The sequence below is a fragment of the Levilactobacillus mulengensis genome, assembly GCF_003946045.1.
GTDB classification, from domain to species: Bacteria; Bacillota; Bacilli; order Lactobacillales; family Lactobacillaceae; genus Levilactobacillus; species Levilactobacillus mulengensis.
The window spans coordinates 1-57671 of the sequence record NZ_RHNW01000007.1 but is presented as its reverse complement, the minus strand read 5'-3'; the positions used below and the strand labels follow the sequence as shown (position 1 = coordinate 57671).

General features: G+C 50.9%; 47 protein-coding genes and 1 tRNA gene. 25 read left to right on the top strand and 23 right to left on the bottom strand.

Annotated elements, in window-relative coordinates; translation table 11 throughout:
* Positions 1-244 precede the first annotated feature (244 nt).
* The 4 genes from EKM84_RS08000 (at position 245) to EKM84_RS07985 (ending at position 5451) form a co-directional block, all read left to right on the top strand.
* A complete protein-coding gene (locus tag EKM84_RS08000) occupies positions 245-1000 on the top strand; it encodes a response regulator transcription factor (protein WP_125765328.1) in 756 nt (251 codons plus the stop codon).
* A gap of 13 nt (positions 1001-1013) precedes the next feature.
* A complete protein-coding gene (locus EKM84_RS07995) occupies positions 1014-2330 on the top strand; it encodes a GHKL domain-containing protein (RefSeq protein ID WP_225418173.1) in 1317 nt (438 codons plus the stop codon).
* A gap of 4 nt (positions 2331-2334) precedes the next feature.
* The gene (locus EKM84_RS07990) at positions 2335-3660 is read left to right on the top strand and encodes a sensor histidine kinase (protein ID WP_125765239.1); all 1326 of its coding nucleotides are present in this window, start codon (positions 2335-2337) and stop codon (positions 3658-3660) included.
* Between the two features lie 1050 nt (positions 3661-4710).
* Positions 4711-5451 (top strand): glucose 1-dehydrogenase, encoded by a 741-nt coding sequence (locus EKM84_RS07985; RefSeq protein WP_125765238.1) that lies wholly within the window; start codon positions 4711-4713, stop codon positions 5449-5451.
* Between the two features lie 563 nt (positions 5452-6014).
* Here the strand turns inward: EKM84_RS07985 and EKM84_RS07980 are convergent.
* The 3 genes from EKM84_RS07980 to EKM84_RS07970 all read right to left on the bottom strand — a co-directional run bounded on the left by EKM84_RS07980 (position 6015) and on the right by EKM84_RS07970 (position 8560).
* Positions 6015-6905: an RluA family pseudouridine synthase gene (locus tag EKM84_RS07980; RefSeq protein WP_125765237.1), complete on the bottom strand. Its 891-nt coding sequence runs from the start codon at positions 6903-6905 to the stop codon at positions 6015-6017.
* A 64-nt stretch (positions 6906-6969) separates the two neighbouring features.
* Positions 6970-7425 carry a universal stress protein gene (locus tag EKM84_RS07975; protein WP_125765236.1) on the bottom strand — a complete coding sequence of 152 codons (456 nt, stop codon included), beginning with the start codon at positions 7423-7425 and terminating at the stop codon, positions 6970-6972.
* Between the two features lie 166 nt (positions 7426-7591).
* On the bottom strand, positions 7592-8560 hold the full coding sequence (locus EKM84_RS07970) for a cation diffusion facilitator family transporter (protein ID WP_125765235.1): 969 nt from the start codon (positions 8558-8560) through the stop codon (positions 7592-7594).
* Between the two features lie 419 nt (positions 8561-8979).
* Here EKM84_RS07970 and EKM84_RS07965 point away from each other — a divergent pair, with 419 nt between their 5' ends.
* Positions 8980-9657 carry a hypothetical protein gene (locus EKM84_RS07965; RefSeq protein WP_125765234.1) on the top strand — a complete coding sequence of 226 codons (678 nt, stop codon included), beginning with the start codon at positions 8980-8982 and terminating at the stop codon, positions 9655-9657.
* Between the two features lie 19 nt (positions 9658-9676).
* Here the strand turns inward: EKM84_RS07965 and EKM84_RS07960 are convergent, their stop codons facing one another.
* From EKM84_RS07960 to EKM84_RS07940, 5 genes are all read right to left on the bottom strand, one after another.
* Complete coding sequence (locus tag EKM84_RS07960) at positions 9677-11485, bottom strand: oligopeptide ABC transporter substrate-binding protein (protein WP_125765233.1); 1809 nt, start codon at positions 11483-11485, stop codon at positions 9677-9679.
* 139 nt (positions 11486-11624) lie between these two features.
* Positions 11625-12575 carry an ABC transporter permease gene (locus EKM84_RS07955; RefSeq protein ID WP_125765232.1) on the bottom strand — a complete coding sequence of 317 codons (951 nt, stop codon included), beginning with the start codon at positions 12573-12575 and terminating at the stop codon, positions 11625-11627.
* A gap of 14 nt (positions 12576-12589) precedes the next feature.
* On the bottom strand, positions 12590-13555 hold the full coding sequence (locus EKM84_RS07950) for an ABC transporter permease (protein ID WP_125765231.1): 966 nt from the start codon (positions 13553-13555) through the stop codon (positions 12590-12592).
* Positions 13555-14529, bottom strand: a complete 975-nt coding sequence (locus EKM84_RS07945) for an ATP-binding cassette domain-containing protein (RefSeq protein WP_125765230.1) — start codon at positions 14527-14529, stop codon at positions 13555-13557. Before EKM84_RS07945 ends, EKM84_RS07950 begins: the two co-directional genes overlap by 1 nt.
* Entirely contained in the window at positions 14526-15539 is a 1014-nt protein-coding gene (locus EKM84_RS07940) for an ABC transporter ATP-binding protein (RefSeq protein ID WP_191988075.1), read from the bottom strand. The genes EKM84_RS07945 and EKM84_RS07940 overlap by 4 nt, the downstream gene beginning before the upstream one ends.
* 441 nt (positions 15540-15980) lie before the next feature.
* Between EKM84_RS07940 and EKM84_RS07935 the strand changes: the two genes are divergently transcribed.
* The 10 genes from EKM84_RS07935 to EKM84_RS14430 all read left to right on the top strand — a co-directional run bounded on the left by EKM84_RS07935 (position 15981) and on the right by EKM84_RS14430 (position 24873).
* On the top strand, positions 15981-16445 hold the full coding sequence (locus EKM84_RS07935) for an Rrf2 family transcriptional regulator (protein ID WP_125765229.1): 465 nt from the start codon (positions 15981-15983) through the stop codon (positions 16443-16445).
* A gap of 668 nt (positions 16446-17113) precedes the next feature.
* Complete coding sequence (locus EKM84_RS07930) at positions 17114-18127, top strand: lipoate--protein ligase (RefSeq protein ID WP_125765228.1); 1014 nt, start codon at positions 17114-17116, stop codon at positions 18125-18127.
* A 131-nt stretch (positions 18128-18258) separates the two neighbouring features.
* Positions 18259-18681: a hypothetical protein gene (locus EKM84_RS07925; RefSeq protein WP_125765227.1), complete on the top strand. Its 423-nt coding sequence runs from the start codon at positions 18259-18261 to the stop codon at positions 18679-18681.
* Positions 18682-18692: 11 nt separating this feature from the next.
* Complete coding sequence (locus EKM84_RS07920; RefSeq protein ID WP_225418171.1) at positions 18693-19337, top strand: hypothetical protein; 645 nt, start codon at positions 18693-18695, stop codon at positions 19335-19337.
* Between the two features lie 382 nt (positions 19338-19719).
* Positions 19720-19995: a type II toxin-antitoxin system RelB/DinJ family antitoxin gene (locus EKM84_RS07915; protein WP_125765226.1), complete on the top strand. Its 276-nt coding sequence runs from the start codon at positions 19720-19722 to the stop codon at positions 19993-19995.
* 102 nt (positions 19996-20097) lie between these two features.
* Positions 20098-20652, top strand: a complete 555-nt coding sequence (locus tag EKM84_RS07910) for a TetR-like C-terminal domain-containing protein (protein WP_125765225.1) — start codon at positions 20098-20100, stop codon at positions 20650-20652.
* Positions 20653-20773: 121 nt separating this feature from the next.
* On the top strand, positions 20774-22573 hold the full coding sequence (locus EKM84_RS07905; protein ID WP_125765224.1) for an oleate hydratase: 1800 nt from the start codon (positions 20774-20776) through the stop codon (positions 22571-22573).
* A 144-nt stretch (positions 22574-22717) separates the two neighbouring features.
* Positions 22718-23308 carry a TMEM175 family protein gene (locus tag EKM84_RS07900; RefSeq protein WP_125765223.1) on the top strand — a complete coding sequence of 197 codons (591 nt, stop codon included), beginning with the start codon at positions 22718-22720 and terminating at the stop codon, positions 23306-23308.
* A 14-nt stretch (positions 23309-23322) separates the two neighbouring features.
* Positions 23323-24393, top strand: coding sequence for a YdcF family protein (locus tag EKM84_RS07895; RefSeq protein WP_125765222.1), 1071 nt, complete (start codon positions 23323-23325; stop codon positions 24391-24393).
* 345 nt (positions 24394-24738) lie between these two features.
* The gene (locus EKM84_RS14430; RefSeq protein WP_263853627.1) at positions 24739-24873 is read left to right on the top strand and encodes a hypothetical protein; all 135 of its coding nucleotides are present in this window, start codon (positions 24739-24741) and stop codon (positions 24871-24873) included.
* A gap of 295 nt (positions 24874-25168) precedes the next feature.
* Here EKM84_RS14430 and EKM84_RS07890 read toward each other — a convergent pair whose 3' ends face one another.
* From EKM84_RS07890 to EKM84_RS07880, 3 genes are all read right to left on the bottom strand, one after another.
* Positions 25169-26020, bottom strand: coding sequence for an SAM-dependent methyltransferase (locus tag EKM84_RS07890; RefSeq protein ID WP_125765221.1), 852 nt, complete (start codon positions 26018-26020; stop codon positions 25169-25171).
* A gap of 78 nt (positions 26021-26098) precedes the next feature.
* Positions 26099-26518, bottom strand: coding sequence for a helix-turn-helix domain-containing protein (locus tag EKM84_RS07885; protein ID WP_125765220.1), 420 nt, complete (start codon positions 26516-26518; stop codon positions 26099-26101).
* A 430-nt stretch (positions 26519-26948) separates the two neighbouring features.
* Positions 26949-28757, bottom strand: coding sequence for a M3 family oligoendopeptidase (locus EKM84_RS07880; protein ID WP_125765219.1), 1809 nt, complete (start codon positions 28755-28757; stop codon positions 26949-26951).
* Positions 28758-28957: 200 nt separating this feature from the next.
* On the opposite strand from EKM84_RS07880, the gene EKM84_RS07875 reads away from it, so the two are divergent.
* The 3 genes from EKM84_RS07875 (at position 28958) to rny (ending at position 33427) form a co-directional block, all read left to right on the top strand.
* Positions 28958-29908: an alpha/beta hydrolase gene (locus EKM84_RS07875; protein ID WP_404819572.1), complete on the top strand. Its 951-nt coding sequence runs from the start codon at positions 28958-28960 to the stop codon at positions 29906-29908.
* Between the two features lie 1115 nt (positions 29909-31023).
* Positions 31024-31716, top strand: coding sequence for a YoaK family protein (locus EKM84_RS07870; protein ID WP_125765217.1), 693 nt, complete (start codon positions 31024-31026; stop codon positions 31714-31716).
* Positions 31717-31816: 100 nt separating this feature from the next.
* The gene (gene rny, locus EKM84_RS07865) at positions 31817-33427 is read left to right on the top strand and encodes a ribonuclease Y (RefSeq protein WP_125765216.1); all 1611 of its coding nucleotides are present in this window, start codon (positions 31817-31819) and stop codon (positions 33425-33427) included.
* Positions 33428-33737: 310 nt separating this feature from the next.
* Here the strand turns inward: rny and EKM84_RS07860 are convergent, their stop codons facing one another.
* Positions 33738-35315: a bifunctional metallophosphatase/5'-nucleotidase gene (locus EKM84_RS07860; RefSeq protein ID WP_125765215.1), complete on the bottom strand. Its 1578-nt coding sequence runs from the start codon at positions 35313-35315 to the stop codon at positions 33738-33740.
* A 1313-nt stretch (positions 35316-36628) separates the two neighbouring features.
* Positions 36629-38704: a cation:proton antiporter gene (locus tag EKM84_RS07855; RefSeq protein ID WP_125765214.1), complete on the bottom strand. Its 2076-nt coding sequence runs from the start codon at positions 38702-38704 to the stop codon at positions 36629-36631.
* A 539-nt stretch (positions 38705-39243) separates the two neighbouring features.
* Between EKM84_RS07855 and spx the strand changes: the two genes are divergently transcribed.
* Entirely contained in the window at positions 39244-39642 is a 399-nt protein-coding gene (gene spx / locus EKM84_RS07850; protein WP_125765213.1) for a transcriptional regulator Spx, read from the top strand.
* 168 nt (positions 39643-39810) lie between these two features.
* Here the strand turns inward: spx and EKM84_RS07845 are convergent, their stop codons facing one another.
* Positions 39811-40095 carry an ATP cone domain-containing protein gene (locus EKM84_RS07845; protein ID WP_125765212.1) on the bottom strand — a complete coding sequence of 95 codons (285 nt, stop codon included), beginning with the start codon at positions 40093-40095 and terminating at the stop codon, positions 39811-39813.
* A gap of 181 nt (positions 40096-40276) precedes the next feature.
* Positions 40277-41206: a ketopantoate reductase family protein gene (locus EKM84_RS07840; RefSeq protein WP_125765211.1), complete on the bottom strand. Its 930-nt coding sequence runs from the start codon at positions 41204-41206 to the stop codon at positions 40277-40279.
* A 793-nt stretch (positions 41207-41999) separates the two neighbouring features.
* On the opposite strand from EKM84_RS07840, the gene EKM84_RS07835 reads away from it, so the two are divergent.
* Both EKM84_RS07835 and EKM84_RS07830 read left to right on the top strand, forming a co-directional pair.
* Positions 42000-43970 carry a S9 family peptidase gene (locus tag EKM84_RS07835; RefSeq protein ID WP_125765210.1) on the top strand — a complete coding sequence of 657 codons (1971 nt, stop codon included), beginning with the start codon at positions 42000-42002 and terminating at the stop codon, positions 43968-43970.
* A 581-nt stretch (positions 43971-44551) separates the two neighbouring features.
* Positions 44552-46162, top strand: a complete 1611-nt coding sequence (locus EKM84_RS07830) for a polysaccharide biosynthesis protein (RefSeq protein ID WP_125765209.1) — start codon at positions 44552-44554, stop codon at positions 46160-46162.
* Between the two features lie 346 nt (positions 46163-46508).
* On the opposite strand, the gene EKM84_RS07825 is transcribed toward EKM84_RS07830, so the two are convergent.
* Both EKM84_RS07825 and EKM84_RS07820 read right to left on the bottom strand, forming a co-directional pair.
* Complete coding sequence (locus EKM84_RS07825) at positions 46509-46991, bottom strand: C40 family peptidase (RefSeq protein ID WP_125765208.1); 483 nt, start codon at positions 46989-46991, stop codon at positions 46509-46511.
* 154 nt (positions 46992-47145) lie between these two features.
* Complete coding sequence (locus EKM84_RS07820; protein WP_125765207.1) at positions 47146-48102, bottom strand: linear amide C-N hydrolase; 957 nt, start codon at positions 48100-48102, stop codon at positions 47146-47148.
* A 151-nt stretch (positions 48103-48253) separates the two neighbouring features.
* Here EKM84_RS07820 and EKM84_RS07815 point away from each other — a divergent pair, with 151 nt between their 5' ends.
* Positions 48254-48880, top strand: coding sequence for an LVIS_2131 family protein (locus EKM84_RS07815; protein WP_125765206.1), 627 nt, complete (start codon positions 48254-48256; stop codon positions 48878-48880).
* A 486-nt stretch (positions 48881-49366) separates the two neighbouring features.
* Here EKM84_RS07815 and EKM84_RS07810 read toward each other — a convergent pair whose 3' ends face one another.
* From EKM84_RS07810 to EKM84_RS07790, 5 genes are all read right to left on the bottom strand, one after another.
* Positions 49367-49894: a hypothetical protein gene (locus tag EKM84_RS07810; protein ID WP_125765205.1), complete on the bottom strand. Its 528-nt coding sequence runs from the start codon at positions 49892-49894 to the stop codon at positions 49367-49369.
* 140 nt (positions 49895-50034) lie between these two features.
* Positions 50035-51357: a DUF5776 domain-containing protein gene (locus tag EKM84_RS07805; protein WP_125765204.1), complete on the bottom strand. Its 1323-nt coding sequence runs from the start codon at positions 51355-51357 to the stop codon at positions 50035-50037.
* A 183-nt stretch (positions 51358-51540) separates the two neighbouring features.
* A complete protein-coding gene (locus EKM84_RS07800) occupies positions 51541-52095 on the bottom strand; it encodes a M15 family metallopeptidase (RefSeq protein ID WP_125765203.1) in 555 nt (184 codons plus the stop codon).
* Between the two features lie 593 nt (positions 52096-52688).
* Positions 52689-53336, bottom strand: a complete 648-nt coding sequence (locus EKM84_RS07795) for an NAD(P)H-hydrate epimerase (RefSeq protein ID WP_125765202.1) — start codon at positions 53334-53336, stop codon at positions 52689-52691.
* Positions 53337-53367: 31 nt separating this feature from the next.
* Positions 53368-53820: a MarR family winged helix-turn-helix transcriptional regulator gene (locus tag EKM84_RS07790; protein ID WP_125765201.1), complete on the bottom strand. Its 453-nt coding sequence runs from the start codon at positions 53818-53820 to the stop codon at positions 53368-53370.
* A 471-nt stretch (positions 53821-54291) separates the two neighbouring features.
* On the opposite strand from EKM84_RS07790, the gene EKM84_RS07785 reads away from it, so the two are divergent.
* Positions 54292-54618 (top strand): hypothetical protein, encoded by a 327-nt coding sequence (locus EKM84_RS07785; protein WP_125765200.1) that lies wholly within the window; start codon positions 54292-54294, stop codon positions 54616-54618.
* 47 nt (positions 54619-54665) lie between these two features.
* Positions 54666-54737, top strand: a tRNA-Arg gene (locus tag EKM84_RS07780).
* Positions 54738-55119: 382 nt separating this feature from the next.
* Here EKM84_RS07780 and EKM84_RS07775 read toward each other — a convergent pair.
* Positions 55120-56298 (bottom strand): GGDEF domain-containing protein, encoded by a 1179-nt coding sequence (locus tag EKM84_RS07775; RefSeq protein WP_125765199.1) that lies wholly within the window; start codon positions 56296-56298, stop codon positions 55120-55122.
* Positions 56299-56616: 318 nt separating this feature from the next.
* Between EKM84_RS07775 and EKM84_RS07770 the strand changes: the two genes are divergently transcribed.
* Positions 56617-57642, top strand: coding sequence for an AlbA family DNA-binding domain-containing protein (locus tag EKM84_RS07770; RefSeq protein ID WP_125765198.1), 1026 nt, complete (start codon positions 56617-56619; stop codon positions 57640-57642).
* Positions 57643-57671: the final 29 nt, after the last annotated feature.

Here is a 57671-nt window from a genome sequence, read left to right as displayed (position 1 = left end):
TGACCAATGTGCTGAAGAGTAAGTAGTGGTTATCGGAGGCCTAAGGGACACGAGTAGTTAGAACTTGGGGGAGTGCTAATTTGCCGACTGGAATTAAATAATCCACTTAGAAGAGGGCTACCAAGACTGGTGGTTCTTTTTTATGCCTAGAGGGCACCGCAAAACGATTGCAAACAAGTCAATTTCAAGGTACATTAGTGGGTAATAGGTACTGTGCAAGACTAGTTGAAAGGGTGTGATAGTTGTGTTGGCCGTTTACCTTTGTGAAGACAATCCTGAACAGTTGAAACATTATACGGATGTGGTTCAGCGTTACATTTTGATCAATGATTATGATATGCAGGTCGTCTGTGCGACAGCGAGTCCAGCAGAGTTGTTGCATCAGTTGACGATTGACCCGCCGGAGTATGCACTATTTTTCTTAGACATTGAATTTCCCGCTGAACAGATGTCGGGGTTAGAGACCGCCATTGCCATTAGAAAACAACTGGGATTCGCCGAAATCGTCTTCGTGACGACCCACTCGGAAATGGCGTTGTTAACGTTTGAGCGGAAGGTAGAGCCAATGGACTTCATCGTGAAGGACCTTGGGCGCGAGCAAATCGACCAGAAACTCCGGGAAAATATCGATTACGGGTATGAGCGCTATACCAATTACTTAAGCAATACGGAAAACCTCTTCAGTTACATGATTGGTGGCCGGAATTTTAGCCTACCAATGGGTGATGTTTATTTTGTGGCGACCGCGGAGACGCCGCACAAGGTCACGGTTCACGCGGCCAGCCAATTGGTTGAGTTTCCTGGATTTCTGAAGGAAATTGCGGATCAGTATCCGGAGCTTTATCGAACGGACAAGAGTTTTCTGGTCAACTTGGCTAACGTGAGCGGCATCGACGAAGTGAATCGTCAACTGCTTTTCCCCAATGGGGACCGAACGGACGTGGCGACCCGGCGTTTTCATGAGGTCAAAACGCTGGTGCAGAAACATCTGAAGGCTTGAAAGGGTGACAGGCGTGCACGTCTTTGACACACATTTTTGGATAAACTTGGTGCTGGCCGTGACCATGCAGTGGTTCATCACGCTTTGGATCGGGGTCATCCGGCCACAAAACTGGAAACTTCCCCTCAAGTGGATTGGATGGGGCCTGATTCCGGCTGTCATCGGTGAATCCTGGGCCCTGATTCTGCCGCCACTGAGCGCGCTGCTATACTTAATGCACCACCGGCCGCGGATGACGGTGATTTTTGTCAACGCGACCATCGTGATTTACTTAGTCGTGGTGCTGGTAAACGACGTGGTGCGGGCCGTCACGATTGAATTGTTTGGCTTTGCCACGAGTCAACTGCCACTGGTGATTGCCTGTCGCCTCATTTTTCAACTGGCTATCTATAGTTTGTTCTCGATTGCCGTGACGGGGATGCGCCTGCAACCTGGGAACTTGGAACGACTGGCCTTTAATCGGAAGGAACAGGTGACGGTCATGTCCTTGCTGATCAGCCTGGGGGTTCTAGCACAATTGTCCTCAACCATCATTCACCGGCTGGCCATCACCCACGCAATGATGACGTTTGCGCTGAGCGTGGAACTGGTGATGATCCTGTTGATCAGTACCAGTCTGTTTTTCTTCCTGCAAAGCTTTTTCCACCGGCAACGGGTCCGGGCCTTGTACCAGGAAACGTTGCTGCGGACGCGTTATGACCGGCGAATTTCCAATCAAGTCCGGGCCATTCGCGAGTTCAAACAGATTTATCAAAAACAGATGTTACGGCTGGGCGACTACCTGGACGCCAAGGATTACCAAGGGCTAACGGCCTATTATCAAACGCTGAATTCGCGTTGGCAGGCGACCAGCCACCTGGCGGGCATCGAAGAGGAGGGGCTGCAACGGTTAAACGACCCCGCCCTAAAGAGTCTGCTCTTTCAGAAAATATTGGCCGCGCAGAATCGGGGTTTGTCGTTGCGGCTTGAAGTGCCGACTGCCATTCGTAGTCTGCCCATGGACAGCGTGCTATTGTTGCGCGTGATGGGAATTCTGTTGGATAACGCCATCGAAGCCGGCGCCGTTGCTGGGCGGACGGCTATTTACTGTGCCGTGTTGGATTATCCCGATGCCGTTGAGCTGGCAGTGGCTAATCCGGTGTCGACCACCAATCCGCCGAAGATTAATGAATTTATGACAGCGGGGTACACGACCAAGGGTGAGGGCCACGGTCAGGGCCTGAACACGGTTCGAGAAATTGTCGATGAGACACCTAATGCGGCCCTACAGATTGCTTTGAAACGCGGGATGCTGTATCTGACGCTGATTTTAACGAAGCCGGGGAGATGAGCACGTGATTACGGTGAGTCAATTGAGCCTGGGGCTGGCGGATTACTCGATGAGCTTCTGGTTCGTCCTGTTTCAATACTATTGGTTCCCACAATTGTTGCCGATGAAGCACACATCGTTGTACTGTGCGCTAATTGCGGCAGCCTATACGACGGTCGACCTACTAAATCCTTTTACGGCGCATAGCACGCTCCTGGGGGCGTTGCCCGTCATTTTGCTATTAGGCTTTGAATTCGCCGTGATGGGATTGCGGCACCAATGGCAGTATCTGCCGGCGTTTATCGATGTGACCATGCTGGCCTATTTGTTGATTGAATTCATTGATATGATGATGATTGCCGGTGCGATTGCCTTGACCGGAAAGGTGTTTGCCGCTAGTTTCTGGGGAACCTTGATTGAATTAGTGATTAATAATATTATTTTTGCCGTGATTGGCTCCGGCCTGTGGCTGACTAGAGCGCCGATGGAAAATTTGATTCAAGATATCGTGGGGCGCTCAATGGAATACCTGTTTCTGGCTTTCATGTCGGTGCTGGGCGTGATTTACATTTTATTCGAGTATTCCTTACAAACCCTGCAAGACTCGGAGTCCTACCTGGTTTTTCTGGGCGGCATCGCGGGCACTCTGGTGGTTGGCCTGACGTTGAGCACGTACATGCTGATGCAGACCCACTTACAAACGGAGCACACACGATTTCAGACCGATCAACGAAAATTTCGGGAGCAGTACACGACGGAATTGAACCGGCAAATGGGAGCGGTCCGCAAATTTAATCATGACTATCAAAACATGTTATTAGGCTTAGGGGGCTACCTTGCGGATCAAGATTACGAGGGCTTTCGGCAGTTGTATATCGACATCCGCTCGGGCTGGGAAACCAGCAATGCCGCGGATCTGACGATTGAGGACCTGGTCAATGTTCCCAGTGCGGCGCTGCGATATCAGCTTTATCATAATTATTTATTAGCCCAGCAGCAGGGTGTTCAGCTCTTCGTTAAGGTACCCGAGCCCCTCACAGCGACGGTGATAACGCTAAAGGATATGGGTCGAATCGTGGATGCGGCCTTGCCACCAGCGTTACCCGTGCTAGGCAAGCGCCAGCCGGCCATCGTGACGTTTGAATTGAAGGAGACGGCAAAGGAACTGCGGTGGTCGCTGACCTTTCCGGTGCCCGGGGAGGCCCAGTTAGACGGGCATACCCGAATCATGGCTGAAGATGGAATATTAGATTTTTCTAATGCTCACGAATTGTTACCGGCTAAAGCGGTGCTGACTTTGCAGATGAAACTCCATTGGGGCCAATTAAGTGTGGCCCTACCGAAGGACTAGCTGAAGTAACCGGGGCCTTGGAGTATTCACAAAGTCAGCATGCAAAATCGTTTACAGAATGGTTTCGTTCGAATAAACTAATTGTCTGAAAACGCTTGCATTTCTACACCCATCTGATATACTAGGTCTTGTAATACCAATCAATCTTTCAGGGAAGTCGGAAAATAAAGTGATTTTGCGGGTTCTCGACATTGTGAAATTACTCTCAATCTTTACGATTAGGAGGAACTTCACGGCACAATTAGTTTTAACTAACTAAAAGTGATTTGAATTGCTCAATACTACATATTGAGATTATGGCTGATTTGAGTGACAGCGTTATCCTGACTACAAACTGTGATTATGTTGAATGCTCTAATGATGCTAGTGGGAGTCGGAGAGTGGTTACTCCGGCTTTTTTTGTTGTATAAGAAAAGAGTGCGGAGCGAGCCGCTTAGACTCTGAGCATTAACGTGGCTAAGGGAATATCCCCGGGCTTGGGATATTTCCTTAGCCGGGTTAAGCGCAGGAGTCTGGCTCGCGGAGCACGTTTCGGAGGCCGCCAGGACCAGGATGCTATGGCGAGAGATAGTCAGACGGTCCAAAGCAGTTTCAGCAGAAGACTCTGGGATATTTTCTTAATGGTGTTAAGCGGAGGGAGCTGCCTTGCGGAACACGTTTCGGAGGCCGCCAGGATAGGGATAGTTTGGCGAGAGCCAGTCAAACGAACCAAACCAAAATACAGATCATAAGCCCGGAGTTATTTATTTGACCTTATGAACACTAATCGGCTAAATATAAAACTAAAAACCCAGTCAAAACAGCTAAAAAGTAAATCGCCCACACCGATAAAAGTCCAATTCAGTAAATGCCAAAAGTACTGGTGACGACTTGGCATCAACCGCAATTTCCAGTCGTCAAAGCGAGAAAGTAATTAAACTACCAATACAATCACACCTTTTACGGCACTATCCAATCAAGAATAAAGCGTTTTCGCTAGTGCACACAATTTCTTCGGTATAGACTGTGGCTGTTTCAAGCAGTTCACTAAATAAGAGAAGAGGAAATGTTATGGCTCGTTTAGCAGGTAAAGTTGCGATTGTTACTGGTGGCGTCAAGGGAATTGGATTGGCTTCGGCGAAAGCCTTTGCGCGTGAAGGTGCCAAGGTCGTCATCACGGACATCGACGATAAGGGCAGTGAAGCAGCCTTAAAGGAAATCGGTCCGGATCAAGCCATCTTTGTGAAACAGAATGTTGCCAAGGAAGCGGATTGGGAACCCGTCTTTGCCGCTGCAGAAGAAAACTTTGGTGCGGTCAATATCCTGATGAATAATGCGGGGATTTTACACTTTGACAACGCCGAGGAGATTGAAGAAGCTGATTGGCATCGCGTTCTCTCGGTCGACTTAGACGGCGTCATGTTTGGCGTCAAGCACGGCATTGCCCACATGAAAGCCAAGGGCGGATCCATTATTAATTTGTCATCCATTGCCGGATTGATTGGGATTTCTAACCTATTTGCCTACAACGCAGCGAAGGGTGGCGTACGGATGCTAAACAAATCCGCGGCCCTCTACTGCGCAGAAAAGGGGTACGCCATCCGGGTCAACTCGATTCACCCAGGGTATGTTCACACACCAATAGTTGACGCCTACCCAGAAATGCGGAAATCGCTGGAAGATCTACACCCCATGAAGCGGTTAGCCCAAGCCGATGAAATTGCCAACATGGCTCTATACCTAGCCTCAGACGAGTCCTCCTTCTCAACGGGAGCGGAATTCGTGGTCGACGGTGGGTACACGGCACAATAAGATTGTGATGAGACTGTTGCGTAATTAGTTGGCATACTTGAGAAAATCAGACTAGTATTTTCGCAAAATGTACAGCTAAAGTCGTATGTTAGTCGATTGGTTAGGTTTGGTGCCAATCGTAGCCGCAGGACCCAGGGATGGAGCCTGCTGTGTCGATGGTGTTAACGACTGTCTCTTAGTCGTTTACAGCATGGGACGACTTTGAAGACACGCGATTTTTGTGGCTTCAAAGCGAGGTGGAAGCCCGTACTTTGGCTGGAACCGTGCCCCACAGCTGGCGGAATCCCTGGAAGCCGGAGGCGGACAGATTACGCCAAGGAAATCTAACCCAAATTAAAAGTGTTACTGGACTCCGCATAGTCCGGTAACACTTTTTTGATGCTAAAGTAGGTTAAGAATTCCCCAGATCAATAAGATGGCTAATAGAAGCAATAAAATAATCAGAGAAACGCGTGGTAGCCAACGCATCGAATCCCCCCTAAGCCGCTCAACTAATCTCAGTATAACAATAAAAAAGGTTAACGGCTACAATCGTCTAAATCGTCCAAATTTTGACGATAATGCTAATCTTGGTGAAATTGGTCAAAATCAGCAGGTACGGGGGCCGTTACGGTCGTTTCCCCCTGATTGAGGGTAAATGGTTGGGGGAATCCCAAACGCCAACAGTGGAGCCGTAAGCGGTCTTTGCTGGGCGGACCATAAAGCGGGTCGCCAATCAGCGAGTGTCCCGCCGCGGCCAGGTGTACCCGTAGCTGATGGGTTCGCCCGGTTTCTAACCAGAGTTTGACGAGCGTGGCGCTGGTCCGGTGTTCGAGGGCTTCGTAGTGGGTGACCGCGGACTGGGCGTGAACGCCGTTAACTAGGCGTTTGCGCTTGTCTTCGGGGTCGCGACCAATGGGGTCCGTGAAGGTGCCACCACCAGTCAGCTGACCGTGTACCCAGGCCAGATAGGTTCGATGAACCCGCTTTTCGGCAATGTTGCGCACCATAATTGGCACAACGGCGGGCGTTTTGGTCATCAGGAGGGCCCCAGTAGTTTCTTGGTCCAACCGGCTGAGGATGTAGGGCCCGGGGGCGTCTGGTCCCAAATAGGCGGCGACGTGATTCAAGGTCGTACCGCGTTCCCAGGGTAAATTGGGGTGGGTCTTACTGCCACGAGTCTTGTTGACGACAAGGAGGTCGGCCGTTTCGTAGAGCACGCTAACGGTCGCAGCGCTGTCGGGCCAGACGTCGGGGAAGGGTTCCTTGAAGTCCGTGGGCACAAACGTCAGCGTGACGGTCTCGCCACCGCTTACCAGCTGGTTCATGGAGCGGTACATGCCGTTGACTAGCACGCGTTGGTGAATGCGCAGGTCGTGGACCAGGTGACTAGGTAGGAGCCAGGCCGTCAGCAGTTTTCGCAGTGGCTGTGCGGGTTGCGTGGTGGGTAGGTTAATTTCGTAGGACCAGTGCATGGCAAACTCCTTTCGACAAAAATAAGGCCGGGAACCAGTCCCGACCTTACGTTGATGGTCAAATTTACTTGATATTTTCAGGCTTGACGATCAGCACGTCGCAGATTGCGGAACGGCTGACGTAGTTGGTTACAGAACCGACCATTAAGCGTTCAACGGCCGTCAAACCAGTTGAACCGATCACAATCAATTCGGACTTGTGGTCAGCAGGGAATTCCCGTGCAATAACGGGCTTGGGATTCCCAAACCGCACGTGAATGCTGACGTCGGGAACCCCGGCATCAATCGCCTGTTGCTTCAAGGCGTCGAGTCGATCCTGAACGTCTTGGGAAAGCTTGTAGATGACGTCGCCACTAACGGCACCGCCATAGGTATCGCTAAATTGGTTCACTTCGAGCACGTTTAAAATGTCTAAGTGGGTCTTGTTGCGCTTAGCGACTTCGATTGCTTTTTCTAAGACTGGTTGGGTTGCCTTGGAACCGTCAACGGGAACCAGAATGTTCTTGTATTGTTGTAACATATGGAATGCCACCCCTTCACGAGTCATGTTAAAACTTTACCTTAACTATATCATTTATTGCCGAGAGTGTAAGCATTTTATTCCTGAAAGTGCTCTTGAAAAGTGATGAAAAGGCCGTGGGGTGGGCGCATTTGCAGAAAGTAAAAAATTCTGACGGGACTGGCCGTTAAAGCCGATTAGCCGGAATGACCATCAATGCAGTCGCAGCGACGTTAAACCGCTGTTTCATTAAAATGTTAATTTTGCGGGTCAAGTCGTAGATAGTGGCCGCCGTCATTTGCGGGTTCACGGCGATGGTGACGCTGACCATAATCAAATTGCCATCGTAGTAGGCCTTGAGGAAGACAACGGACTGGACGTCGGGCATCTGTGCGATTTGAGTACGATAGGCTTTTTCCAAGGCGGGGTCAAAGTAGTCAACTAGATTCAGCGTACTGTTGCGAAAAATTTTTACACCGGTCCCCAGGATGTAGAGGCCCAAAATTAGACTGGCAACGCCGTCAATCCAGGTGGCATGGAGCCAAGCGATGCCGAGAATCGTCAGGACCGTCACGAGACTGGTCAGTGCGTCGGTCCAGGAATCACGGGCGGCCGCTGCGAGGGCGGAATTACTGAGCACACGGGCCCAATGGTGATTGGTCGCCCAGAGAAAAAACAGAATCAGACTAGAAATGCCCGCACCCATAACGGTAAGGCCAGCTTCCAGGTGATAGGTCGGTCGTTGAATCAGAACCATGGCGGCCTGGTAGACGACGCCCGCAGCGATTACGACCATCACGAGTCCCGCAATCAGCGTATAGATGGTCTCGAAACGAAAGCGCGACTGCTGAATTCGCGGGCCAATAGCGTGTTGTTCTTCGGGAGAAATGGGGGCGCCCCACATGTCATCGTCATCCGTTTTGGCCGCAATGTACAGGCCAGTCATTAACAGGCCGGTCGAAAAAATTCCAGACAGGTTATTGAAGGCATCGGCTCGTAAGACCTGAGAGTGGCCAATCTGGGCGCAAAAATATTCCACCAAGAAGAGTCCCAGGTAGGCGGCAACGTTTGTCCAGAGGTGATGGTGGGCCCGTCGGAGATTGGTGACGGCTGCTTGTTGGACCTGTTCCCAGCCGGGGGAGTGAATGGCATTCATGGCAATCACCTTCTCATTGAAATTGGCGCTTAGTATCGTCCAAAATAGGTGCTGAGGCAAGTAAAACCAGGCCGTTAGGGAAGTCGTCAAACCAATGATAACGAAATAAATATGGGGACAAGTGAAGTCACCTGATTTTAAGTAGCTAAAGATAAGGTTAGCGGCCTTCATTAAGTACAATAATCGTTATAAACGCTGTCAGAACAAGCTTTTAACCCTTGGCAAACGAAAGCGAATCACGTATAGTCGCACCTATAAAGAGTTAAGAAATTGAGGGGGAATGACCGATGACGGGAGGATCAGAGTTAGCGTGGACCGATGCGATTTGGACCTTTGTGAAGGTCGGCCTGGTGCTGATTTTTCTGAGTGGTATGGTCTGGCAGTTTCGCCACCGACGCAAGTGAAAAGGGGATGCAGGGATGTTGAGAAAAGAAATGTGGCAGTTCGCGGGACAGCACTATCTACGACTGTGGGTTCTGGTGATGGCGTTACTGCTGACATTGATAGCAGCGGGCTTTCAGCTTAAATATCATGTGGCGGCCTTGGGTGGCTTGGATACGTTAGCGGTGATGTTGCCTGGCTTGATTTTGAGTACGACGCTCAGTAATCGAGAAGCGTCGTTGTCACCAATGACGCGGTTAAGCTTGGTCGCACTGATTAGTGCTGGCTATTTGGTCTTGCTGGGCGGTGGGTTATTTCTATTGCTGCAATTACCCTGGACCAATCCATTGACGGTAGACACCGCAACGATGACAGCTCTGGCATATGGCGGGGCCACGGCGTTACGGGGATTGGGCGTTATCTGGTTACTCCTAGTGAGCGTCGGGACCCTTCAGCTGATTGTAGGGCTGTATTTTCGCCGACTACCTAGCATTGTTCCGTGTGTTGTTCCGGTTCTAGGGCTAATCACTCACGGCATTCTCTCCCTGACGGCAGTACCGTGGAGCTATTCGGGCGTCTTTGCCATGGAATTTATGCTCATGCTGCCGTTCCTGACAATTGCGGGAACGGGGAGCCTGGTGGCGGTCTACCTGTATCTGGTGACACACAAAAACCGCCGAATCCCGAAAGATTCGACGGTTCATCTGAGTGAATAGCCCAACTGATTCTAGAAGATTACTTTAAGCTTGAAGAAGTCAAACTCAAACTGCTCCAGAACTCGTTGTTCTTAGGACCCATGTCAAAGCCCTTAACCCGCTTGTTCACTGGACCCCAGTTGTAAGAGAAGGAACCAGGAGCAACGGCGGCTTGGTCGTTCATGTATTCTTGCCATTCCTTGAAGGCCTTGGTCCGGTAAGCATCGTTCCAAGCCTTGTTGTTGTTCATCTTGTTCATGAGTTCAGTGTTCTTCTTGGAAACGAAGTGACCCATGTTGTAGGTTGCGTCTTCACCGTACAGTTGCGTAGGAGTTGGTTCTGATGATAAGCCCCAGGCAGCGGCGTAAACGTCAATCTTGCTTTGCTTTGGTGATTGTAACGTGGAGTAGAAGCTGTTCATTTCCATCGTCTTACCACCAGTGAATTGTACATCCAAGCCAACCTTGTGCCATTGTTGCAGGTAGTCTTGGTATTCAGCAGCTTGAGCTGAGGTCCCAGTCATGGCACCGAAGTAGATGGTTAACTTCTTGCCATTAGGATCTGAACGCCACTTGCTACCGTTACGCTTCTTGTAACCGGCGTCAGTCAGTAACTTGTTAGCCTTCTTGATGTTCAGTGGGTAACCCTTAGCACTAGCGTCGTAGTACTTGTCGAAGATTGGTGGAATCAGGGTGTTGGCACGCCAAGTAACCCCGTAACCAAACTTCTTCGTAACGGCGTCTTGGTTTAAGGCGTACATCATTGCTTGACGCAAACTCTTGTTAGCCATCTTGCTGTTCTTGTCCATGACATTCTTTTGAGTCTTCGTGTCGTAGTGACCAACGTTGAAACCAAAGTAATCATAAGAAAGGGCAGGTTGACCAACTAACTTGTAGTTCTTCACGTTCTTCAATTGCTTGTAGTCAGTCCCATGCATAATGGAACCAGGAACGGTGAAGTCGTACTTGCCAGATTGGATGGCCTTGTCGATGTTGTTAGAAGAAACCACGTTGATGCTGATGTGCTTGATTTGTGGTGTCTTACCGTAGTAGTACTTGTTTGGTGACCAAGTGGTTGATTCACCTTCAACGACCTTATCCAGCTTGTAAGCACCCGTGAAGAGTGGGGCCTTCCGAACTTGACTGGATGAAGCTAACTTAGCAATTGGGACGTTCTTGATGTATTCGTAAGGTTCAACGGTTCCCCAGATGAAGGAGTTCCCAGAGTACTTCATGGCTGGGGTCACGCTGTCTAAGTGAATGACAGCAGTCCGGCCCTTTTGACCATCGGGATAGGTGATCCCGGAAATGGTCTTGGACTTACCAGTGTGGTAGGCAGCCATCCCTTTGATGTGGTTAAAGTCAGCAGAGTATTGTTGAGAAGTCGTCTTTGGGTTAGCGATAACTTCGTAGGCGTATTCAATGTCCTTAGCGGTAACCTTAGCGCCGTTAGACCACTTAGCATCGCTCCGTAACGTAACGGTGACAGTCTTAGCCTTCCGGTTGATCTTTTGGTTAGCCAGCCCACCATCGACGATCTTGTAGTTCTTGTCAACTTTCCAAAGACTGTCAGAACCACCAGGTGCGAAGACGTCGGCATCTTCAGAGTTGGTAGCTAAGACGGGATCAGAAATCCCTTGGAATGGTGAGTCGTTTGGTTCTGCGACCTTCAATGTACTGTTCTTCGTGGCGGTCTTGTCGGTTGCTTTCGTGTTGTTATAAGCTGGTGAGAGCTTAACCGAAGCAGCCGTCCCGCTCTTGCTGGATGAACTCTTGTTGCTGGAACATGCAGCGAGGCTAACAGTCGCTAAGACTGCCATCGCTGACAATGCGAGTTTTTTCTTATCCATGCTATGTTTCCCCCTTGTTTTTAAAATCCTCATTTTAACGCCAATTGGTTCCCCTCAGAATCAATCGGTAAAGCGGTAACGCAACAGATGAACGTGTGACATTGAGTGGCACCATCTCCTCAAATGGGTTAAATTTCATCTAGTCGGCGGCCCCTTGTCGTTGCGAAGCATCCGCAGCACGACGAAGGACTTGACCGACGTAGCTAATTGATAAACAAAGAATGATAATTTCTAACGCAGCGGGTAACCAAGTCCACCAGTATTGAGTGATGTTGTTCGGGTCGTTAGCGTTAGCAATCATGGTCCCTAGGGAAGGCGTCTGGCTTGGTAGTCCGAAGCCCAGGTAGGAAAGCCCGGTTTCAACCCCGATGTTTTCGGCGAAGGATAACGTACAGTCAACGATAATCAATGACGAGATGTTCGGCATGATTTCGCGGAAGATAATCTTCCAGTGATTGGTCCCAGAAGTTCTGGAGGCAGAGACGTAATCCTTTTCCGATTCGGCTAAGGTCCGTGAACGAATCAGCCGTGACGTCCCTTCCCAGTAGAAGATGGAGAAGATCAACGTCAAAGTTACGGAGTTGTAGTGGGGGATGATGGTTACCAGAACAATGATCATCATGGTCATAGGTAACATCATCATGAAGTCGTAAACCCGTTGCATGCCCCAGTCGATGTAGCCGTTGAAGTAACCGGAAATCAAGCCCCAGCAAATCCCAAAGGTAGAGGAGATAATGGTTAATCCAATAGCAATCCCGATAGAGTTACGGGAGCCCACAATCAACTGTTTGGCAACGGAACGACCACCAGAGTCAGCGCCCAACCAGTAATCCGATGTAAACGGCTGGTTGAAGTAACCCATGATGTTTGTCTCCATCATTTTAGGGGTGTTGATGAATAAGGCCCCAATCATAACGAAGAGAATGAAACCAACAATAATGAAGAGTGCAGCCATAGCCGGTTTGTCGGCCTTGAATTCGCTCCAAATAATTTTAGCCGTGGAAGGCGTGGCTTCAGCCTGCGCTTCCTGTGTTAAACGGGCCAAATCAGCTGCGGAAACGTCTGAGTGTTGTTCAAAATTTTCTGCCATTCTGTTTAGCCTCCTTATTCAATCCGAATTCGTGGATCGACAATACTCAAGATAATGTCTGACAACAACGTCCCAATTAAGTTTAAAATCCCGTAAATGAGGACCAACGCGGTGATAACCGTGTAGTCCCGGTAACTAATCGAGTTCACGAACAACAGGCCCATCCCAGGATAAGAGAAGACGGTTTCGGTAAAGATAGAACCGTTCAGTAACCCGGTGATGGAGTAACCAGCGAACGCGGCGATAGGTAACAGGGAATTTCTGAAGATATGGTGACGGTAGATATCCTTGCTAGGAACCCCTTTGGAACGTGCGGTCCGCACGTAGTCAGAGCCCTTAGCGTCAATCACTTCGGAACGCAAGTACTGGACGATGTTAACGGTCCCGAACAAGGCCCCTAAGATACCTGGCAAGAGAATGTGGTAGAACCGACTGCCAATTGTCTGTAGCCAGCCACTCCCGCTTGCTTCGGCCGAGATTGACCCGGTCGTTGGGAACCAACCAAAGACGTAACCGAAGATCCAAATCCCAATAACTAAGATAACGAAGAAAGGGATGCAGTAGGTCACGTAGGTGTAGACCCGGATGATGGTATCAGGTAATTTACCTTCATGCCGACCGGCGAAGACACCCATTGGTAAGGCGAATGCGTAAGTTAAGATCATGGTGAAGAGGGCCAACCATAAGGTGTTACCGGCCCGACCAGCAATCAAACGGGTTACGGGTTCTTGGTATTGATAGCTGTTCCCTAAATTACCGTGGAACAAGTGGACAACCCATTGCCAATATTGTTGGTACCAAGGGTCATACAGCCCGTTGATCTTCATCAAATGGTGAATCTGTTGGGGGTCAGCCTTAGGGTTGATCGACCCGGTAAATGGGTCACCAGGCATCGCCTTAGCGAGGAGGAAGACCAGGATACTTAGGATAATAACTTCTGGAATCATAATTAAGAAACGACGGAGAATTGTTTTCCACATTAGGCCTGCACCTCCCCTTCCTGGCTGGCAAGTTGTTTGGCGATGTTTTCAGGCAAGGCCACCGCATGGGTGGGGCTGACCTGAATCAACGGAAAGGCTTCTCCGTTTTCGTCATAGTATTTGCTTTGCTGTTCTTGGTAGATTTTTTCAACGGCCAGCCGGGAAGCACGGTGAGCCGCCCGTTGGTTAACGTTCGTTTCGGGGATGGCAGCCAGTAGCCGTTTCGTGTAGATATGTAACGGGTGGTTGTAGATATCCTCTCGCGTGCCAATTTCAACTAAGCGACCGCGGTTCATGATGGCAATGTTATTGCACATGTGCCGAACAACCCCCAAGTCATGGGAGATAAACAGGTAGGAAATCCCAAATTCACGTTGAATCTTTTTCATAAAGTTTAAAACTTGTGCTTGAACGGACAGGTCCAAGGCTGAAACAGGTTCGTCAGCGATGATTAACTTCGGGTTCGTGGCGACGGCCCGAGCAACCCCAATCCGTTGCCGTTGCCCACCAGAGAATTGGTGAGGGTACTTGTACAGCGCATCAGCATCCAATCCAACAATATCAAGGAGTTGGAGAACGCGTAATTTTTCGTCGTCCTTGCTGAGGTGCTCGAAGTTACGAAGTGGTTCAGCAATGATATCTTCAATTCGTTTCCGGGGATTCAAACTGGAAAGAGAATCTTGGAAAATCATTTGGACGTCTTGGTTGTAGTCCAACTTGGTCCGGTTGGCTTTCTTGGTGATGTCAACGCCCTTGTACATAATGGAACCACTCGTGACTTTTTCCAGGCCAACGACTGATTTTCCAGTCGTTGATTTGCCGGAACCAGATTCACCAACCAAACCGTAAGTTTCTCCGGCCTCAATGTTGAAGGTGATGCCATCAACGGCCCGGACGGAATCGGTAATGCGGTTCCAGAAGCCGGTCCGAATTGGGTAGTGGACTTTCAGATCTTTGATTTCAATTAAGCTCATGCGGTCACGCTCCCCTTCTGATCTGGAAATGAAAATTCCTTGTAGCAGGTGCAACGAACTTCGTGGCCCGGCGCAACCTCATGCATGGTAGGATTTTCTTCGTGGGCACTGGCTGGCACCCAGGGAATCCGTGGGGCAAACCGATCGCCGGTGCTAGGCATCTTCTGAAGAGAAGGGACGTTGCCCTTGATGACATAGAGGTCATCGTTTTCGTTGTCTCGCTGAGGCATTGACCGCAGGAGAGAACGCGTGTAGGGGTGCTCTGGTGTGTTGAAGACTTGTTCTGCAGTGCCTTCCTCAACGATTTGACCCGCGTACATCACAGCGACTCTGTCGGCCGTTTCAGCAACGACACCCAAGTCATGAGTGATGAGGATGATGCCCGCGTGGTTTTCCTTTTGAATATCGCGGAGAACATCCAGAATCTGTGCTTGGATGGTCACGTCTAAGGCGGTTGTGGGTTCGTCGGCAATGATTAAGTCTGGCTTGCAGGCAATGGCAATCGCGATGATGACCCGTTGCCGCATCCCACCGGAAAGTTCATGAGGAAATTGATGAGCAGTCCGCTTGGGGTTCACAATCCCAACTTCATCGAGTAGTTGTAAAACCCGTTCGTGCTTTTCTTCCTTAGATAGGGAAGTATGGTAATCCATAACTTCACTAATTTGATCTTCAATGCGCTTCAGTGGATTCAAAGCGGATAATGGATCTTGGAAGATCATCCCAATCTTAGCGCCTCGGAAGTCGTTGTAGCCATCATCATCGAGCTTAAGAAGGTTGGTACCTTCAAAATCAATTTCGCCGGAAATTTTCGTTTCGGCTGGATCATGTAGACCCATGATCGTGGTGGCTAACGTACTTTTGCCACAACCTGATTCACCAACGATGGCGAGAATCTCGTCATGATGAACTTGGAGGTTAATGTGGGAGATGGCGTCGTAGAATTGGCCATTAATCTTGAAAGCCGTGCTGACGTCTTTGATGTTCAAAAAGTTTGATGCGGTTTCCACGGAAATCCCTCCCCAATGTATTAATTCTAATATATCTCTCATTTTTGAATAAAGCCCGGTGAATAAACGTCTTTTCGTATTCAATTCGGTCCTTAACAATAATTGTGTTTGATTATAGTTAATCAAATTCTCATTTACAACCCCAAATTTAAATAATCCGGCCATGAAATCTTCATAGAATCCTCACAAACTTTGCTATATCAATCATCGCAGACTATTCATAAAATGATAAAAAATTTAACCTAAAACCAAATAGTTGGATAATCCGCCTGCCAAACCACTAATTAATAGGATTAACCTATACACTCTATTGAAAAAATATGCATGTATATTCTGAATGAGAAAGTTCTTAGCATTTTGGTTTATACCTTCATTCCACTTCACAAGGTGTGGTATGATACCAGTAATAACTACAGAATTTTTGAAAGCGATGGCTGAACGATGAGATTAGACTTTTCTGTTGCAGTCCACAGCTTGCTTTACCTGGACGAAAATCGTCCCCGAAAAATTGCGAGCCGGGAGTTGGCAACATCCTTACAACTGAATGCGGTCATGATTCGAAATATCCTGTCCGTTTTGCACAAGCAGGGCTACATTGAAGGCTCTGTTGGTAAGAACGGGGGGTATCAACTGATTCGTGATCTTGCCGAAATCAACGTGGGTGAGCTGTACGATCTGACGATTCCGCCGACCATCAGCTATGCGCGGTTTATTACGGGTGACTCCAAGGGGACAAAGGCCAGCGATAATACGGATATTTCTGCGAACATTTCGCAAACATTGACGGACTTGTTTACGTTAGCTGACGAAGACTATCGCAAATTTTACCATCAATTTACGATGACCGACCTGAAGGAAGACCTGCACCAGCACGGTTTCTTCCGCAAGCTGATTAACCACGACTAGGGCTTTAATCAGTGAGCAGATTGCTGCCTTTTGGTAAGCAAAGCAGGTATAATATAGATGTAGATAAGGAATGGCGGCCACGGCCACCATTAATGTCGTCGGAGATCGCCCGGGGTGAACCTGGACGATTTTTTTGTATAAGAGTGTGGAGCAGGGCGGTTAGCTGGCGAGCATTAACGGCGAAACGGGAATGACCCCGAATCTGGGTCGCTTTCGTTTCGGTGTTAAGCGGAACCGGCTGCCCTGCGGAACACGTTTCGAAGGCTGCCAGATTAGGGACTGAGTGGTGAGAGCCAATTGAACGCACTAAGCAAATGCAGTCAGTAATCACCAAGCCGGGCAGGAGTTCCAAGCCTTTCTAAGCGCAGGGACCTGCCTTGCGGAGCGCGACTCCAGTGCCCATCTCCCCCTGAACTCGCATCACCGCAGAAAGTTATTTAGATTCCAACCGTCCCACTTTCACCAACCCAATGTCACCGAAAAAATTTCGTGAAATTCCCGGCCAAGCAGGGCTCATCACCGCCACTAGCGACAAAGTTTCAAAAATTCTTTCCACTTTATAAGCTAAATTGTAATCGGTTACAACTCGTGCTATGATTTAAAGTAACCGGGAAAGTTACCGTATGGGACTGCCCCGGGTTGGTTAATTTGAAAGGGGTTTTTAGGTTATGTATTGGTATGCCATGAAATCACACGATATTCGTCAGAATTTAGCAACGGAACAATACTTGATGAACAACAAAAAGTTCGATGAACCGCTAGTCTTGTTCTACTATGAAGGACCTTGCATCATCGTTGGTCGTAACCAAAACACACTGGAAGAGATCAACCAAAAGTACGTTGAAGAAAACAACATCACGGTTACCCGTCGGTTATCGGGTGGCGGTGCTGTCTACCAAGACCTCGGGAACCTTTGCTTTAGCTTCGTGGTTGATAGCGATAGCGAAGAATTCGGGGACTTCAAGTCCTTCGTTCAACCCGTCGTCGATGCTTTACATGAAATGGGCGCCACGACTACCGAAGTTTCTGGCCGGAATGACATTTTAGTCGACGGCAAGAAGTTCTCCGGTAACGCGATGTACTCGCACAGCGGCAAGACCTTCTCCCACGGTACCTTGATGCTGGACGTGGACCAAGACGTGATTGCGCATGCCTTAAACGTCCCAGCCGACAAGATGAAGTCTAAGGGCATCAAGTCCGTCCGTTCACGGGTCACGAACTTAAAACCTTACTTAGCCCCTGAATATCAAAACTTAACGGTCCCAGAATTCCGCGACACCTTATTAAAGGAATTGTTCCACGTGGATAGCCCGGATGCCATCAAAGACAAAGAAGTTGTCATCGAAGACAGCGAAAAGGCTGCTATCGAAAAGATTTACAAAGACTACTACAGCAACTGGGATTGGGTTTACGGCAATTCTCCAGAATTCACGGTTAAGAAGCGTCAACACTTTACGGCCGGCACGATTGATGCCCGGTTATTAGTTGAAAACGGGAAGATCAAGAACATCAAGTTCTACGGTGACTTCTTCGGTCCTTCTGACGCAACGGAATTGGCTGACAAGTTAGCCGGCGTCCGTTACGACCGTGAAAACGTCGGACAGGTTTTGAACAGCGTCAACACGCAACTCTACTTCAATGGGATTGATACCAAAGATGTTTTAGACTTGCTGGTTGATTAGATTCCCGTTAGTTTTCGGCGATTAGCTGATTTTCCGCCGGGAATAAGTTAGAATAGAATGGAATTGACTAAGACGTGGTCGGTTTGACTGCGTCTTTTATTTTAGGAATTTATTGAGGAGTTTATTTTAAAATGAAAGATCGTAACGTGATTGCCTGGGCCATCATTTCCATGGTCGGCTTTATTGCTTTAAATTTTCTAATGTCCCGGCCCTTCGTTGACTCACCCAACGTGCAAATGACCATGGCCGAGTTCTGGCACACAACGCTGATTGCGTTCGTGCTCTACGCTGTGCCAATCGTGTTAGCCGCGCTGAACTGGAAGCCATCCTTCTACTTCATGGGATTGGTCATTGCGCTGTACACGTTGTCACCGGTTAGTGTGATCATTAACATGTGGATGGACAGCGGCGCCAGCGTCATGATTAAGATGTTGATGTCGGCATTTGGCTTGGCATTAATCGTCGCCAATGGCTACTGGCTGGTCCTGGCATTACGGTTACGGCTCCGGCAACAAAAAATTGCGGACGCCAAGCGGTTCGCTGCGAAAAAATAGAGGTGTAAGGCATGAAACGAGAAATTCAAGCATTTATTGACGCGGTCGCAGCCGATGAAATTCAACATTTCACGGCGGACACCACCGAAAAAGACTTTTTCAAGGATCCGGATGGCACCATGGCCCCCTTAACAGCCTTCATCCGCGAACAAATTGGTCAGGATCAACTGGCCCAAGCTACGCTCAACGTGACCGACACGGACGTTTCCGTGCGGTTGGAGATGAGTGTCATCAATTTGCCAATGCAAGATAGTAAAACGATTGGTAAAATTATGGAAACCACGGACGAGGCCGACCTAAACGTGTATGCCGTTATCGAAACGCCAGATATCAACGTTTCTGGTCTACGCATCGACGCTTTGGCGCCTGCGACGACCTACGTGGATCAGGCTAAAGTCGCTGACCAAAGCCTCCATGACTGGTTAGGCCTTCAGATTGAAAAGCTCCAGGCAGCGGCGACCAACGAAGCCGCTACCGACGTACCCAATGCGGACGTCACTAAGCCGGCAGCTAAGAAAACGACGACTAAAAAGCCAGCCGCTAAGAAGGCGACGCGCAAGGCAACCACTAAGCGCACGACCGCTGCCAAGAAGCCCGCAACCAAGCGGACTACGACGAAACGGGCAACGACGCGGAAGACCACGACGAAGAAGTAGCCTTGTCTTTTGCGACTAAGTGTGCTAGTATAGTTTCTATGCGATGAGTCGAGAAATCACGCGTCCCTTGCTTGCAAGGAGCGTCCGCACAAGCGGCTAGGTGAATTTGTCAGCAGGGCACATATGTCACCGTATTGTGACGTGTCTGATCTTGAGGGAATGTGGATTCCGAGATGGATCCGTTCGGGAAACCGAACGCTGTGTGAAAAACGTCCAATCAGTCTTGTACTGGTTGGGCGTTTTTTTTGCGTCAAATTTGCGAAGTCAACTGCTAGTTTCATTTGTTTTTTGGTGCTTACGTTTTTTGTGCAAGGCAAGTATTAATTTCAGCAATTTTGTATGGTAGCTTGTATGATCAAGGCAAACGAAAGGGGATTTCTGCATGCATGCTCCTAAGCAAGAGAAAAAAGAGATTCAAGTCGCAATGGATCGACAATTGGCTGATCAAGCTGATGCCGTATTTAAAAAGTTGGGGATAGATTCGACCCATGCAGTAACGCTATTTTTTGAAAAGGTCGTTGCCGAAGGGGCCTTGCCGTTCGACTTACAACAGGAGATTGATTTAGAGTTACGTGAAGCCACTCGGAGGTTACCCGTTGAGCGGTTAGCGACGCGGCGCCAAGTGGAAGCCTGGTTTACGGACAGAACGCACGACTAATAATATTTAGACTATTGAATTATTGTTAATGACTTCCCCCTTGAATTCGTTGAGGGCGGCTTGCTATACTTAGCCCAGCACATTGGTGAGGGGCACTGACATATGGCAAAGAATACGAAACAAGAATTGTCGGCGGCACTGTTGACGCAGCTCCGGACAACGCCGGTTGATAAGATTACCATCAAATCCATCGTGACGGCCTGTGACCTGACGCGGCAGACCTTTTATAACCATTTCAGTGACATTTACGAACTGGTTGAGTGGACCGCTAAGCAGGCGACCGCCGAGTCACTACAAAACGTGGCGGACTATGACAACTGGCAACAGGGATTCTGTAACGTGATGACCACGATTAAGGAGAACCGGTATCTCGTGCAGAACACCTACGAGTCAGCCTACCGCGACCTTTTAGAAAAATACATATATACGGTGCTGTATCAGTACATTATCGCTGTGGTTGAGCGCCAGGCGGCGGGGATACGGGTCGCTCAGAAGCACAAGGATTTCATTGCCCATTTTTACAGCCTGGCCTTTATTGCGCTCATTTTCGAGTGGGTCAAGGATGGGATGCGAGAGGACCCAGCCGACATCGTCGAACAAACGGGCGTGTTGGTGCAAGGGGATTTTCAGAAGGCCTTACAGAACTATGCCGAATAATTGACAAAATCGGGGAGCTGTCAAAATTTTGACGGTTCTCTTTTTTTGTCAATTGTCTTGTTGGCGGGTGGGCCTTATCTTAAAGACAAGCACCTAATCCCAAACAAAGAAGGTCATCTTCATGAATATCTATCAGACGATGTATCATCCACTCAAACCCGCTGGCATCGACGACCGTCGGGCCAACATTGTTGGTGGTGGGATTGCTGGGTTAGCCACCGCGGTCTTTCTTATTGACGACGCGCAGATGCCTGCCCGGAACGTCACCATTTATGAAAAGAAGCCGGTGATGGGCGGCTCCATGGACGGCACCAAGGGCAATCAAGGTTATCTGTGTCGGGCCGAACGGGAGCTGGAACCCTACATGGAATGTTTGTGGTACCTGTGCAGCAAGATTCCATCGCTCGAGAATCCTGGGCGCACGGTGCTAGATGACGTGGTCGACTTCAACCGCGATGAACCCATTCACAGCGAGGCGCGGGTCATCGTGAACCAGGGTGAAATCGACAGTCATTACCATGATTATAAAATGAAACCCGAATATGCGGCCGCCATGGAAACGATTATCAATTCCACGGAAGAAGAATTAGCCAACAAGCGGATCGATGAATTTTTTGACAAGGATTTCTTTAAAACCAATTTCTGGACCTGCTTCCACAGTCAATTGGCCTTCAAGCACTACCACAGTGCCATTGAATGCCGGCGTTACTGGCAACGGTTCACCTTTATTTCCCGGCACGAATATCTGGAGGGGTTCGTCCACACCAAATACAACGAATACGATGCTATCATTTTACCAATCGAACGCTGGCTGATTGACCAGGGGGTCCACTTTGAAAACAACTTCAACGTGACCGACCTGGGCTTCTCCGATGCCAACAACACGGTCGATGAAATTATTGCGACTCAAAATGGTAGCGCTGTCAGCGTGGCTGTACAACGGCAAGACCTGGTCTTCGTCACCACGGGGTCTATCAGTGAAAACAGTACGTTTGGCGACAATCACACGGTGGCCGAGACCAACTGCGACATGCAGGACATGGGGACGTTTACCATCTGGCAGAACCTGGCCAAGAAGGACGCCAAGTTTGGCCATCCCGAAAAGTTCCTGGGACAGATTGACCAGACCAAGTGGATTTCCTTCTTCCCAACGGTCAAGAACTATCCGGAATTCTTCAAGCGCATCGAGGAACTCTCTGGCAGTCCAGCCGGGACCGGTGGCCTCATGACGTTCAAGGATTCCAACTGGGATCTTTCCTTTGAAATTCACCACAAGCCATTCTTCCCCTACCAAGCCGCCGATGAAGAAGTGGGTTGGGGTTATGGCCTGTATGGCGAAAATGAAGGGAATTATATTAAGAAACGTATGTGGGATTGCACCGGCGATGAAATTTTGACGGAACTGCTGTACCACTTGGGCATGTTAGACATCAAGGACGAGGTACTGGCCCACACCTACATGTCGACGACCATGATGCCGTACTGTACCAGTCAGTTCATGCCACGGCAAGCCGGCGACCGGCCACTGGGAGTCCCAGAAGGCTGCACCAACCTTGGCCTGCTCGGGCAGTTCGTGGAAATTGACGATGACGTGGTCTTCACGGTTGAAACCTCCGTTCGGACCGGGTTAGAAGCCGTTTACAAGCTGCTTAACTTTGACAAACGGCCAATCGAGGTCAACCCTTCACGTTACGACGTCCGCTACCTGCTGCAACGAATCAAGCGCTTCCAAGGCATCACCGGTGACGTGACCGCTGCCGATTTGCCACAGGTTGATCCGGCCCAATTACCAGTACTGACGGCCAAGCTGTTGAAGCTGGTCAACGCCGTCCCACCGTACTATCAGATGTACCTGGGTCGCGACCAAACCATCCCCAAAAAGGCCGCAGTGTTGCATCCCAAGGCCCCACACAGTAAGTAACCATACACCTCCGCTGTAGATGCTGTGCAGACCTACCTGAAAGTCGTCCTTTGTGGACGGCTTTTTTGTCGAGAAAACCAAGCCCCCGCTAGTGCAGAACTGTGCTATCCTAAAACTATCTTGAATTTTGAGGGGACTTACTAAATGGATAAAGGACGGGTGGCGGCCTTCACGGATGCCGTGGTGGCCATTGTGTTAACGATTATGGTGTTGGAGTTCAAAACACCAGAGGAGCCGACGTTTGCGGCGTTGGCTAGCGAGTGGAGCTATTTAGTGGCTTACTTGATTAGCTTCTTATTTATTGGCGTGGCCTGGTACAATCATCACTACATGTTTGCGCTGACCAAGCGGGTGACCAAGAGTCTCTACTGGGTCAACAATCTCTGGATCTTGGTAATGGCGATGCTGCCAGTGTCCACGGCCTGGGCCGGGCGCTTTATTATGGACGTGCAGCCGGAGCTGTTTTATTTCATCATCTTCACCTTCTGGACACTGGCCTATGCCGCATTATCCTACACGGTGATGCGGGTCAATCGAAAACGGCATCCGGAGATTGCGCGGAAGATTCAGTGCATGCCGGCTTACCGGATTCACGCCAACGTGTGGTTTTGGCTGGTCTGGGTCATCGTGCTGGGCCTGATTTTTGTTTGGCCACCAATCTCGTTGCTCTTTACGTTAGGCGAGCTTATCTTGATGGCGGTTCGAACGTCGGATGACAGCGACAAATTGTTTTAGAGGGGTTTAACAACATGCAAGATGAATTATTTAATATTCCGGCCTATTTTTATTTAGGCTGGCTGATTCCGCTGTTCTTTGGCGGGGTCTTTGCCATTAGTTACCGAATTGAGAAACGCCGATTGGGCAATGGTATTTGGTTTTCGCTCTTTTTCTATTCGTTTTTAGCGCTACTGGCGATGACGATTCTGGGGACCAATAACAAATGGTTGATCGTCATTAGCATTGCCTTGTTCGTGATTTTGCTGTTACTGATTGGGGTGGTCTTTGCCCTCCAAGCATTCCTGTTGCTGTGGAATGCCTGGATTGTTTGGAAACGGGAGAGCCACACGCTGGCTAACATGCTCACGTTATTTCTCGGTATTGCCATTCTCCTGGCGCCGTTTCTGACATCGCTAATGACGCGTTATCTGCCTATGCCAGTGGCTTCCGGTATCGGTCTCTTTGCGGCAATGATGATTTTCTACGTCCTATTTTGGTTCTACAATTATCTGACGATGCTGGTGATTTATCAATTTAATCATCCCCGGTATAAGCAAGATTATTTAATCGTGCTGGGAGCGGGCCTGTTAAATGGCAACGAGGTTTCCCCACTGCTGGGCCAACGAATCAATCGCGCTTTGAAATTTTACCGCAAGCAATTACGTAAGATTGGCCAAGGTCCCGTGATTATCTTCTCCGGCGGCCAGGGTGGTGACGAAACGATGCCGGAAGGGGTGGCTATGTGCCAATACGCTATTGACCATGGCTTGCCACCTGAACAGGCGATTGCCGAGGATCAGTCGAAGACCACCTACGAGAACATGGTCTTTTCCAAGAAAATTATTGCTGACCGGGGGACTGTTCAGCCCCGGGTGACCTTCGTGACCAACGGCTACCATACGTTCCGTGCGGGGATGATTGCCCGCAAAGCCGGTCTCAAGGCCAACGGAATTGGTGCGCACACCGCGAAATTCTTCCTGCCGAATGCTATTTTGCGTGAGTACATGGCGATTTTCGTGGGGAATAAGCGCTGGCATGCGGTGGCAGTGGGGCTGATGTTGGTGTTGACCCTGGTCCTCACCTGGGCCGAATACCACGGGTGAAAATGCGACCAGGTTGCGGTGGCGTTCCCGGCGGCGGATTCAAAGTGCCCTGCTGTGGGGCACGGTTCCAGCCTGAGGAGCGGGCTTCCACCTCGCTTTTGAGCCAAAGGACGGTCTCAAAAGTCGTCCCGTGGTCTAGGTTGGGACAGAACCCCAACCAAGTCCACCGACACAGCTGGGCACTTTGATCCACCTCTGGTCACCGACACTGACCGCGCTGGTTCATTTTCACCAGGAAGCGGTAACAGATGTTTATTTTTCCCTGTTAAAATTAGTCTGTACACGGTGATTATTTACGACGGCAGTTTGATAGTCTTAGCTGAATACGAGGAGAGGTTAGTATTGATGGCAGAATCAGATGAAACTTCCCAGAACCGTAGAATTGAAGTAGCTATTGCGTTGGTGCAGATGGTCCACGAGGCTAGACAGGGACGAGAGTATTCACTTGAAGAAGTAAAAGAGGAGATTCTCAAAAATTAGCCTACAAAAATATCGACCAGTCCCAAACGGACCAGTCGATATTTTTTATTCGTCGCGATGTGCTTGGTAACTGGCAAATGCTGCGTAGCCGAGCGCGGCCAGCAGGATGCCCCCCAAACCATAAAATAAGATATTCCCCAATGCTACCATGACAGCGTTCCTCTCTGTATGACTTAACTTGTCACATCATAGCAAAACTTCGTGGTAGGGTAAATAGTCTGAGGGGCAATGTAATATTACAATTTTGTGAGAACGGACGATTCTGAGTTGCCGCCCAGGAAGGCGTTGGATTCACCTATTTGACCAAATAAACGTGGTCCTGGACCAGGTCAATCTGGGTGTAGTGGCGGTTCAGATCGCGCGTTTCCTTATTTTCCAACAAGTGGGCATGGTTCCAGAAGTCTTCGGAACCAGTGGCGCCGTGGGGTTCACCCAGAACGACGAAGTCCACGTCCTTATTCGTGGCGCGAATTGCCTGCAACAGGTCCCAATCCAGCGGCAAGCCGTCCGGCGACCAGGACATGACGACTACGCCGACCTGGTCCTGATATTTCTGCCAGGCGTCCGTGGCGGACAGGGCCTCGATCGCAGTCAGGGGATGGCGGCCAGTTTCATTTTCCGCGGTCCACGCCTGACTATCCGTGGCGTACACAGTCTTGTGCGCGTCACGCAGCCCCTTTGAAATGTAGCCGTTGCCCGCCATGACTTCCAGCACGGCCCGGTTGCCGACAAACTTGGCCAGGTCACTCACGAAGGGTGCCGGCGTGTAGGCCCACATGCCGTAGTGCGTTTCCAAATAATCCCGGAAGGAGCGCAAATCGTGGTCTAGCTTAGGCAGCGCGTCGGACAGCTCGTTCCAAATTTTATCGCCGGTCGCATCGCCAGCGGGGTAACGGGTGTTAAGCTTTTGGAAAATCTGATCCTGGCTGTCATCGGGCAGTTGGAGCAGGGGCATCTGCTGGGGCAGGTCGCCCGCCGCCAACATCCTGTCCGCTAGGAGCACGTTACTGATTAAAATCTTAATGGACGGGTAGTCATTAAATTGGTGATAGTAGGCCGTCATGCGTTCAATGTAGCTGGTTTTCCGTTCGCTCAGTGGGGCGTGACGGACCTTTTTCTTGAGTTTTTGCAATTTCTTGGGATTCACGAGTACGGTCCTTTCTGGTGCGTAACACCGATAGAAAAGGCCGGCTGATTAGCGTTCGCTGACCAACCGACCCGATACTTAATGGTCGTCTAAATGAAGATCCAATTCTTCTTGCTGGTTCGGTTCCGGCGTGGTGGCGCGGTTCTCACGACCATGCAGGTAACCGTCGATCAACTGGTAAATTTCGTAGCGGTCACGGCCACTTAACAGTTCGCGGTTGAAGCTCAACTGCTTACCGGACAGGAAGAGGCGGCCGAGGTCGTATTCGTCTCGTTCGGCTTTCCCGGTCAAGTAGTCCATGGTCACGTCAAAATATTCCGCAAGCTTCCGGACTTCCAAGAAGGAAGGGGTCCGAATGCCCCGTTCCCAGTTGCCAATTTGTGACGCTGTGTTGGCATGCTCTTCCGGTTCGCCCGCTTGCGCATTGAGCGCCGTTGCCAGTTGTTCTAGTGTAATGTGTTGGCCTCTGCGCAAGGCCCGCAGTCGTTCTGAAAACATCCAACTCACCCGTTTCTTTCCAGTCTATGATAACTCTCATTATACCACTCTCTGTGGTTTTTAAGGGAAACTTGTCTGACTGGGGTTGGTCGTTGTTGGCGCCTCCGGGCTGGTGAAAACTGGGCCGTGGCGCTGTGGGCGCACGTCTGGAGCCAAAGGGCGGTCTCCAGACTTACTTTGAGCCTCTGGGAAACGAGTCTCAAAGATAGCAGTTGCCTAAGCGGGGGACCCGCTAAGGCAACTCCCACGGCTGAGCCCATTTTCACCAGCCCTGCGGCTGACAGCGGCGTAACCCCATCCGACAGGTATTCTGCTGGCTTTGGTGAGCTGGCAGGTTGCTTCACTCTCATTTGTCGTGCGGGTGATAGCTTTTACCTACTAGATACTTGGCGACTAAATTTTGCTTTCGATAACTAGTTTAACGCAGTCTCTACTTCACCAATGGATCCGTTAGGCGCATGAACTCTGCGACGTCGCGCTTGATTAACTTGACGCCAGCTTGCCAGAAGTCTGGTTGGGTCAGGTCGACGCCCAGGTGCTTTTGGGCCAGTTCTTCACTGGTCATGTTGGCCGTGTCTCGCAGTAGCGCGATGTAGTGGTCCTCGAAGTTGCCTTCCTGTTGGGCTTTGGCGTAGATTCCTAGGCTGAACAGGTAGCCGAAGACGTAGGGGAAGTTGTAGAAGGCCGGTTCGTCGATGTAGAAATGCAACTTGCTGGCCCACAGGTGTGGCGAGTAGGTCGACAGGTCGTGGCCAAAGGCTTCCTTTTGGGCGTTGAGCATCAGTTCGTTTAACTCGGCTGGCGTGACCAGTTTTTGTTGGCGTAACTGGTAGAAGCGCGTTTCAAACAGGTAACGGGCGCGGATGTTTAGGAACATCGCCACCGGGTTATCCATCTTGGCGTTCAGCAGGGCAATCTTTTCGGCGTCGGTCTTAGCCGCCTTGACGTTGGCGTCGGCGACAATCAGTTCACCAAAGGTCGAGGCTGTTTCCGCGACGTTCATCGCGTAATCCTGGCGGAGTTGGGGCAGGTCGTCGATGACGCTGGAATGAAAGGCGTGGCCGAGTTCGTGAGCCAGGGTGGCCACGTCGTTCGGTGAGCCGGTGAAGGTCATGAAAATGCGGGACTCGTGGGTCTCTGGGGCACTTTCCATCCAGCCGCCGGGCGCCTTGCCAGCACGGTCTTCGGCTTCGATCCAGTTATTTTCAAATGCACGTTGAGCCAGCGCCGCCATTTTCGGGGAGAACTCGCCGTAGTGCTTGATGATGAAGGCCGCCGCCTCGTCAAAGGTGAAGTGGTGTTCGGCGCTACCGGGCAGATTGAGTGGCGCTTCCACGTCCTGCCAGCCGGCGTGTTTCTTGCCTAACAGAGCCGCCTTGCGGTCGAGGTAGTCCAGCAGAAATTGCTTGTTGTCGTCCACGACCTGCCACATGGTGTTCAGGGTCGCCGCGCTCATCCGGTTATCCTTTAACGGTTCGCGGAGAAAATCAGTGGTGCCATGAGCGGCGTATTCGGTCAACCGGAAGCCGGCCAAATGATTCAGCGTGTCGGCAAAAAGTTGTTCCTTGTCCGTCCAGGCCTGTTCCCACGCTGGGAGGAGGGCCGCCCGGTAATCGGGGTCGGCGTTGCCCAGGAGATTGTTGTCGGCTTGACCGGCAGACAGGGTCGTTGGGTTGCCGTCGGCGTCGTGGAAGGGGATGTTAACGGTCGAGACTAGGGAGTCGTAATGACTGCTCCAAGCGGCCTTGCCGTCAAGGTTCAACCGGCTAATCAGGGCTTCGGTCTTGTCGTCGAGCAGTTCCTTGCCGTCGTCGCGCATTTCTTTTAAGTTAAACGCGATGGGTTTCAGGTCGGGGGTGGCTAACATGGCTGTGAAATTGGCGTCGGGCACTTGGACCAACACCTTTTTCAACTTGCCACTAACATTTTCCGCCTGGTTGGCTAAGCCGCGGAGTTCGGCCTCCATGGGCGCCACGTCGGGGTTCGCGCTGTCCGCAGAACCGACCGCCGTGATGAACAGGCCGGCTTGGCCAATGGCGGCGCCAATTTCCTGTAGTTGCGTGATGAGTTTAACAAATTGTTGGTACTGGGGTGCATCGCTCGCGGCGTCCCAGCGGTCCAAGAGATCGCCCAACGACGCAATGGCCGTCTTGGTTTCGGTCAATTTCGTTTTCAGTTGGGTGGAGTTGATACCACCCGCAAACAGTGAGTCTAAATCCCAATTTAACGCATATTTCATGGCGAGGCCTCCCTATGTAAGTTGTGACCATTATAGCAAACTTCAAAACGATTGCGCTCACCGAAAGAACTTCGTATACTTACCAGAGGGAGAAATCTGCCAACCAGCCGCGAATCATCGGTAATTAGCGGCTGATTGGCAGGCGTTGACTGCGGAGAAATTTATCCGCGGGACGTTGAGAACTGAGAAATTGGGAGGAAATGAATGTGAGTAAACGACTAAAGGGGTGGCTGATTGCCCTCGTGGTGCTAGTAGTGCTTGTGGGTGGCGGTTTAGTTGGTGCTAGCCTGTACTTCTACAACATGACGATGGCCAGCGGCAAGAAGGCGTTTGTGGCAACCAGCACTAAGCTAAAACGCACGGATCCACTGTACGACGCGAAGAAGTGGTATCAGACGGTACCTAAGCAACGGTGGACCGAAAAGGCTGCCGGTGCCAATTTAAAATTAGTGGCGGACTATGTGCCGGCCGCCAAGACCACCAAGAAGACGGTCGTGCTGGTTCACGGCTTCGGGTCTGACAAGGAAGCCATGGGCGGGTACGTCGCCATGTTTCATAAATTAGGGTATAACACGCTGATTCCCGATACCCGTGGGCAGGGTCAAAGCCAGGGGAAGGTCATCAGCTACGGGTATTACGAGAGCAAGGACTATTTGAAATGGGTCAACCAGGTCATCGCCAAGCAAGGCCAACAGTCCCAAGTTGTCCTGTTCGGGGTGTCCATGGGGGGCGCCACGACCATGATGACCAGTGGGCTGAAGACGCCGAGCCAGCTGAAGGCCTACATTGAGGACTGCGGGTACACGGATGCCCAGGCGGAAATCACGTATCAGGCCAAGCAGATGTACAACATTCCGTACTGGCCGTTGGTGCCAATGACTAGCACCGTGGCGCGGATCAAGGCCGGGTTCCATTTCAAGGACGCCAACGCCTTAGCTGCGGTCAAACGGAACCACAAGCCGATGCTGTTCATTCACGGTGGCGCGGATACCTTTGTGCCAACGCGGATGGTCTACCAGGTCTACCGCGCCGATGCCGGGCCGAAGGAGTTGTTGGTGGTGCCGGGCGCTAAGCATGCGGCGGCACTGTCGCACGCCCCCGCCCTTTACACCAAGACAGTCAAAGCCTACCTGGCAAAGTACATTCACTAAGCTTGGTTTGAACACTTGTCGTTGGTGGCGCCTCCGGGCTGGTGAAAACTGGGCCTGGTCGCGTCCGTTCCCGGCGGCGCGCTCAAGGTGCCCTGCTGTGGGGCCGGTTCCAGCCAAAGGGCGGGCTTCCACCTCAACTTTGAGCCGAAGTGCGGTCTCAAAGGTTGTCCCATGCTCTAAGCTGAGAAAAATCGCTCAGCTAAGACCATCGACACAGCTGGTCACCTTGGCTCGCCTCTGGTCACTGCCACGACTGGCCCAGTTTTCCCAGCCCTGCGGCTAACGTTAGTGTAACCAGCCGTGAAAGTAGTTTGCCGGTGGGATTGACTGTCGTTGGTGCGTGGGGGAAGTCGTGATATCAGGTGGTCTCAAAGGTTGTCCCATGGAACTAGGCTGGGAAAGAACCCCAGCCAAGGCCATCGACACAGCTGGTCGCCTTGGCTCGCCTCTGGTCACTGCCACGACTGGCCCGTTTTCACCAGCCCTGCAGCTAACGTTAGTGTCACCAGCAGCGAAGGTGGTTTGTCGGTGAGATTGGTTGTCGCCGGTGTGGGCAGATGGGTTGAATGTATTTGTGATAAATTTAAAAATTATCGAGTGGACTGAGTTGCCCGTACGTTGGGTGACCGGTCCACTTTTGCTTTAGTTTTGCGGCCGTTATTGTGTAGGGAAAAATAATAGGTTTAATCATCCCCAGACAATCTGTCGGGGCGTTATAATTGACGTTGTAAATGGACTTTTTACCCAATAACAACTTCACCCTAATACGAGTGAAAGAAAAGAATAAGTCGTTTGCTAACGGGAAACGTCTTGTCAGCGCCAAGCGATAGTGAAAATGACCATACCACGGTGAGTGACCAGAGGCGGGTCAAAATGCCCGGTTGTGTCGATGGTCTTGGCTAGGGGTCTTTCCTAGCCTAGTCCATGGGACGACCTTTGAGACCGTTCCTTAGGCTCAAAGTTGAGGTGGAAGCCCGCCCCACAGGCTGGAACCGACCCCACAACAGGGCGTTTTGAACCCGCCGCCGGGAACGGCCAGCAACCACGACCCAAACGCATTTTCACTGTCCTTGACCTGACAAAGTAATCCCAAGCAAGCGGAAGGAGATGATTGGATGGAGCCAGAAGTTTCGCACCAATATCGGCCCGTCACCGAAACCATCCTGACCCTGGGGGCGACCCTGGTCATGGGGATGATTGACGCGGACACCTTTCTGAATCATGGCGCCGTCTTTGTTAGTGCTCAGACCGGGAACCTGGTCGTGTTTGTCGTGAAACTCGTCGAACATGGCTGGGGCGCCGCCTGGGTCAACGTGCCCGTTTGGATTGGCTACTTCCTGGGTTGTTTTGGCGCCCAGGGGATAACGGAACATCTAGGCAAGGCCAACAAGCGCCAGCAGATGCGGTGGTTAATGCTACTGGACGTGGTGGCGTACGCGTTACTGGCCAGCCTGCAACACGTGATCCCAACGATGTGGCTGATTTTTCTACTGGGCATCATGGCCGGCTATGAGCTGACCGTCTTCCGTCAGGTCGGCGGCATCGGCATCAACAACGGCATCATGACCGGGAATACGAAAAATTTGGCCACCAACGCCTACCGTGCCTGGTTTGACGGCGACAAGGCCGCCCGGGCCAAGCAGAATCGATTGGCGTTAGTATTGCTAACGTTTATTCTCGGCTGTGCCGTGGGCGCGCGTTTAGCCAACCTCACGCCCCTAGGTGTCCTGTGGATTGCGGCCGCTTTAAAATTAATTTTATTGGCGTGGCTCTATGTTCCCGCCGCGATGGAGAAACCGGACGCATGATTGGTTTGGGTTGTGGCCGCAAATAGCGTATAATTAACGAGATAAGTGACCAACCCACCCGGCGCCTCGTCGGGACTGAAAACTAAGGAGCACGAATAAATTGTTAATCACAGGACTCGTTATCGGTTTCCTGCTGATTGGGCTGGTAGCCGGCTATCTGGTGCGCCAGCATAAACATCGTCAGGAACTTCTGGCGGTGCAGGAACAGGCCCGAGACATCATTGCTCAGGCCAACGCCCAGACCCAGCAGCGCGTACAAAAGCTGCACGAAAAGAGTCGGCGCGAGACCTTAGCCTATCAGCAGTCAGTTAAAGATGAATTAACCGAACAAAAAAGTGACATTGCCGTTAGAGAACAGCGTCGTCAGCAGCGTGAACAACTGTTAGGCCAGATGGCCGTGCGGTTAGATGATCAAACCGCGATGCTCGATGAACGCAGCCAAGCCAACCGTGACCAGCGTCAAGCCATTCATGGATTGAAGAATCAAGCCACAGAACTGAGCACCAAGCGTGACGAGACGTTGGCAGAACGGGCGGGGATGGATGAAAAGGCCGCCCAAGACCACGTCATCCAACACACCGAAGAAGAATTGACCCGCGACCGTGACGTCGAGGTCAAGGCGTTGAACGATAACGCCGTGGCCAACGCCGAGAAGTGGGCCAAGGACGTCGTGTTATCCGCCACCGAAAGTGGGCCGCAAGACCTGCCGAAGGAACACATGGAACACACGGTGACCGTCCCCAACGGCGAAATCCGTAGTAAAATCATCGGTCGCGATGGCCAGCATATTCGCTTGCTGGAAACGCTGACCGGGACGGACCTGATTTTTGTGCCGGATGACAACACCACGTTGTTCATTAGCACGCATGACCCGATTCGCCGGGAAGTAGCCCGGGTGGCGCTCACCAATTTGGTCGCCAGTCGGCGAATTTCCGCGAACCAGATTGAAACGCAAGTGGAAAACGCCCAACGTGACGTCAACCACAGCCTCTGGGAAACCGGGGAACAGACCGTCAGCCTGTTGCATGTGGGCTGGATGCACCCCGATTTGATGAAACTGATCGGTCGACTCAAGTACCGGACCAGTTACGGGCAAAATGTGCTCTTGCACTCGATTGAAGTGGCCCAGTTGACTGGCGCCATGGCCGCACGGCTGGGGTACAATACCCGTTTAGCACGGCGGGCCGGCCTCCTCCATGACTTGGGGAAAGCCATCGACCACGAAGTCGAAGGCACCCACGTGGAAATCGGGACGGAATTTGCTCAGAAATACGGTGAAGAAGACGTGGTCATCAACGCGATTGCCGCGCACCATGGGGACGTCGAGAAGACCTCGCCACTGTCCGACCTGGTTGCCGCAGCCGATGCGGTTTCCGGTGCCCGACCTGGTGCCCGGAGTGAATCCGTTGAAGATTACATCAACCGGCTGCGGGCGTTGGAAAAGATTGCCAACGACCAAGAGGGTGTGGCCGAAAGTTACGCCATCCAAGCCGGTCGTGAGTTGCGGATCATTGTGAAGCCTAAGGAATTGGACGACACGGCCGCAGCCAACCTGACCCAAGAAGTGGCCAAGCAGATCGAAGCGACGTTGACTTACCCAGGTAAGATTAAGGTCACCACGATTCGTAAGTCCACGGCGGTCGAGTACGTCGGTGACGAAAAGAAAAAAGCCAAAAAGAAGAAAAAGAAAAAGGCCGCTAGCGCTAGTTAGTTGCCAAAGAAAAAGGTTATCCGTATGCCAACCACGATTGTAGTTGGCTACGGATAACCCTTTTTGTATGTAGCGTGTTTTTGAAATAATTAATGAAAACGGACGTAATCATCGACATCAACGTACAGCGGCGTGAGCCAGTGTCAGCCGTGGGATTCTATATTCGGAAAGAATTTTCGAATATGGAATGGCGACTTTGAAACGTGGTTTTCGGTTCAAAGCGAGCCTAAAGACCGTTTCTCAGGCTTCAGGCGTTCTGCCCACAGCGTTCCGGCTCATTTGCGCCGCCCGGTAAGGCGAAATCGAAGCGCTATCCCCGAGGCTCGTTGATGATGGTGAAGTTGGCGTTGGCTGTGGCGTCGACGGTTGGGTGTTCCTGCAGATAATCCGCAATGATTTCACTCATCGCGCCCTGGCTCTCGGCAATGATCTTGTCGGCGCCAAACATGGCGTAATGGCCGCCACCGACTGCGCGGTATTGGTTGAGCACGATGCGCAGCGGTTGGTCCGGCGTCACGGGTTGCCCGTGGTACGTTAGCCGTTCCACGCGTTGGCCAACGGGGTTCGCCACGTTCAACGTGTAATCGATGCCTTCGTACATATCGTAATTGTACTGGCGATGTTTCGGGTGGATAAAGGCCGGGTTCACAATGATTTGACCGTCCTTCACGCTAAAGTAGCGCGCACTGACCTCTAAGGCCGCCCGTAAGTCTGCCCCAGTAATTTTCAAAAGGGACAGGCCGTTCGGGTACACGTAGTTGGTCATGATGTTGCGCATGGTGATGGGATTTTCAAAGCCACGGGCCTCGTTGTTAAAGAGGGCGGTAGCGGAAATGTCCGCGCCCATCGTTGCCATTTGAACCTTTTGAATAAACTCAATGTAGGGGGTCTCGTGAATCCGCGCGTCAAACGGGTCGTCAAAGGTCATGTCGCCCTTAATGTGGCCGAGCGGTTGATCCAGCCAGTGGCCAACGGCATCGTTTAAGCCATTGGCGGCGGCGAGGACCTTCTTGTCGAGCGGTGCTTCTTGAGCGGAGACCAGTTCGGAGTGGTGCTGGGTCACCGTGACCTTGCCCGCAGCGTTGCGGTCGAGGTCCAGGGTGATCTTACCCACGGCCTGACCGCGAAAACCAGGTTGGGTCGTGGGAATATCAAAGACATCGGTGGCGAGTTGGCGATGCTGATGGCCGGTGACCAAAGCGTCGATGCCCGGAATGGCCTCTAAGATGTGGTAGGCCTCGTTTTCGCCGACGTGAATGTCATTGGGCTGACCGGTGGTTAAGTCGCGCTCAAAGCCACCGTGGTAGCACACAACGACCACGTCAGCCTGTTCCCGGATAATGGGGACATATTTCTTGGCGGCGATGAAGGCCGATTCAAACTGCAGGCCACTGATATTGGTGGCCTTTTCCCATTTGTAAACGGCTTGGGTGGTCAGACCCAGCACACCAATTTTGATGCCGTCTTTTTCAATGATCTTGTAGGGCTGACCGTATTCGGGGTCGCCATTTTTATCCAAAATGTTGGCGCAAAGAATCGTGCGTTTGGCATCTCGAATGGCGGCCTGTAAGTAAGCCTGACCATAATTAAACTCATGATTGCCGAGGATTCCGCAGTCATAATCAATCTGGTTATAAATGTTGAGCAGGGGCTGCGGGTCGCGGTCGGGTTGGACGCGCGCCACGTAGTAGGCCAACGGGGATCCCTCCAGGAAATCGCCATTTTCAATGGTCACAACGGGTCCCTGTTCCTTGGCAGCGGCTTGCTCGCGGGCGATGACCGTGGCCGCGCGGGCCAGGCCAAACCCCTGGTGGCTCCCCTTTTTCACGTAGTTCGTGGGGAAGACGTACCCGTGGGTATCACTTGTCGATAAAATTGTCAGCTTCATTAATTGTCACCCTCCAATAGGAAGTCTGGCTGGCCACGGGTCACGTAGACCAGTTGCTGGCAGACCGTTCGCGAAAAGACGCCGAAATCTTTAACGTGTTAAAGAAATTATAAGCTAGTTTGGGTTGCGTGTAAATTTTAGCTGGCTAAAATCGTAAATTTTTCCAATTTTCTCCCGCCGAAACGATTTGCAGGGGGCTGAAATTTGTATTTGTCATCGCCTCCGGGATGGTGAAAATGGGCCGTGACGCTGTGGGCGCACGTCCGAAGCCTGAGGTGCGGTCTTCGGACTTACTTTGAGCCGAAGTTCACGTCTCAAAGATAGCAGTTACCTAAGCGGGGAACCCGCTAAGGTAACTCCCACGGCTGAGCCCATTTTCACCATCCCTGCGGCTGAGACTGGTTTGGGGCCCGCCCCCTGCAAATCATTTCGTGGTGTTTGCCTGTATTTTGAGCCCGCCAACTGTAGGGGGGAAGAAGGTTAGCCGGTTAAATCAGACGACGGGCTGTTACTTGAATTGAATCCAAGACAGTTTCAGGGTAACAAAAAACGGCGGCCAGACCTTGATCGTCTGCGTCGTCGCTTTGAGAATAACGTATCTTACGTTTGGAGTGGGCTGGTTGCAGTAGCAGTGCCGCCCGTTTTTTACTTGGAGGAGTAAAATTGGTAACTTATTCGTTTGTTTAGTCGTAAGTTATGCAATTACTATACCAACAATTTGTGAAGAAAATGTGACGGAAATATTACAAAGAGGCCGGAGCCACCGAAATCAGGTTGAAAACAAGCGTCAAAGCCTATGATACCGGGCTAGACCAGTGAAAATTAAGAAACGGCAAAACGAAAGCGAACCCCGCCACTTACCCATTTGAATTTCACAAGCGACGCCAGTACCAATGTATATTGAACGGCACTCAGAAATTTAATTACTCGTTCAGGAATATTCTTGGGTAAATTGGCAAGAAGGGGACTAATTTAAATTGCGGTTGTGGTAATAAACAATTGACCAGTGCAGAGCGGCTACGGTCTAAAACAGTGTAAGTCGCGGGGCGGGTGCAAATGGGCCAGCACAGACAGTATGAGTGACCAGAGGCGGATCAAAGTTCCCAGCTGTGTCGGTGGTCTTGGCTGGCGTTCTTTGCTAGCCTAGCCCACGGGACAACCTTTGAGACCGCTTTTTGGCTCAAAGTTGAGGTAGAAGCCTGGTTTTCAGGCTGGAACCGACCCCATAGCAGGGCACTTTGAATTCGCCGCCGGGAACGACAGAACACGTCACAGCGTCACGGCCCAGTTGCACCCGCCCGGAGGCGAAAAGTTTAGTCCGCAGCTGAGCTTTCTTGCATGTAGAGCATCTGGTCCGTCGATACATGTTGGTACAGTTCTTCGGCCAGCTCAGGCGAAACTTCCTTAGCACTCCGACGTTGCCGAATATAAGTGTATTCATACTGGAAGGCCTGGATGAACAGCTCGTTTTGCTGGTCGGTGATTTCCTTGGAGGCAAAGCGCCGGTGCCGGGCATTGTAGTAGTTCCGCACGGCGTTGACTTCCGTTTGGTTGTCGACACTGGAAATGTCCGTCAGGTAAGCGATGACGTCGTTGTACACGTCCTGTTCAATCTTAAGGTAGTTTTCCCGGCGGCGTTCATCAGCCGCTGGATCGCGGCGGCGACGGAAGCGGCGGGGTTGGCGTTCTTGCTTGATGCGTTCGGCGCGTAACCGTTCTTGTTCCGCCGTTTGTGGATGTTGTTTCAACCACTTCTCCTGTTGCGCGATTCGCTGTTCACGGTGGCGCCGGCGGCTGAACGTATGGGTCAGTCGATGCCAGATGAAACGAATCCACAGCGTGGAATTGACGAAGGGGTTGTTGTGACTCATTTGCGATTTCATCAGGAGAATCCGCACGTAACGACTGGCAAATCCTTGGGAAATGGTGCCATTGTCGGCGAGTTTTTGGACGGTATTCACTTCAATTTGAGTCGCGTGATTGAGAATTTCACTCATCTTCTGTCGGTCGGGACGTTCCGTCGTCGCTTGACTGTTTAGCGTTTCAATCACAGCCTGTGTGGCACTAGGCATGTCCGGATTTTCTTGCGCTAAGCGTTCCGTTGCGTAGGCCACTAAGGCTTTACGTTCGCGTAGGGCCTCGGCTGGGTCGACGGCCACTTTCTTATTTGGTAGTAGCATCGGCATGATAAAGGTGGGCACGAGTAAACTCAAAATGATGACAACGGCCGCGATGAAGATCATGGAATTTCGGAACGGGAAGGCGTGACCGTTTAACGTTAGGGGTAGCGAGAAGGCCATGGCTAACGTAATGGTTCCGTGCACACCGGAGAGGGCGCCAATCAGGGCGTTGTGCCGGCGGTCCGTATTTTGTGAACGAATCAGGGCCCAGTCGAACCGAATCCACAGGTACCGCAACGCTAGCATGACCACGTAGAGCACGACTGCTAGCAGGACGTAGGTGGGAATGGATTTGGTGCTATCACGCTGAATATTTACCCAGACGGTTGGTAGCGAAACGCCCAATAGGACGAAGACGAAGCCGTTTAAAATACTGGTGAGAATGTGCCATGTAGAACGTGAAACCAGCTGGAGTTGGGTACTGGATAGGCGCAGTTGGTCGGTCGAGATACTGAACATCAGGCCGGCAGCGACGACCGCCAAGATACCGGATAGGCCAATGTGTTCAGCGGCTAAATAGATGATGAAAGGCACGACAACATCGTAAGGCACAATGACGCTGGAGGAGTCCATCCCGCCGCGGACCAGGTAGACCCGCAACCAGACGGCGACGACCCCGAGAATCAGGCCAATCAGGAGTCCCCCGAAGAAGACGATGAGGAAATGTTTGATCCCGCCGCCTAGGGAGAATTTCCCAGTGGTAAAGGCAGTCAGGGCCAGGCTGAAGGCAACCAAACCGGAAGCGTCGTTGAACAGCGACTCCCGTTCCAACATGCCCATGACGCGCTCGGGCACAGCCATGTTGGCGGTGATAGAGCCCACTGCGACGGCATCGGTTGGTGTCACGATAGCGGCTAGCGCGAAGGCCAGCGCTAATGGTAGGGCACTGAGGACGGCGTGGCTGAGGTAGCCTAAGAGGACAACGGTCAGGATGGCCAGCACCACGGCCATGGACATCACCGAGCCCATGTTTTTCCGCAGTTCACCGGCGTTGGCGTTGCGGCCGTCGTAAAACATTAACGGCGCAATGATTAGAAGCATGAAGACTTCAGGCTCGAGGATGAAATGGTGATACAGGGGCACTAACGAGAGTAGGCCCCCCACAAAGATTTGGTAAAACGCCTGCGGAATGGCCGGAAAATAGGGGTAAATCGTATTGGCCACGATCGTCGCAAGGACTAGCAGCAGGACAGCATAGAAGATTTCCAAGAGAATCCCTCCAAAATGAATAGAATCGTTGGTTCTTATTTTACGCCACTCGGTCCGGAAATAATGGAATAATTGTCCGTGAGTTTGGAAAAACTAATGTTTAACCAATTTTCGGCGAATGGCTAGGCGGTCTAAAGCGATTAAATTGCGTGATATGAATAATAATACTAGTAAAATGAATATAAATCCAATTAGATAAAAAAGAGACGCCCGGGAGGTATGTTCGTAAAAGTCCGTAACCTATCGGTGGATAATTGGTTGACTTGCAAAACTTTGTGGCCCCGTTACAGGCCGAAGTTTCGGGAATTCGCCCAGTTTATCACAAAGTAACGGGGGTGAACGGAAATGGTTGGGAATCCCAACCAACCCACTGAAAAATGTTGCCCCTTATTTAGAAAGTTTCCAAAAAAGGTTGATTATTCATTCAATTGTGGTAACATATAAGTTGGTTCTACTAGATAGTTCGATAAATTGTTTAGGTGAACTTTGTTATGTTGTCTGTTATCGTTACTCAATCCAACGATAAGGAAGTGCTGAATATGATTAATTTGTACATTGCACCAAGTAGCGCATCCAGTCGGAAAGCACGCGCTTGGCTGAAGGGACACGATATTGCTTTCAGTGAACGTAATATCAAGTCAAAGCCATTGAATGCTGCCGAAGTTAAACAGATTCTCCGTTTAACTGAAAACGGAAGTGAAGACATTATCTCCACGCGGTCCAACGTGTTTAAGGAACTGCACGTTGATTTGGACAGTTTATCAGTTAGCCAATTAGTTGATCTCGTTGTGAAGTACCCCGACTTGATCAAGCGGCCCATCATCTTTGATGACAAGCGGCTTGAAGTGGGCTACAACGAAGAAGAGATTCGGCGGTTCTTGCCACGGGATGTTCGGACCGCAGAACTCCATCACTTGGAATCACAATTAAGCTCATAGAATGGATCGATCAGTTCTCGGGGGAGTGCTGGTCGGTTTTTTATTGAAATGATTATAAACCACGTTCCGTTGGCCGGGTTTCACGGCTGGCGAAAAAATGTGGGACAAAAAGAAAAGCTGACTCGGAAATCCTAGTGATTTCTTGGTCAGCTTTTTTTGTAGTTGAAATTAGTGACTCGCCTTTAAATAGCTTTGGGCCATATGCGCGTATCCCAGTTGTTCCAAGGTTTCTACGATGGTAGCGGTAATGGTTCCAGTGGCTACCACGTCAAAACCAGCCAATTGGGCGACGATTAAGCTCTCTACCCGGTGCACAACGGTTGGGTCGTTGGTCAGGCTAGCGAGGGCTGCATGGATCTTTTTGGAATTGAACGGAGCGTGTTTACCGTCCGGGGTTTCCACGGTAAGGCCGCTTGGGTCCATCGTCGTTTGTGATCTTCTGATAACGTCCATCGTCTCTTGCCCTCCTAGGTTTGCTGGCACTTGCGGTCGTTGGAAGCAACCGACCTGAAAAATGCCCGTACACCCATCTTACGATGAATCCGGCAAAAAAACAACTAGATATGGGGGCAAAAATTAGCTTAATTCTACATATGGTAGTAAAACCACAGAGCGTGGTCAACCGATTTTTCCGTTAGATACCTTTAAGGGTTTCTTGGGCGTGAATCGCTTGGGCCAGGATGGCGTTCGTCGGTGCCGGCACGTTGAGTTGGGCGCCTAATTTAGCGACGTAGCCGTTGAGAAAATCAATTTCGGTCGGCCGCCGATTGGCCATGTCTTGATGCATGGAGGGGTAGTGGCCGCCATTGGTTTCCGGTGAAAACTGCGCGGCAATCAGGTCCGTCACGTCCGCAGCACTGAACTGAATTTTAGCCGCGTCGGCCACGGCTTGAAACTCATTGAGCACCGCATCATTTAACGTCCGCCAGTTGGGTAGGGCGCCAAACTCACCAATGTTGCAGTCGAACAGGGTGCAGTAGGTGTTGAGCACACTGTTCAGGCCAGCCTTTTTCCAGATGGCGGCCATGACGTTGGCGGCTTCACTGGCATGCAGGCCGGCGCCGTTCAACGTATCCAGGATGGCTGGCAGATTCGGAAAGGCATCCGGCACCACGGCCTGAAGGGAAATACTCCCGGTCCCCGTCACCTTGATGTGGCCGGGACCCGTCATGCCAGAGGACCAAACAGTCGTGCCGACCACGATTTGGGCCTTGGGCACGTGCCGTTCAATGGTCTCGACGTTGCCAATCCCGTTAGCCAGCGTCAATACGGCCGGCTGATTGTTGAGGACGTCGCCGAGATCCTGCAGCATCTGGTCCATCTGCATGGCCTTGGTAAACAGAATCACGAGGTCAAAGTGGTCGGTCACGTCCTGTGGTGCCATGGCCGTCATGGGATAAACGTGGTCAGCTCCGTCATCAGTAGTCACAATCAGTCCGTCGCGGTTAATCGCCGCCACGTGGTCGGCCCAGTTATCAATCAGGGTCACTTGGTTACCGGCAGCTTGTAGCTTAACGCCAAACCGGCTGCCCATCGCCCCAGCACCCGCAATCGCAATTTTCATGGAAAACACGCTCCTTGGTTATCAGTAAATTTATGTTGAGACCACGACTGGTTGCGTTAACCAATCAATGTGGCAACAACATATAATGGATAACTTTAGTTTAGCAGTTTTCCGGGGTTTGTGGTGTGAGGGAGATTCTGAGATAGCTAGCGGTTTTGGAGAGAGTAGATTTAGAAATATCGATTTAATCTGTCGTTGCGGGTTAAACTAGTGTTAGCCGCAGGGATGGTGAAAATGGGCTAGCGTGGCCAGTATGAGTGACCAGAGGCGGATCAAAGTGTCCAGCTGTGTCGGTGGTCTTGGCTGGCGTTTTGTGCCAGCCTAGCCCACGGGACGACCTTTGAGACCGCCTTTTGGCTCAAAGTCGAGGTGGAAGCCTGCACTTGGGCTGGAACCGACCCCATAGCAGTTGAAGAAGTGGAACTCAATAAAACTGTCAATTCAAACTATCTTTGCGGGCCAAACTAGTGTCAGCCGCAGGGATGGTGAAAATGAGCTCAGCCGTGGGAGTTGCCTTAGCGGTTTACCGCTTAGGCAACTGCTATCTTTGAGACGTGAGTTTCGGCTCAAAGTAAGCCTGAAGACCGCCCCCACAGGCTTCAGGCGGCGCCCACAGCGTCACGGCCCATTTTCACCATCCCGGAGGCGAAAGCAACGAAAGTTTAACGCCAACAGAAGTTTTGCCCGCAAACGGATAGATTGGTAATTGACATCCGCCGGGCACTAGGCTAACATGAAAGCCAATCATTAAATGAGAAAGCAATGAGAAAATTTATAATTAGGAGCGATGCGTATGCCAAAAGGTGTCAGTGCACAAGATCTTTTCAAATTAAAATCGGTGGCCCAGCCGTTAGCCGCTGCCGGCCAAGTCTTTTTCGTTGAAAATAGTATTGATGAGGCTGCCAATGATTATCGCGCGCAGCTCAAACGTGTTGACGCCGCTGGTCATACTCAGACGGTCGGCGCCAATGGCAAGCTTAACGTGCAGCCCGCAGTCGCTGGTGCGCAGCTCTTTTACGCGGCAACGGTTGGCGACGCGAAGGCGCAATTGTTCCAAGTGGCTTTAGCGGGTGGCGAGGCCAAATTAGTCACGACGACCACGCCGAACGAGGCCGTGAATACGGTTATCGCCTCGGCGGATGGCACTAGCGTCTTCTTTAAAACAACAGAAACGGCTGAACAGCCTAAGTTACCAAGTCCCCAAGCCTTCCCGCAAACGCGGCACGTGGACAAGCTCATCAACAAGGCCGATGGCTACGGCTGGTTGCCCTTAGATGTGACCTATCGCTTGCGCCGTCTGGCAGTTGACACTGGCGAAGTCACTGAAATTTGCCAACAAGGCTTCGATTTTAGTTTGACCTCCGTCAGCGATGATGGCCGTTACGTCACGGTTTTACGGGATGATGATCCCGCCGACGAACGGAATTTTGCGCATGGCGCCTATAGTTTGGATACCCAGACCGGCGCAACCGTTGATTTGACCGCTAGCCTCGCTCATGGCCATTTTGAGGATGCCACGTTCGCGCCCGATGGGGTTCACGTGGCCCTGATTGGTGACGACGGTCAGGCTGGCCGGCATACTGTGGCGACCCTGTATTTGGGCAACCGCGAAACGGGTGAGTTGACCGACGTGACGCCAGACTTACAAGCCGACCTAGCCCCAGAATTTGCCGGCGACTTCGTGCAACAGGCTGGCGGTAAATTGGTGCGTTGGCTCAGTGCCGACCAATTCGTCTTCGCCGCTTGCTTCCACGCCCATAGTCAACTCTACGTGGGGGATGCCAGTGGCGTGAAATTGGTGGATGACACCGCGCGCCAGATTGTGGACTTCACCGTAGTTGATGAACAGACCGTCGCTTTGGCCGTGTCCTACCAAGACAAGCCGAGTGAATTAGTGACGTTAAACGTGGCGACCGGTCAAGAGACCGTCACCTACGATCCCAACGCCGCTTACGAAGATACGCATGAATTTGCCCATCCACAGCACTTTGACTTCGAATCCGAAGATGGTCAAGCGCTAGAAGGCTGGTATTTACCAGCGCAAACGAGTGCACCCAAGGAACCCGTCCTGTTGTACGTTCACGGGGGACCGCATGCCAACTATGGCGAAACGTTCTTCTATGAATTTCAGGTGCACGCTAGCCGTGGCTTCGGGGTGGTCTTCTTTAATCCCCGTGGGTCAACTAGTTATGGTCAGGCGTTTGAAAGCAACGTGAACGGGCACTACGGCGAGGATGACTTCAACGACGTGATGACCGGCCTGGACGTGGCACTCGAGAAGTTCCCACAATTGGATGCCGACCGACAATACATTGCCGGCGGGTCTTACGGTGGCTTCATGACGACCTGGGCCGTGGGGCACACCAAGCGATTCGCCGCCGCGGTTTCCCAACGCGCCGTGACCAATTGGATCAGCTTATTTGGGACCAGTGATATCGGTTTTTACTTTAACCCAGAAGAACTGGACATCGACCTCTTTGCCGAGGGCGGGGCGGAATCGTACTGGAAACAGTCGCCGTTAGCCTACGCGCAAAACGTCACGACACCCATTCGCCTGCTCCACGGCGAGTGGGATATGCGGTGTCCAATCAGCCAGTCGGAAGAATTCTTCACCGCGGTCAAACGCAACGGGGTCGACGCCGACATGGTTCGTTATCCACAAAGCTTCCACGGCATCTCCCGTGGCGGCCTGCCAAACTTACGGGTCCAACGGCTGGACGACATGACCGAATGGTTCACCGCCCATCCCTCTGTTCAAAAATAACCGGGATTGTGGATGATTGATCACCTGCGGCTTCCAGGGTTCCACCCTGGCTTCCTCCGGTTAAGATTGATTGTTATTTAAATAATTGTTCATAAAGGCACCACCACGGATTCGTCTGTGGTGGTGCCTTTTAAGGTACTATGGATTACTGTGTTGGTAGTTAAGTTAAGTAGTCAATTTATGGTTATGAGCCAGACGGATGTTCAGCTGCCAGACTGGTGAAAATGACTTCGCAAGAGTTAGTGACCAGAGGTGGGTCAAAGTGACCAGCTGTGTCGACGGTCTTGACTGAGGGGGCTGCTCAGTCTAGAGCGTGGACCGACCTTGGAGACTCGCGAACTTTAGCGAGGCTTCAAGGCGAGGCGGAAGACCGTTTCTTAGGCTGGAGCCGGGTCCCACAGCAGGGCGCTTTGAACCCACCGGCGGGAACGAAATCCAGCAAACATTTTCACCAGTCCAGCAGGGCTGACAACCCGGTTTGGCCCGTACCCGATGGATTGGTTATGTACAGCCGGGGATGAGAGGCGTATCCTAGCAGGTGATGCTTTTTTCTTAGAAATGAATTGGTGAGTGCACTATATATGGATAAAAAAATAATTTCAGGATCATTTTGGCTCTCGTTTGGGAGCATTTTTTCACGGGTGCTGGGGGTTGTTTACCTGATTCCCTGGTTGGCGATGATTGGGTCGCCCACGAACCAGACCGTAGCTCAGGCGCTGTTTAACACGGCCTACACGCCCTATGCGTTGTTCATTGCGCTAGGGACGGCGGGGTTTCCGTCGGCGATTGCCCGGCGGGTGGCGTTCTTTAATGGTGAGGACAGCTTCATTAACTCCAAACACATTGCGTTTGCCGGGTTCGGCTTCATGGTGCTTTCCGGGATCATCTGTGGGGGCCTGCTGTACGGCCTCGCGCCGGTGCTGGCCGCCAACAGTCCCGTGAGTTCGGTAGCCAACGCCACGGTAGCGATTCGCTGCCTGGTACCGGCAATCGTGATTTTACCCTCGATGAGTATTTTACGGGGCTGGTTCCAGGGAAATGGAGACCTCAAACCGTTTGGGATTTCGCAGTTGTGGGAACAGTTCATCCGGATCATTGTGATTCTGGGTGGCACCTATCTGTTGATTGAAGTCTGGCACCAAAGCTACGTTCAGGCCGTCTTTATCAGTGTTGCCGCGGCGTTTGTCGGGGCGATTGCCAGTTACCTATACCTGCTAGGCCACCTGTGGCGCCAACGGGGCACGTATCGGCAGTTAACGGCGCAGAGCCAGACCGGGAAGCAACATGCCGCTGGTCAGCTGTTAAAAATGATTGGCTACGAATCGATTCCCTTTGTGATTGTCGGGTCTGGGATTACCCTCAGTCAATTAGTGGATCAGTTGTTCTTTAAGCAAATCATGCAGGGCCTGCTCCATCAGTCGGCGGCGATGACCCAGTATGTGTTCACGATTTTCTCGGCCAACCCCAACAAGATCACCACGGTGATTGTTTCGTTGGCGATGGCGGTGGCGGAAACGTCCTTGCCATTGTTGGCCGGCAAGCTCGGGAACATTAAGGAAAACCGGCCGCAAATTGGCGCGCTGTTAACGAATAATTTCCAGCTGTTAACGTTTGTGCTGTTACCACTAGTGATTCTGGTCAGCGTCTTTGCCTACCCAACCTACGGCATCTTCTTTAACTTCGATGGGGCCGGGGCCACGTACCTGGTCGCCAACGTTTGGCAGAGCCTGGTGTTAGGGTTGGCGTTGGACCTCCTGACGGTGCTACAGGCATTGCGGATGAGCAAAAAAGCCACGACCTACCTATTGACGGGCTTGGGTATTAAGATTGTCCTCCAACTGCCAATGGTTTACTGCTTCCAAGGCTACGGGGCGCTGTTGACCACGGCGATTGCCTTTGGCTGGATCACGGTCGTTAGCTGGCGCTTGATTCGCCGAAGCTACGCGGTCAAGCTGCGGGCTATCGGACCGATTGCGCGGCTAAACCTGGTCTTTGCGGTGGTCGCCACGATTCTGGTCGATGGCTGTCAGTGGTTGATTGGGAACTTCTTCTTCACCAGTAAGTTACTGGCGATGGGCTACGTCGGCGTCCTGGGACTGATCACGTTAGGCCTCTATCTGTGGTTAGCTAACCGGTTAGGCGTGTCAGAATTGATTTTCAAGCGACCAATAAAATTAGCATTGCGTCGTTAACAGGGTTTGGCTACGGGCCAAGCCTTTTTTGTGGTGAATCGCTTATTGATTGATATTGCGACATATTAATTTAGTGGTGGGGACGTTGATTTAGGTCGTTAGGTTTTCTCTCGCCAATATATCCTTGTCCTGGCGGCCTCCGAAACGTGTTCCACGAGCCAGGTCCCTGCGCTTAACCCCGGCTAAGCAATGACCCAAGCCCGGGGTCATCACTTAGCCGACGTTAATGCTCAGGACCTAAGCGGCTCGTTCCACACTCTTAACCCAAAAATCCCCCGTCGCGACGTACGACGGGGGATACAGTTTATTTCATTTATGAAGGTTGGAACTGTTTGTGAAGCTTAGACTAGTCGGCGACCACGTTACCAACGCGGGCGTAACCAACAGCGTGCCACCATGGGGCGTGAACGGCTTCGGTCACCACACCACGGTTTTGGGAATCGATCATCCGACCGTTACCAACGTACAAACCAACGTGGGAGATAGAACGCTTAGACCCACCGAAGAAGACCAAATCACCCTTCTTGATGTTCTTGTAGCTCACGTGCTTGTACTTGTTGTATTGGGCTTGGGCAGTCCGGGGAATCCGCTTGGAAGCACCCTTCTTGTAAACATAGCTGGTAAAACCAGAGCAGTCAAAGCGGGAAGGACCAGTTGAGCCCCAACCGTAAGGCTTACCTAATTGGGCTTTGGCAACCTTGTGGATCTTGTCGTAAGAGATGGTGCTGTCAGCTTGGGCGGTAGCGGGTTGGGTAATAGCAAACCCGGCAATAGCAAATGCGATAGTGGCCATAACAGTCAATACGATATCAGTAAACGTCTTCTTCATAAATGTAAACAAACTCCTTAAGTTTTATTTTTTAGTATTTAGTGTTACTCGTTGCGAATCAACATGCTTAATACTATCAGGGAGTTGTTACAGAAATGTCTCAAAGCAGTATCAATCGGATTAAAGTGAAAATTAAGTTTTGCAATATAAGTCGTTAATCAGCGGGATAGGCGTGTGGAAAATGCCGGTGGGCCGCCATTTCAGGAGTCAAAGTGATTTGTTGCAGCCGGTTAGTTGTTCGTGACATAAAGAAATAGGTTAGCCGGTTTAAATCGATAATTCCGCGATAATGGGTGTAATTATGGTTACCTTGGTCGCGGCGAGCGGGGTCGTACGGCAAAATAACGGCCGCTAACCAGTCGAAAAGTTGGGTGACCGTGGCGTCGGTCGTGGCAATCGTGGGGGTGCCCCAACGTTGAATAGCCATGTGGATGAAGCGCCGCGTGGGAACCGGGCCAGCGGGGAGTGGCGCGCCACTCGCTATGTAGGATTTGGCGGCGGTGATGGTGGCCGGGGTGAAGTCCGCACCGGCAACACCGAGAAAGTCGTTGAGATTTTTTAGGTGGGTGGCTAAGACCGGGGTGTTGGTCAGAACGGCGGCCGCATCAGGTTCAGCGGTCAGTGGACCGCCAGTGGGTTCGATGACTAGCGTTTGCCCCGACCGGTCACTGAGAATCCAGTGGAAGGGGTAGACGTACTTATCCGCGCCCCATTTACGACCGACGAGGGTCACGTGGGGCAGGTCAGCCACGACCTCGGCCAACGTTGCGTGCTCGCCCAAGACCCAGCTGATGAAGTCTTGGGGCGTCAGGTTGGTGTGACCAGGGACCGGGTCGTCGGCGTAATCGACGGCGCCGGGCAGGTAGAGTTCGGCACACGTGAGACCGCTTTCATTTACACCGTCGGCCATCAGGTACGCGGAAAAGTCTGTCGAGATGCGACCGCCGCCCAGTAAGGCGTAGCGGGTGGTGCGCTTGGTGTCCAGGGCCGTTTGCCACTGGTAGTGCCGGGGCAGAAAAACCGGGCGCCAGGGTGTGGTCGTGGGAAAATCCATGGTTCGCCCAAAAAAGTGGTGGCTCGTCGCGGCCGTATAGGTTAGACTAGTACACACAAGGGATTCCTCCTTATATAGAAAATTGACTTCAGTATACCATTGAAATTGGCCGGGACTGTGGCTTGTATTCCCGGCACGAATCTCGTAAGCTATTAGAGAGAAGATTTACCCGAATTTTGCGGCTTAACTCTGGAAGGGAACTGGGAAAATGAAATCGACATGGAATTTGGTGGGGATGGCACTCTGGCTGCTCGTCCTCGTAACGCTGGTCTGGATGGTCCACGACATGCGCGTGCGGCGGATTCGCCTCATTGTGAAGGAACACCACAGCTTTTCGTGGCGGAACTTTACCATTTCAACGATTGAGCTGGTCGTTTGGCTGGCGTTCTTCGGTGGGATGAGTTACACGACTTTCTTCCAAAACGTCAACCAATTGGGCGACCGGGTCAGTCAGACCACCCGTTACGAACCACTGGTCATCAATACCGGGAGTGGTAGCGGGTCCGCGTACTACGTGACTGTGAACAACAGCACCGGGAAGAAGCCCGTGCAGACCTATACATACCTGACCGAAGGGGAAAAATACCAGGTCAGCAGTACCGACGCGACCGTTTCGGCGGGCAAGAAGGCCATTAACCTGCCGGCTTCGGCGTACAAGTGGAACACCAAACAGGTGGCCAAGTATGATCAGCGGCACCAAAAGGCCTGGGTCGGCGTCATCGAAACGACCTATAAGAAGTCCTTCGTGAACGGCATTGGCCTCCACGCGGGTCGCCTCGCCAACCGCTTCACCTTGATTCGAATTCCGGATCATTCATTTATGATGAATGAATAAAAATATCGCCTATAAATCCTTGATATAACGGGATTTATAGGCGATTTTGGTTTCTCTGCGTGATTAGTCGGTTTTGGTGAACGACTCTGGTATGCTGAAAATTAGTAGAAGTTAGAGGGGTGTGCTGGTTTCGTTCGACGCAATCGTCTGTTTTTTTAGGCATTGAAAAGGATAGGTGAAAGCCAATGCAACAAAAATCTGTCGAGAGGAACTTAGCTATTGGGCGACTGGATGTCTTTCGTGTTGGCTCTGGCAGTATTTTTATACCAGATTTGGCGCGACCAGCAAAAGCCAAAAAAATAAGCCTTCCCTCAAACTCTAGACGGTTTGGGAAGACTCGCAACATGGGTTGAACCTAATCGGCTATTGCCCTTGTAACGGCTAGCTAACATCTGAGAAGTTGGTGTACGACCACCAGCTTCTTTTTTTGATTGGCTATAGTATAGCATGAAACTTTGGGATTAGCAGGTAATTTCTCTTGGTAAATCAGAACCAAAAAATGGTATAGATAGCGTCGACCAGCAGCGTTGCGTAGGCGAAGACGACCATGTAAATTTGAAAGACGGTCCCCAGCTGGCTGACCCGAACGTGGGTAGCCATTAGTAGGTTGTTCTGGCGGTAGATTTGGCGCAGTTGGCGTTTGGTCGAGAACATTCGCCATTGTGAAAGCCCAACGGCGATGGCAAAAATCGCAATCAGACTCAAGACGGCAGTCGGTGAGCCCACCCCAGGGAACATAACGATCCACAGCATTGGCAAAATAACGGCTGCGAGAAAGATGTATGAAGATATTTGGATCCGAGGTTTGTAAGCGTCGTTCACACGTTTTTCTGCCGGATGTTCTTGGAAGAATTGGTCCTGCGCAATGGTGTGACGGGCGAGGTCCTGGACACTGACGTCATATTTACCCGTTCGTAAGCGGTTGTAAACGTGAATCAGGTAAAGTGTCAGGATGACAAAAATGACAACGAAAACGGCATAGACGATGAACACGGTTAGTAAACCCGTAAGCATGGGTGGTCCTCCTAAATGACTTAATAATCTACATTATAGGCGTCATAGTGGGGAGAGAAAACCAGTGAATCAAAAAGTCCGTCGGCAACTGAGCCAACGGACTAGGGGTGTTTAGGTATAGTGGTGACAACGGGGTGACCCTATTTCTTAATGACTAAGGTCTTGTTCCCGGTGATGTAAGTGCCATTAGTGAGAACCAGCCGAGTGGTCAGGTTGTGCTTCTCAATCCGTTTGATCTTCAGCGTGGTCCCGCGCTTGTAGTGCCGCACTTTGCCGCTCAAGTTTACCTTGTGGTAGGCGTTGAGACCGTGATTACCGATGACGCGGATGGTCTTGGGATTGGCGTGGTAGTAAGTGTTGCGGACAAAATTGGCATTGGCCGTGATGTAGCCAGTGCGGCCGTCAAGTGAGCGGACGCGGTAACGGAGCCGACCAGCGTTGGACCGGGCGTAACCGGTGACGACAAATTGGGGTCGATTTGGCCGAGTCTGCTTGGTGTACCAGTGTGCCCGCGTAGCCTTGGTGAAGGTTGGCTTGCTGTAGAGCGAAATCTTTTGGGTCGCGTAAACGGCTGAACCCTTGACGACAGAAGCTTTGGTGGTGTCGGCTTGGTCAGCGGCGCCAGATGTTGTGAGGGATGCGCTACTACTGCTTGCGGTAGCTGGAGTGGTGCTTGAAGTGTTGCTGGTGTTGCTTACGTTGCTTGAAGTACTGTCAGCGGTACCTGAAGTCTTGGTACCAGGGTGGTCACTTGGTGTGTTAGCGTCTGAGTCATTGGTGTAGTAGTAATTGACTGTGGCTGTATTAGTCGTCTTGGCTGAGTCAGTGTCTGCCGTTGCAGGTTTATTAGTATCGCGCGTGTAGCCCTTAATAGGAACGTTAACACCTTTTAGACCGGTAATTTCGTGAGCGAACAATGGGTCATCGGCGCCGATGCCAGATTCGATTGTCTTGGTTTGAATGACGTGGGTTGGATCCGCGGAATCATAAAAGTTCAAAGTAACCTTGACCGGATTGGTTGCGCCGTTGAGGGTCATGTCAGTAGGGACGTACTGATAATAAAGCTTATCGATATCCGCATGGTTCCCGCCTAAAAATACGCCATAAAAGACTTTTCCGGTAGTCGCGTTAATAAGGATGGTGTCATTAGTCATGGGATAGTCTTTGGCTCCTGGAATCTCAAAGTCTTCTCCTGCAAAAGAGCCATCGGTGGAGTAGTAGGAAGGATAAGTATCATTTTTAGGATCAGGACTGTCGATGATAAGCTTATTGCCGTTATTAGGGATGGTAGGTTGCAGGATAAAAACGCCACTCCCAGAAAGCTCAGCATGGTCAGGAACTTTAGCAGTAACAGAAGATGTGTCCTGAGAATCGGCACTCACATTAATAGTTGGTTGGTTAATCGATGCAATCAAAGTGACTGAAAATAGCAGAAATGGAATGGTCCAAAGTCTATTTTTCATGATTTATACCCCTAGTGTATTTATTTGGTATTTAAAGTATAAGTCGTAAAATAAATAATAACAATATAAGCCGTCAATCGTTTATAGTTTGCAATAGAAATCGAAAAAACGGGACAATTTGATTGGGATTGTCCCGCCAGAATTAGGCGTTAATATTCAGTGATTGCGGCTAATTAAACTAGGTTAGAAGTCATTTGGATCAGCCGCTGCCGGCTCGTAGTCGTCCATCTGCGTGTCGCGGTAGTCCCACCACTCATTCTCGTAGCCGAAGAAGCCGGCTTCCTGCATGGCGCGGTCTAAGATTTGGTAGTGTTTCTCCTGAGTTGCAGTCCGGGGATGGTCCCGGTGAGCGGCTGTGGTGAAGTCGTCAAACGGTGTTTGCATTTCCAACTCGTTGCCGTCGAGGTCACAGAGCGTCAGGTCAAAGGTCACGCCCTTTTGATGGGAGAAATTGGGATTGGGTTTCGCCACGAACGAGGGGTCCGGGTAAACGTCATACAATTTTTCTTGCGCGGGGACTGGACGATAAGCGTCCCACACCTTTAACCGGTAGCCCTGTTCGCGTAGTAGGGCACTAGCCTTGGCGAGCTTCTTCGCCGTGCCGGTCCGCGCGATGGCGGTCGTGAAATCATAAATTACGTGATGGGTAAAATTGTCAGGGGTGGCATAGCGCAGGTCGACCAGAATGCTGGGGTCCAGCGCTTGAACGTTGGTAAAGCCAGTTTCGAGTTGTGTCATGGTGCACCTCCAAGTGAATTTATGCTGGGTGTTGGTTGTGGTCAGCACCTTACGCTGGCGTAACCAACACGGCTGTCAGCATAGTTGTTGTGACCAGTATACCGGGTTTCAGAAGGGAAAGCTTGTGAAGTGGCTTGGGAAAACCTGGTTGGGATTTTAACGGAGACTATCGACCAAATCCTATTAGTATAGTAGTTGAATGATTGAACGACTAGTGGCGTCGGCCATTTTCTTTAACGCCAACCAGGGGAACCGGAGGCAGTCAGGTGCGGAACCCTGTGTCGGTGGTGTTGGCCGGGGAATTTCCCCGGCCTTACAGCACGGGCCGTCGGCGAGACTTGCGGGCTGGGCAAGACTTGACGGCGAGGTGGAAGACCGCCTTTCAGGCTTCCACCGTGCCCCATAGGGTGGGAGTACCTGACTGCCGCAGGTGGACCGGAATGGTGAGCACAAAAGAAAAAACGGCCGACTCCCTAAGGAGGTCAACCGTTAGTCGGGAAACACGAAAGTCACTCAGCTCTCGCACATCCCATTTTACGCGTTTTACGATATTTTCTAAGCAATAATTCTCGGTTGGTTAACTCACCAGCCAATCACCGGGCGTGTTCCAAATGATCCTGGGCGTAGATGCCAATGTCGGCCACGTGAATCGTGCCGGCGTGCTGCTTGCCAATCGTGGTCAACAGGCCAATCTTGTTGTAGGCCATGGTGGTGGTACTGTCAGCCACGACCGCGACGCCCATGACGTCACCGGTGTCGGCGTTGATACCCGAAGGCACGTCGATGGCCACGGTCTTGGCGTCGGCCGCGTTAATCGCGTTGATGGCGTCCGCAAATTTACCAGTGACCTCGCGCGACAGGCCCACGCCGAAGATGGCATCGACGATGACGGTGGCGTTGACCACGTGGTTCAGGTCGTTGGTCACGGGAATACTGTAGTAGTTCGCAATTTTTAATTGTTGGCTAGTCTGCGGAGTGGCCTTGTCGGGGTTGCCCAGCAGGTAGATTTCCACGTCAATGCCGCGAATCTTGAGTAGGCGGGCGACCGCGATACCGTCGCCGCCGTTGTTGCCGGTAGCGGCCACGACCACGACGCGGCTCAGGTCGAAGTCGTCATTTAAAATGTTGTTGAACGTTGCCAAGGCGGCTCGTTCCATCAGGACTAGCGCGGGGATGCCGATCACGTTGATGGTGTGGGCGTCGTAACGCTGGGCCTCGGCAATGGTAATGGCTTTACTCATAAAAATCCCTCCTTAGTAGGGAAAGGCGTGGCTAGTGGGATTCGGACTGCTGGTCACGGAGAACACGTGATGAAAGTAGTTGGAGCTGGGTGGTGATGTTGGCGTAATCAAAGTCGCTGTCTGGTGGCGTAGCTTCCTGCCACCAGTCGTGGAGCACGGCAATGGCTTGTTTGACCAATTCCTGGCCGTCGGTGGTGAGCTTGAGACGCCGGTTGCGGCGGTCATCGGGATCGGTTTCTTTTTGTAATAGGGACAGGCTGACGAGGTGCTGGACCATGCGGGCCATTAAGCCCTCGTCGACCGCCATCGTCCATGCGGCGCGCCGTTGATTGAGCTGGCTGGTTTCGGAGACCAGCACTAACAAATAAAATTCGGTGATGTTGACCGGCATCTTGTCGGCCTCCAGAATCTGGTTCATTGCCCGCTGAAACTGCCGGTGGAGGATGGCCAGGTTCGTGGTAAAGTCTAATATCGAGTCTTCCATGAGTCGCCCCACCTCCTAGTTTACTAATTAGTCATGTCCGGTACGTGGTTCGTAGTTAGAAATTAAATGGTGCATCGCATCTGTTCCCGCCAGCGGATTCAAGGTGCCCTGCTGTGGGGACCGGCTCCAGCCTGGGAAGCGGTCTTCCGCCTCGCCTTAGAGCCTGAGAAAACGCAGTCTCCAAGGTCGTCCCAGACCATCAGCTGAGAATAACACTCAGCCGATGGTCTCGACACAGCCGGGCACCTTGACCCGCTTCTGGTCACGCCTACGAGCCAGCCAATTTCTACTGTTCACGGGGTTGTTTCTACCAGAGGTGTGAGTCGTGTTCTGGCAGTCGTGACGTATCAAACATAGTCGTTCATATATCCTTAGTTTACACCAGATTGCGGAGAAGGATAACGCTTTGACTCTATTCTTTGCCGGAACGTGCTAGAATAGCAATAAAACTAATTATAGGAGGCAACAAATATGATTATCCAAGTACCAACCGATATGGATGAGGTTCAGATGCGCCAGCTTCAGCTTAAACAGCAGGGGGAAGACGTGAGTGAAGACGTCATCATCCGGCAGGCCGTCCTGGATATTTTTCAAAATGTGCTCGACCAGATTGAAGACGGGCACTACGATACAGCGGCTTGGGCCGGGGAAACTTTGACCGTTACCGACATTAATGGTGATCAGACCGCTGTGGTCAAGCCCCAAGGTGACTCGTTTGTGGCCGATTTCCGCGAAAATTCAGATGCCGCAGAGGACTATTTAGAACAACAAGCCATCAAAGCATCCGGCGCCCGATAAAATTATTTGGTCATTGGACTAATTTAGGACTAAAATAAAGGCGTAGCGCGCCCTTAGTGTAATGGATAGCACATGAGATTTCGGTCCTCATGATCCGAGTTCGACTCTCGGGGGGCGCATCACGTATTTAGGCTGATCAGTTGTTTAAGACAATGAGTCTCTGCCTAATATCTCTAATAACGGAAAGTTCGACTGACTTTTTGGAGGGGGATATTGGCTGAGGCTGGTTGTCTTTTTGTTTGGAATGAAAAGTAGGTTAACTGCAACGATTGCGATTGACCTGTAGGAGTAAGCTATTTATTAAATTGTGAGTGGCATACAGCTTGCTCTAATAACATAGCATGGGCCTGAGTAGTACGCAAAAGTGGCCAGCTACAATTGAGTAGTTGACCACTTAGGTAACTCATAATAACTAGTTTTCGGCAGTACCTGAACTAGCGATCGGGCGAACCGACCTTTCCTTAACTGTGAATGTTACTAGTTCATATCAAGATAGTCAATTTAAAATTTCCGAGTCTGACCTTCAACCGTAATCCGGTCGCGGCCGCCTTCCTTGGATAAGTACAGGTAGTGGTCGACACGTTTGAACCAGCTCTCAAAGTCCAGGTCAGCCGGCTGCAGCGCGGAAATGCCGACCGAGACTGTCACACTTAATTTCTGCCCGTTAACGTGGACTGGATGTTCCTCCAGCGTGTTACGGATAGCCGTCACGATGGCTTCGGCGGCGCTTGGTGACTCGTCCTCGAAGATGATAACGAACTCCTCGCCTCCGTACCGAAACAACTCGCCCGTGTCGGTTTGACGGGTGAGCGCCTGGTTAAAGTGTTGTGCGACGTGCTTAAGGACGGCATCGCCAGTGAGATGACCATACTCGTCGTTGAAGATTTTAAAATGGTCAATGTCAAACATCGCCATGGTAATTGGCTTCGCGGGGTGCCGCTGGTAAACGCCGAAGACACCGACCGTGGTCGTATCAAAGTTGGCCCGATTACGAACACCGGTGAGTTCATCGTAGTTGGCTTCCTGACTAAGCCGGGCAAAGTGGGCGATGATCTGGTTGACCCGGGTCACGAAGACGCGAATGATCCACATGTAAAGAATGAAAATTACGAGGACGTTGACCGCGTAAAACCAATGGTATGGCCGGATTGACCAGATAATAACGCACCAAGCTAGTCCGTACAGAAATTGGAGCACGAGGTAACGCCATTCGGATTCCAAGGCCAGTTCCTGATTGCGGCTGATGTAGCCAATCACGCCACAGAGTAGCAGTATCATCAGGGCAAAGAGCCACCAGAGTCGGGGACTGGCCCCAAGATGAAGCGCCTGAGCGTAGAGCACGAACGGCATTATCAGGTTGACCAGTGTCACAGCAAGTGTGCGCATAGCATAAAGGCTAAATAGCAGAATCATTAATTGGGCAATAACATAACCCCAGTTGGCGACACTCCCGCCATTTAGAACCCAGAAGGTCTGGCGTAAGAGGCCGACCCCGCCGATGACGACGCCCGCTTCAACGAGATGTAGGGCGACGGTATAGGCGCGTGACCGGCGGATGCTGCGTTGGGAGACTAGATAAGTCATAATCATCATAATGGCAATCAGCCCGATAGTAATCAGGGCCATAATTACCGACTTTATATTAAAAATATCCTGAAAAAAGTTTTCGAGAATTGACATCAATTCACCTGCTCAAAGAACTGTTCTAAGTACAGCCTTAAGCATACCATAAATGGGGAGAACGGTTTCGCCGATTAATAAATTTTTCGTCAAAATAATGGCCATGTTGGAGAGAGTGAGGAAATAAAGTCAGAGCTGTTTGGTTAAATACCGTTCCGGGATGGGGATATTGGTAGCAGGAAGAAAAATAGAATTTTATCTACGACTTATCTACGAAAATATCTGTTGTATCTGCTAAAGATGTTGATATAATAGGCATTACAGCACAGTGAGGTTTAGAACTTTATCTATGATATATCATCGGAGGGGAATTCATAAATGAAAAAGCTTCCCATTGAAGGTAATCGTCTTGAGTACAAGGAAACTGCGAAACATGGGTTGCCGAGAAGTATTTGGGAATCTGTGAGCGCTTTTGCCAATACGGCAGGTGGTAAAATTATCTTAGGGGTTTCCGAGGTTAAAAAGAATAAAGAGTTCAATGTTATTGGTGTGGCAGATCCCAATAAGCTTAAAATAGATTTTCTGAATTTGCAGAACGATAAATCGACTATTTCCCAGGCGGTAGTGGGTTCAGATGATGTTGAAGTTGAGACAATTGAGGGAAAAGAAATTGTCGTTATTAAGGTGCCCAAAGTTTCTTATAAGAAGCGACCTATTTATATCAAGGGGAACATAAAGAAAACATTTTATCGTGATCATGAAGCTGATCGTCAGGCGTCTGATGAGCTGCTACGTTATTTTTTACGTGAATCTGATACAACTACTGACTCTGAGTTACTGTCTGGTTTTGATTTAGACGATTTAGATTTGGTTTCTTTACAAAATTACAAAGTCTTTCTTTCTCAACAGAGTCAAGAAGATGAATATTTAACTAAAAATTTTTCGGAATTTCTTAAGATGATTGGTTTAATGCAACGAAATCGTGCGTTGAAGGATAAGAAATGGCAATTAACTAAGGCCGCTTTGCTATTGTTCGGGAAATATAATTCGATTATCGAAGTTTTCCCAAAATTCTTTTTAGACTTTATTGTCAAACGTAATTCTTCTGATGTTGACTATTTAGATCGTATTTACACGTCCAATGAAGCTCATCATCCTCAAAATATCTATAGCTTTTTTGAACAAACTTTTCAGAAGATTCAGAGTCAATTGGATAATAAATTTGAATTGGATGGTATTAATCGAAAGGATAATGGCGAAGTCTTACTTGCCGCGGTCCGCGAGGGGCTGGTCAATTGCTTAATTCATGCTGATTATTCAGCAGAATCACAGATTAAAATTTCTCTATTTAAGGATCTAAAGGTTGAAAGTACTCAAATAGGCTTCAGCCCTTGGGATACTTGAACTGGAGCAACTTAAATTAGATTTTATGC

Coding starts and splice junctions, on each gene's coding strand:
- EKM84_RS07985 (WP_125765238.1), top strand. CDS start 4,711: ATGGCTCGTTTAGCAGGTAAAGTTGCGATTGTTACTGGTGGCGTCAAG.
- EKM84_RS07980 (WP_125765237.1), bottom strand. CDS start 6,905: ATGCACTGGTCCTACGAAATTAACCTACCCACCACGCAACCCGCACAG.
- EKM84_RS07975 (WP_125765236.1), bottom strand. CDS start 7,425: ATGTTACAACAATACAAGAACATTCTGGTTCCCGTTGACGGTTCCAAG.
- EKM84_RS07970 (WP_125765235.1), bottom strand. CDS start 8,560: ATGAATGCCATTCACTCCCCCGGCTGGGAACAGGTCCAACAAGCAGCC.
- EKM84_RS07965 (WP_125765234.1), top strand. CDS start 8,980: ATGTTGAGAAAAGAAATGTGGCAGTTCGCGGGACAGCACTATCTACGA.
- EKM84_RS07960 (WP_125765233.1), bottom strand. CDS start 11,485: ATGGATAAGAAAAAACTCGCATTGTCAGCGATGGCAGTCTTAGCGACT.
- EKM84_RS07955 (WP_125765232.1), bottom strand. CDS start 12,575: ATGGCAGAAAATTTTGAACAACACTCAGACGTTTCCGCAGCTGATTTG.
- EKM84_RS07950 (WP_125765231.1), bottom strand. CDS start 13,555: ATGTGGAAAACAATTCTCCGTCGTTTCTTAATTATGATTCCAGAAGTT.
- EKM84_RS07945 (WP_125765230.1), bottom strand. CDS start 14,529: ATGAGCTTAATTGAAATCAAAGATCTGAAAGTCCACTACCCAATTCGG.
- EKM84_RS07935 (WP_125765229.1), top strand. CDS start 15,981: ATGAGATTAGACTTTTCTGTTGCAGTCCACAGCTTGCTTTACCTGGAC.
- EKM84_RS07930 (WP_125765228.1), top strand. CDS start 17,114: ATGTATTGGTATGCCATGAAATCACACGATATTCGTCAGAATTTAGCA.
- EKM84_RS07925 (WP_125765227.1), top strand. CDS start 18,259: ATGAAAGATCGTAACGTGATTGCCTGGGCCATCATTTCCATGGTCGGC.
- EKM84_RS07920 (WP_225418171.1), top strand. CDS start 18,693: ATGAAACGAGAAATTCAAGCATTTATTGACGCGGTCGCAGCCGATGAA.
- EKM84_RS07915 (WP_125765226.1), top strand. CDS start 19,720: ATGCATGCTCCTAAGCAAGAGAAAAAAGAGATTCAAGTCGCAATGGAT.
- EKM84_RS07910 (WP_125765225.1), top strand. CDS start 20,098: ATGGCAAAGAATACGAAACAAGAATTGTCGGCGGCACTGTTGACGCAG.
- EKM84_RS07905 (WP_125765224.1), top strand. CDS start 20,774: ATGAATATCTATCAGACGATGTATCATCCACTCAAACCCGCTGGCATC.
- EKM84_RS07900 (WP_125765223.1), top strand. CDS start 22,718: ATGGATAAAGGACGGGTGGCGGCCTTCACGGATGCCGTGGTGGCCATT.
- EKM84_RS07895 (WP_125765222.1), top strand. CDS start 23,323: ATGCAAGATGAATTATTTAATATTCCGGCCTATTTTTATTTAGGCTGG.
- EKM84_RS14430 (WP_263853627.1), top strand. CDS start 24,739: ATGGCAGAATCAGATGAAACTTCCCAGAACCGTAGAATTGAAGTAGCT.
- EKM84_RS07885 (WP_125765220.1), bottom strand. CDS start 26,518: ATGTTTTCAGAACGACTGCGGGCCTTGCGCAGAGGCCAACACATTACA.
- EKM84_RS07880 (WP_125765219.1), bottom strand. CDS start 28,757: ATGAAATATGCGTTAAATTGGGATTTAGACTCACTGTTTGCGGGTGGT.
- EKM84_RS07875 (WP_404819572.1), top strand. CDS start 28,958: ATGAATGTGAGTAAACGACTAAAGGGGTGGCTGATTGCCCTCGTGGTG.
- EKM84_RS07870 (WP_125765217.1), top strand. CDS start 31,024: ATGGAGCCAGAAGTTTCGCACCAATATCGGCCCGTCACCGAAACCATC.
- EKM84_RS07860 (WP_125765215.1), bottom strand. CDS start 35,315: ATGAAGCTGACAATTTTATCGACAAGTGATACCCACGGGTACGTCTTC.
- spx (WP_125765213.1), top strand. CDS start 39,244: ATGATTAATTTGTACATTGCACCAAGTAGCGCATCCAGTCGGAAAGCA.
- EKM84_RS07845 (WP_125765212.1), bottom strand. CDS start 40,095: ATGGACGTTATCAGAAGATCACAAACGACGATGGACCCAAGCGGCCTT.
- EKM84_RS07840 (WP_125765211.1), bottom strand. CDS start 41,206: ATGAAAATTGCGATTGCGGGTGCTGGGGCGATGGGCAGCCGGTTTGGC.
- EKM84_RS07835 (WP_125765210.1), top strand. CDS start 42,000: ATGCCAAAAGGTGTCAGTGCACAAGATCTTTTCAAATTAAAATCGGTG.
- EKM84_RS07830 (WP_125765209.1), top strand. CDS start 44,552: ATGGATAAAAAAATAATTTCAGGATCATTTTGGCTCTCGTTTGGGAGC.
- EKM84_RS07825 (WP_125765208.1), bottom strand. CDS start 46,991: ATGAAGAAGACGTTTACTGATATCGTATTGACTGTTATGGCCACTATC.
- EKM84_RS07815 (WP_125765206.1), top strand. CDS start 48,254: ATGAAATCGACATGGAATTTGGTGGGGATGGCACTCTGGCTGCTCGTC.
- EKM84_RS07810 (WP_125765205.1), bottom strand. CDS start 49,894: ATGCTTACGGGTTTACTAACCGTGTTCATCGTCTATGCCGTTTTCGTT.
- EKM84_RS07805 (WP_125765204.1), bottom strand. CDS start 51,357: ATGAAAAATAGACTTTGGACCATTCCATTTCTGCTATTTTCAGTCACT.
- EKM84_RS07800 (WP_125765203.1), bottom strand. CDS start 52,095: ATGACACAACTCGAAACTGGCTTTACCAACGTTCAAGCGCTGGACCCC.
- EKM84_RS07795 (WP_125765202.1), bottom strand. CDS start 53,336: ATGAGTAAAGCCATTACCATTGCCGAGGCCCAGCGTTACGACGCCCAC.
- EKM84_RS07790 (WP_125765201.1), bottom strand. CDS start 53,820: ATGGAAGACTCGATATTAGACTTTACCACGAACCTGGCCATCCTCCAC.
- EKM84_RS07785 (WP_125765200.1), top strand. CDS start 54,292: ATGATTATCCAAGTACCAACCGATATGGATGAGGTTCAGATGCGCCAG.
- EKM84_RS07775 (WP_125765199.1), bottom strand. CDS start 56,298: ATGTCAATTCTCGAAAACTTTTTTCAGGATATTTTTAATATAAAGTCG.
- EKM84_RS07770 (WP_125765198.1), top strand. CDS start 56,617: ATGAAAAAGCTTCCCATTGAAGGTAATCGTCTTGAGTACAAGGAAACT.